Annotated in this window: 57 protein-coding genes; 41 read left to right on the forward strand and 16 right to left on the reverse strand. The window is 71.2% G+C overall.

Annotation, left to right across the window (positions count from 1 at the left end):
- Positions 1 to 110: 110 nt before the first annotated feature.
- From ACIRNI_RS30260 to ACIRNI_RS30295, 8 genes are all read left to right on the forward strand, one after another.
- Positions 111 to 755 carry an HAD family hydrolase gene (locus ACIRNI_RS30260; protein ID WP_403556339.1) on the forward strand — a complete coding sequence of 215 codons (645 nt, stop codon included), beginning with the start codon at positions 111 to 113 and terminating at the stop codon, positions 753 to 755.
- 55 nt (positions 756 to 810) lie between these two features.
- Positions 811 to 1992 carry an MFS transporter gene (locus tag ACIRNI_RS30265; RefSeq protein ID WP_403556341.1) on the forward strand — a complete coding sequence of 394 codons (1182 nt, stop codon included), beginning with the start codon at positions 811 to 813 and terminating at the stop codon, positions 1990 to 1992.
- The gene (locus ACIRNI_RS30270) at positions 1961 to 3136 is read left to right on the forward strand and encodes an acetoin utilization protein AcuC (RefSeq protein WP_403556343.1); all 1176 of its coding nucleotides are present in this window, start codon (positions 1961 to 1963) and stop codon (positions 3134 to 3136) included. Before ACIRNI_RS30265 ends, ACIRNI_RS30270 begins: the two co-directional genes overlap by 32 nt.
- A gap of 90 nt (positions 3137 to 3226) precedes the next feature.
- On the forward strand, positions 3227 to 4042 hold the full coding sequence (locus ACIRNI_RS30275) for a phosphatase (protein WP_403556345.1): 816 nt from the start codon (positions 3227 to 3229) through the stop codon (positions 4040 to 4042).
- A gap of 127 nt (positions 4043 to 4169) precedes the next feature.
- A complete protein-coding gene (locus ACIRNI_RS30280; RefSeq protein WP_064070100.1) occupies positions 4170 to 4382 on the forward strand; it encodes a helix-turn-helix domain-containing protein in 213 nt (70 codons plus the stop codon).
- Positions 4383 to 4533: 151 nt separating this feature from the next.
- On the forward strand, positions 4534 to 4632 hold the full coding sequence (locus ACIRNI_RS30285) for a 30S ribosomal protein bS22 (protein WP_003948845.1): 99 nt from the start codon (positions 4534 to 4536) through the stop codon (positions 4630 to 4632).
- A 172-nt stretch (positions 4633 to 4804) separates the two neighbouring features.
- Positions 4805 to 5869: an NAD-dependent epimerase/dehydratase family protein gene (locus ACIRNI_RS30290; RefSeq protein WP_403556347.1), complete on the forward strand. Its 1065-nt coding sequence runs from the start codon at positions 4805 to 4807 to the stop codon at positions 5867 to 5869.
- 15 nt (positions 5870 to 5884) lie between these two features.
- Complete coding sequence (locus tag ACIRNI_RS30295; protein WP_403556349.1) at positions 5885 to 6949, forward strand: lysophospholipid acyltransferase family protein; 1065 nt, start codon at positions 5885 to 5887, stop codon at positions 6947 to 6949.
- 62 nt (positions 6950 to 7011) lie between these two features.
- Here the strand turns inward: ACIRNI_RS30295 and ACIRNI_RS30300 are convergent, their stop codons facing one another.
- From ACIRNI_RS30300 to ACIRNI_RS30310, 3 genes are all read right to left on the reverse strand, one after another.
- Complete coding sequence (locus ACIRNI_RS30300; protein WP_403556351.1) at positions 7012 to 8199, reverse strand: DUF5667 domain-containing protein; 1188 nt, start codon at positions 8197 to 8199, stop codon at positions 7012 to 7014.
- Between the two features lie 215 nt (positions 8200 to 8414).
- Entirely contained in the window at positions 8415 to 9194 is a 780-nt protein-coding gene (locus ACIRNI_RS30305) for an ECF subfamily RNA polymerase sigma factor, BldN family (protein ID WP_355362691.1), read from the reverse strand.
- Positions 9195 to 9572: 378 nt separating this feature from the next.
- Complete coding sequence (locus tag ACIRNI_RS30310) at positions 9573 to 10463, reverse strand: HAD family hydrolase (RefSeq protein ID WP_403556353.1); 891 nt, start codon at positions 10461 to 10463, stop codon at positions 9573 to 9575.
- 70 nt (positions 10464 to 10533) lie between these two features.
- On the opposite strand from ACIRNI_RS30310, the gene ACIRNI_RS30315 reads away from it, so the two are divergent.
- From ACIRNI_RS30315 to ACIRNI_RS30345, 7 genes are all read left to right on the forward strand, one after another.
- On the forward strand, positions 10534 to 10812 hold the full coding sequence (locus tag ACIRNI_RS30315; protein WP_361428187.1) for a glutaredoxin family protein: 279 nt from the start codon (positions 10534 to 10536) through the stop codon (positions 10810 to 10812).
- A gap of 288 nt (positions 10813 to 11100) precedes the next feature.
- Complete coding sequence (locus ACIRNI_RS30320; RefSeq protein ID WP_355362697.1) at positions 11101 to 11874, forward strand: redox-sensing transcriptional repressor Rex; 774 nt, start codon at positions 11101 to 11103, stop codon at positions 11872 to 11874.
- On the forward strand, positions 11871 to 13229 hold the full coding sequence (locus ACIRNI_RS30325; protein WP_403556355.1) for a glutamyl-tRNA reductase: 1359 nt from the start codon (positions 11871 to 11873) through the stop codon (positions 13227 to 13229). Before ACIRNI_RS30320 ends, ACIRNI_RS30325 begins: the two co-directional genes overlap by 4 nt.
- Positions 13226 to 14194 (forward strand): hydroxymethylbilane synthase, encoded by a 969-nt coding sequence (gene hemC / locus ACIRNI_RS30330; protein WP_403556357.1) that lies wholly within the window; start codon positions 13226 to 13228, stop codon positions 14192 to 14194. The genes ACIRNI_RS30325 and hemC overlap by 4 nt, the downstream gene beginning before the upstream one ends.
- A complete protein-coding gene (locus ACIRNI_RS30335; RefSeq protein WP_403556359.1) occupies positions 14191 to 15855 on the forward strand; it encodes a uroporphyrinogen-III synthase in 1665 nt (554 codons plus the stop codon). The genes hemC and ACIRNI_RS30335 overlap by 4 nt, the downstream gene beginning before the upstream one ends.
- 162 nt (positions 15856 to 16017) lie before the next feature.
- Positions 16018 to 17010 carry a porphobilinogen synthase gene (hemB, locus tag ACIRNI_RS30340; RefSeq protein WP_403556361.1) on the forward strand — a complete coding sequence of 331 codons (993 nt, stop codon included), beginning with the start codon at positions 16018 to 16020 and terminating at the stop codon, positions 17008 to 17010.
- 286 nt (positions 17011 to 17296) lie between these two features.
- Positions 17297 to 18589, forward strand: coding sequence for a hypothetical protein (locus ACIRNI_RS30345; RefSeq protein ID WP_403556363.1), 1293 nt, complete (start codon positions 17297 to 17299; stop codon positions 18587 to 18589).
- Between the two features lie 73 nt (positions 18590 to 18662).
- On the opposite strand, the gene argS is transcribed toward ACIRNI_RS30345, so the two are convergent.
- Complete coding sequence (gene argS, locus ACIRNI_RS30350; RefSeq protein WP_403556365.1) at positions 18663 to 20429, reverse strand: arginine--tRNA ligase; 1767 nt, start codon at positions 20427 to 20429, stop codon at positions 18663 to 18665.
- Between the two features lie 215 nt (positions 20430 to 20644).
- Between argS and lysS the strand changes: the two genes are divergently transcribed.
- Positions 20645 to 22411 (forward strand): lysine--tRNA ligase, encoded by a 1767-nt coding sequence (gene lysS, locus ACIRNI_RS30355; RefSeq protein ID WP_403556367.1) that lies wholly within the window; start codon positions 20645 to 20647, stop codon positions 22409 to 22411.
- Positions 22412 to 22471: 60 nt separating this feature from the next.
- Here lysS and ACIRNI_RS30360 read toward each other — a convergent pair whose 3' ends face one another.
- The 3 genes from ACIRNI_RS30360 to ACIRNI_RS30370 all read right to left on the reverse strand — a co-directional run bounded on the left by ACIRNI_RS30360 (position 22472) and on the right by ACIRNI_RS30370 (position 25579).
- The gene (locus tag ACIRNI_RS30360; RefSeq protein WP_403556369.1) at positions 22472 to 23725 is read right to left on the reverse strand and encodes a DUF2637 domain-containing protein; all 1254 of its coding nucleotides are present in this window, start codon (positions 23723 to 23725) and stop codon (positions 22472 to 22474) included.
- 121 nt (positions 23726 to 23846) lie between these two features.
- Complete coding sequence (locus tag ACIRNI_RS30365) at positions 23847 to 24584, reverse strand: DUF3558 family protein (protein WP_403556371.1); 738 nt, start codon at positions 24582 to 24584, stop codon at positions 23847 to 23849.
- Positions 24585 to 24721: 137 nt separating this feature from the next.
- Positions 24722 to 25579 (reverse strand): DUF3558 domain-containing protein, encoded by an 858-nt coding sequence (locus ACIRNI_RS30370; protein WP_403556373.1) that lies wholly within the window; start codon positions 25577 to 25579, stop codon positions 24722 to 24724.
- 175 nt (positions 25580 to 25754) lie between these two features.
- Between ACIRNI_RS30370 and ACIRNI_RS30375 the strand changes: the two genes are divergently transcribed.
- Positions 25755 to 26948, forward strand: a complete 1194-nt coding sequence (locus ACIRNI_RS30375; RefSeq protein WP_403556375.1) for an RtcB family protein — start codon at positions 25755 to 25757, stop codon at positions 26946 to 26948.
- 93 nt (positions 26949 to 27041) lie between these two features.
- Here ACIRNI_RS30375 and ACIRNI_RS30380 read toward each other — a convergent pair whose 3' ends face one another.
- Both ACIRNI_RS30380 and ACIRNI_RS30385 read right to left on the reverse strand, forming a co-directional pair.
- Positions 27042 to 27821 carry an SDR family NAD(P)-dependent oxidoreductase gene (locus tag ACIRNI_RS30380; RefSeq protein ID WP_403556377.1) on the reverse strand — a complete coding sequence of 260 codons (780 nt, stop codon included), beginning with the start codon at positions 27819 to 27821 and terminating at the stop codon, positions 27042 to 27044.
- A gap of 72 nt (positions 27822 to 27893) precedes the next feature.
- Positions 27894 to 28229 (reverse strand): YnfA family protein, encoded by a 336-nt coding sequence (locus ACIRNI_RS30385; protein WP_355362721.1) that lies wholly within the window; start codon positions 28227 to 28229, stop codon positions 27894 to 27896.
- A 42-nt stretch (positions 28230 to 28271) separates the two neighbouring features.
- On the opposite strand from ACIRNI_RS30385, the gene ACIRNI_RS30390 reads away from it, so the two are divergent.
- A complete protein-coding gene (locus tag ACIRNI_RS30390; RefSeq protein WP_403556379.1) occupies positions 28272 to 28760 on the forward strand; it encodes a hypothetical protein in 489 nt (162 codons plus the stop codon).
- A 1-nt stretch (position 28761) separates the two neighbouring features.
- Here the strand turns inward: ACIRNI_RS30390 and ACIRNI_RS30395 are convergent, their stop codons facing one another.
- Complete coding sequence (locus tag ACIRNI_RS30395) at positions 28762 to 30183, reverse strand: FAD-dependent monooxygenase (RefSeq protein ID WP_403556381.1); 1422 nt, start codon at positions 30181 to 30183, stop codon at positions 28762 to 28764.
- Between the two features lie 217 nt (positions 30184 to 30400).
- Here ACIRNI_RS30395 and ACIRNI_RS30400 point away from each other — a divergent pair, with 217 nt between their 5' ends.
- Positions 30401 to 30988, forward strand: a complete 588-nt coding sequence (locus ACIRNI_RS30400) for a TetR family transcriptional regulator (protein WP_403556383.1) — start codon at positions 30401 to 30403, stop codon at positions 30986 to 30988.
- 28 nt (positions 30989 to 31016) lie between these two features.
- Here ACIRNI_RS30400 and ACIRNI_RS30405 read toward each other — a convergent pair whose 3' ends face one another.
- The 3 genes from ACIRNI_RS30405 to ACIRNI_RS30415 form a co-directional block, all read right to left on the reverse strand.
- Positions 31017 to 31751, reverse strand: coding sequence for a Mut7-C RNAse domain-containing protein (locus tag ACIRNI_RS30405; protein WP_403556385.1), 735 nt, complete (start codon positions 31749 to 31751; stop codon positions 31017 to 31019).
- A gap of 85 nt (positions 31752 to 31836) precedes the next feature.
- Positions 31837 to 32391, reverse strand: a complete 555-nt coding sequence (locus ACIRNI_RS30410; protein ID WP_403556387.1) for a GNAT family N-acetyltransferase — start codon at positions 32389 to 32391, stop codon at positions 31837 to 31839.
- A 29-nt stretch (positions 32392 to 32420) separates the two neighbouring features.
- Complete coding sequence (locus ACIRNI_RS30415) at positions 32421 to 33080, reverse strand: hypothetical protein (protein ID WP_355362733.1); 660 nt, start codon at positions 33078 to 33080, stop codon at positions 32421 to 32423.
- Between the two features lie 324 nt (positions 33081 to 33404).
- Between ACIRNI_RS30415 and hemL the strand changes: the two genes are divergently transcribed.
- The 8 genes from hemL to ACIRNI_RS30455 all read left to right on the forward strand — a co-directional run bounded on the left by hemL (position 33405) and on the right by ACIRNI_RS30455 (position 41635).
- Positions 33405 to 34712 carry a glutamate-1-semialdehyde 2,1-aminomutase gene (hemL, locus tag ACIRNI_RS30420; protein ID WP_403556389.1) on the forward strand — a complete coding sequence of 436 codons (1308 nt, stop codon included), beginning with the start codon at positions 33405 to 33407 and terminating at the stop codon, positions 34710 to 34712.
- Entirely contained in the window at positions 34709 to 35407 is a 699-nt protein-coding gene (locus ACIRNI_RS30425; RefSeq protein WP_403556391.1) for a histidine phosphatase family protein, read from the forward strand. Before hemL ends, ACIRNI_RS30425 begins: the two co-directional genes overlap by 4 nt.
- Before the next feature lie 129 nt (positions 35408 to 35536).
- A complete protein-coding gene (locus ACIRNI_RS30430) occupies positions 35537 to 36793 on the forward strand; it encodes a hypothetical protein (RefSeq protein WP_403556393.1) in 1257 nt (418 codons plus the stop codon).
- Positions 36794 to 36881: 88 nt separating this feature from the next.
- On the forward strand, positions 36882 to 37490 hold the full coding sequence (locus ACIRNI_RS30435; protein WP_356644758.1) for a TlpA disulfide reductase family protein: 609 nt from the start codon (positions 36882 to 36884) through the stop codon (positions 37488 to 37490).
- Positions 37491 to 37494: 4 nt separating this feature from the next.
- Complete coding sequence (locus ACIRNI_RS30440; RefSeq protein ID WP_403556395.1) at positions 37495 to 38232, forward strand: cytochrome c biogenesis CcdA family protein; 738 nt, start codon at positions 37495 to 37497, stop codon at positions 38230 to 38232.
- A 4-nt stretch (positions 38233 to 38236) separates the two neighbouring features.
- Positions 38237 to 40000, forward strand: coding sequence for a cytochrome c biogenesis protein ResB (locus tag ACIRNI_RS30445; RefSeq protein WP_403556397.1), 1764 nt, complete (start codon positions 38237 to 38239; stop codon positions 39998 to 40000).
- On the forward strand, positions 39997 to 41073 hold the full coding sequence (gene ccsB / locus ACIRNI_RS30450; RefSeq protein WP_403556399.1) for a c-type cytochrome biogenesis protein CcsB: 1077 nt from the start codon (positions 39997 to 39999) through the stop codon (positions 41071 to 41073). Before ACIRNI_RS30445 ends, ccsB begins: the two co-directional genes overlap by 4 nt.
- A gap of 49 nt (positions 41074 to 41122) precedes the next feature.
- Positions 41123 to 41635, forward strand: coding sequence for a hypothetical protein (locus ACIRNI_RS30455; RefSeq protein ID WP_403556401.1), 513 nt, complete (start codon positions 41123 to 41125; stop codon positions 41633 to 41635).
- A 1-nt stretch (position 41636) separates the two neighbouring features.
- Here ACIRNI_RS30455 and ACIRNI_RS30460 read toward each other — a convergent pair whose 3' ends face one another.
- Positions 41637 to 42056, reverse strand: coding sequence for a PLD nuclease N-terminal domain-containing protein (locus ACIRNI_RS30460; protein ID WP_403556403.1), 420 nt, complete (start codon positions 42054 to 42056; stop codon positions 41637 to 41639).
- An 89-nt stretch (positions 42057 to 42145) separates the two neighbouring features.
- On the opposite strand from ACIRNI_RS30460, the gene ACIRNI_RS30465 reads away from it, so the two are divergent.
- The 3 genes from ACIRNI_RS30465 (at position 42146) to mqnP (ending at position 45043) form a co-directional block, all read left to right on the forward strand.
- Complete coding sequence (locus ACIRNI_RS30465) at positions 42146 to 43597, forward strand: menaquinone biosynthesis decarboxylase (RefSeq protein ID WP_356644764.1); 1452 nt, start codon at positions 42146 to 42148, stop codon at positions 43595 to 43597.
- 76 nt (positions 43598 to 43673) lie between these two features.
- A complete protein-coding gene (locus tag ACIRNI_RS30470; RefSeq protein WP_403556405.1) occupies positions 43674 to 44144 on the forward strand; it encodes a hypothetical protein in 471 nt (156 codons plus the stop codon).
- On the forward strand, positions 44144 to 45043 hold the full coding sequence (gene mqnP / locus ACIRNI_RS30475) for a menaquinone biosynthesis prenyltransferase MqnP (RefSeq protein WP_403556407.1): 900 nt from the start codon (positions 44144 to 44146) through the stop codon (positions 45041 to 45043). Before ACIRNI_RS30470 ends, mqnP begins: the two co-directional genes overlap by 1 nt.
- On the opposite strand, the gene ACIRNI_RS30480 is transcribed toward mqnP, so the two are convergent.
- Entirely contained in the window at positions 45033 to 45650 is a 618-nt protein-coding gene (locus tag ACIRNI_RS30480; protein ID WP_403556409.1) for a rhomboid family intramembrane serine protease, read from the reverse strand. The genes mqnP and ACIRNI_RS30480 overlap by 11 nt on opposite strands.
- Positions 45651 to 45745: 95 nt before the next feature.
- On the opposite strand from ACIRNI_RS30480, the gene ACIRNI_RS30485 reads away from it, so the two are divergent.
- The 11 genes from ACIRNI_RS30485 to ACIRNI_RS30535 all read left to right on the forward strand — a co-directional run bounded on the left by ACIRNI_RS30485 (position 45746) and on the right by ACIRNI_RS30535 (position 54746).
- Positions 45746 to 46420 (forward strand): UbiX family flavin prenyltransferase, encoded by a 675-nt coding sequence (locus ACIRNI_RS30485; RefSeq protein ID WP_403556411.1) that lies wholly within the window; start codon positions 45746 to 45748, stop codon positions 46418 to 46420.
- Positions 46421 to 46525: 105 nt separating this feature from the next.
- The gene (locus ACIRNI_RS30490; RefSeq protein ID WP_355362763.1) at positions 46526 to 46978 is read left to right on the forward strand and encodes an Lrp/AsnC family transcriptional regulator; all 453 of its coding nucleotides are present in this window, start codon (positions 46526 to 46528) and stop codon (positions 46976 to 46978) included.
- A gap of 50 nt (positions 46979 to 47028) precedes the next feature.
- A complete protein-coding gene (gene mqnE / locus ACIRNI_RS30495) occupies positions 47029 to 48192 on the forward strand; it encodes an aminofutalosine synthase MqnE (protein WP_403556413.1) in 1164 nt (387 codons plus the stop codon).
- 28 nt (positions 48193 to 48220) lie between these two features.
- The gene (locus ACIRNI_RS30500) at positions 48221 to 48868 is read left to right on the forward strand and encodes a UdgX family uracil-DNA binding protein (RefSeq protein WP_403556415.1); all 648 of its coding nucleotides are present in this window, start codon (positions 48221 to 48223) and stop codon (positions 48866 to 48868) included.
- A gap of 19 nt (positions 48869 to 48887) precedes the next feature.
- Positions 48888 to 49433, forward strand: coding sequence for a GNAT family N-acetyltransferase (locus ACIRNI_RS30505; protein ID WP_403556417.1), 546 nt, complete (start codon positions 48888 to 48890; stop codon positions 49431 to 49433).
- A gap of 122 nt (positions 49434 to 49555) precedes the next feature.
- Complete coding sequence (locus ACIRNI_RS30510) at positions 49556 to 49810, forward strand: DUF4229 domain-containing protein (protein ID WP_403556475.1); 255 nt, start codon at positions 49556 to 49558, stop codon at positions 49808 to 49810.
- A gap of 334 nt (positions 49811 to 50144) precedes the next feature.
- Positions 50145 to 51491, forward strand: a complete 1347-nt coding sequence (locus ACIRNI_RS30515) for a dicarboxylate/amino acid:cation symporter (protein WP_403556419.1) — start codon at positions 50145 to 50147, stop codon at positions 51489 to 51491.
- Between the two features lie 120 nt (positions 51492 to 51611).
- Positions 51612 to 52229, forward strand: a complete 618-nt coding sequence (locus ACIRNI_RS30520; RefSeq protein WP_403556477.1) for a TetR/AcrR family transcriptional regulator — start codon at positions 51612 to 51614, stop codon at positions 52227 to 52229.
- Positions 52230 to 52344: 115 nt separating this feature from the next.
- Positions 52345 to 52959, forward strand: coding sequence for an antibiotic biosynthesis monooxygenase (locus ACIRNI_RS30525; protein ID WP_403556421.1), 615 nt, complete (start codon positions 52345 to 52347; stop codon positions 52957 to 52959).
- Positions 52960 to 53078: 119 nt separating this feature from the next.
- The gene (locus ACIRNI_RS30530) at positions 53079 to 53531 is read left to right on the forward strand and encodes an NUDIX hydrolase (protein WP_403556423.1); all 453 of its coding nucleotides are present in this window, start codon (positions 53079 to 53081) and stop codon (positions 53529 to 53531) included.
- A gap of 9 nt (positions 53532 to 53540) precedes the next feature.
- Positions 53541 to 54746, forward strand: a complete 1206-nt coding sequence (locus ACIRNI_RS30535; protein WP_403556425.1) for a CapA family protein — start codon at positions 53541 to 53543, stop codon at positions 54744 to 54746.
- Positions 54747 to 54773: 27 nt separating this feature from the next.
- On the opposite strand, the gene ACIRNI_RS30540 is transcribed toward ACIRNI_RS30535, so the two are convergent.
- A complete protein-coding gene (locus ACIRNI_RS30540) occupies positions 54774 to 54977 on the reverse strand; it encodes a cold-shock protein (protein WP_003967102.1) in 204 nt (67 codons plus the stop codon).
- Positions 54978 to 55112: the final 135 nt, after the last annotated feature.

The raw sequence follows: 55112 nt of genomic DNA on the forward strand, positions 1-55112 counted from the left end.
GGGGGGACCCTGTGGGAGAGTAGGACGCCGCCGAACAATTATTGTGGGGAAGCCCCGCACCGTTATGGTGCGGGGCTTTTCTGCGTTCACGACCCTTCTAAGGTTGCTCCATGCGCTATGAATTGGTCATCTTCGACAACGACGGTGTGCTCGTCGACAGTGAGTACCTCTCCAACACCATCCTCGCCGGCTACCTGACCGAGCTCGGTCACCCGACCTCGTACGAGGACTCGCTCAGGGACTACATGGGGGCCGCTGTGCACCGCGTCCACGACGTGATCCTGGAGCGGACCGGACAGCGGCTGCCGGAGGAGTTCGACGAGACCTTGCACGCACGCGTCTTCGCGGCGTTCGAGCGCGAGTTGGAGGCGGTCGCCGGGGTGACGGAGGTGCTGGGGAAGCTCGTGGCGGACGGGGTGCGGTACTGCGTCGCGTCGTCCGGGAGCCATGAGCGGATCCGTGTGGGGCACCGGAAGACGGGGCTGGACCTGTGGTTCCCGGAGGACACCGTCTTCAGCGCGCAGGACGTGGGACAGGGCAAGCCGGCGCCGGACCTCTTCCTGTACGCCGCCGAGCGGATGGGGGTCGCCCCGGAGCGGTGCGTCGTGGTCGAGGACAGCCCGCTCGGAGTGCAGGCGGCCCTCGCGGCCGGGATGGACGTATACGGGTTCACCGCCATGACCCCGGCGGAGCGGCTGGCCGGGGTGAAGGGCTGCTTCGACGACATGAGCCGGCTGCCCGGGCTCCTCGTGTGACTGCTCGTGTGAGCGATCTACCCAGCGGTAAGGGGGCGCCCTAGGCTGTGCCGCCATGGTGGACAGGGGATCGACGCGGTTACGGCGTGGGCGTGGCGCGCTCGCGGTCTGCTTCTTCGTGCAGGGAGTGACCTTCGCGCTGCTCGTGACGCGTATCCCCGCCATCCAGGACCGGTACGGGATATCCGATGCCCTGCTTCCGCTCTTCCTGGCGGCCGTCCCCGTCCTCGCCGGCGTGGGGAGCGTGGTCACCGGGATGCTGGTCCGGCGCGTGGCGACGCCGGCCGCCGTGCTGCGGTGGGTGCAGCCGGCGGTGCTGCTGTCGCTCCTCGGGGTCGGGGCCGGGGACCGGATGGGGCACGTCGCCGTCGCGCTCGGGGTGTTCGGGCTGGCGGTCGGGGCGTTGGACGCGTGCATGAACATGCTCGGCGTCAGCCTCCAGCGCGCGTACGGGCGCAGCATCATGCTCGGCTTCCACGCGGCGTACAGCCTCGGGGGGATCGCCGGGGCGTCGCTCGCGTGGGCCTCGGTGCGCTGGGGGATGGAGTTGGTGCTGTCGTACGGGGCCGTCGTGGCGGTGCTGCTGCCCGCGGCGCTGGCGGCGAGCCGGTGGTACGTGGACGGGGAGCGTGAGCCGGCCGGTGGCGGCTCCACAGGGCGGTCGGCGGGGCTTCTGGTGCCGCTGTGCCTGGTGATGACGTTCGCGTACATCGGTGACGCGACGGTGTCGAACTGGAGCGCAAAGTACCTGACGGATGTGCTGGGTGGTTCGGAGGAGCTGGCGACGGTTCCGTACAACGCCTACATGGTCACGACGCTGCTCGGGCGGGCGGTGGGGGACTTCGGGGTGCGGCGGTTCGGGGCCGTGGCCGTCGTGCGGGGTGGTGCGCTGCTCGCGGCGGTCGGCTTCGGGGTGGTGGCGGGGGCGCCGGGGGCGTGGGCCGGGGTGGCCGGGTTCACGGTGCTGGGGCTCGGGCTGAGTGTCGTGGTGCCGCAGACGTTCGCGGCCGCGCGGGGGGATGCGGAGGTGGCGCGGCTCAACGTCTTCAACTACGTGGGGTTCCTGGTCGGTTCGCCGTTGGTCGGGGCGCTGGGCGAGGCCTGGAGCTACCGCGGCGCGATGGCGGTGCCGATGGTGTTGGTGCTGGTGACGCTCCGGTATGCCCGGTCGTTCGGGATTGAACGGGACCGATACGGTGGCGGGCATGAGCGGCCGCGCACTGTTGATGTGGGATGACGCAGTAACTCGTTACGACTTCGGTCCGAGCCACCCGATGGATCCGGTGCGGCTCGCGCTGACCATGGGCCTGGTGCGGGCGTACGGCCTGGACCGTGCGGTGGACGTGGTGGCGGCCAAGCCGGCCGGGGACTCGACGCTGCGACTGGTGCACCGTGAGGACTACGTGGCGGCCGTACGGGCGGCGTCGGCGGACCCGAAGGCGGCGGATCAGGCGTACGGGCTGGGCACCATGGACGATCCGGCGTTCGCCGGGATGCACGAGGCGTCGGCGCTGATCGCCGGCCAGTCGGTGGGCGCGGCGGAGGCGGTGTGGCGGGGCGAGGCCGCGCACGCGGTGAACTTCGCGGGCGGCCTGCACCACGCGATGCCGGGCTCGGCGGCGGGCTTCTGCATCTACAACGACGCCTCGCTGGCGATCGCCCGGCTGCTGGAGCTGGGCGCGGAGCGCGTCGCGTACGTGGACGTCGACGTCCACCACGGCGACGGCGTGCAGGCGGCCTTCTGGGACGACCCCCGGGTGCTCACGGTGTCGCTGCACGAGCATCCGCGGACGCTGTTTCCCGGGACCGGATGGTCTGAGGAGACGGGCGGGACGGGTGAGGCGGAGGGCAGCGCGGTCAATGTGGCGCTGCCGGCCGGGACCGGCGACGCGGGGTGGCTGCGGGCGTTCCACGCGGTGGTGCCGGAGCTGCTGGCGGAGTTCCGGCCGCAGGTGCTGGTGACGCAGCACGGGGCCGATACGCACTTCGAGGACCCGCTGGCGCACCTGGCGGTGTCCCTGGACGCGCAGCGGGCGGTGCAGGTGGCCTGCCACGACCTGGCGCACGCGTACGCCGGGGGGCGGTGGGTCGCGCTCGGCGGGGGCGGTTACGCGGTGGTGGACGTGGTGCCGCGGTCGTGGACGCACCTGGTGGGGATCGCGGCGGGGGCGCCGGTGGAGCCGGAGTCGGTCATTCCGTCGTCGTGGCGGGACGAGGTGTACGCGCGGACGCGGCAGTTGGCGCCGGGGCGGATGACGGACGGGCGGTGGCCGGTGGAGTGGCGCCCCTGGGAGGAGGGGTACGACCCCGCGGACCGGCTCGACCAGGCGGTCCTGGCGACGCGGCGTGCGGTGTTCCCGCTGCGGGGCCTGCTGGCGTAGGAGCGCCTCGGCCTGGCGGGGTTACGCCAACGGTGGGAGCCCGTGTGCGTTTCGGCGCCCGGGCGGCCGGGGTGCGGCAGCATCGGGAAGGTGCTGAGTGTCGAGGCGCTCCGGGCGCATCTGGTGGCTTCGGGTCTGGCCGGGACGGTGGCCACCACGCGGGAGCGCAGCCTGCGCAACTATCGGCTGTTCGCGGTCCGGGATCCCCGGGTGACGCTCGGGCTCGACCCCGACGGCGGGTGGAGCGAACGCGAGGTGCTGCGGCTCATGGCGGACCGGTGCGGGGTCTCCGGGGACCCGGCGCACCGGTCCGGGTGCGACGTCATCGACCCGGAGCGGACGCTGAGCGCGCTGGACGCGTTCGCGGCGCGGCTCGCGGAGGTGGCCTTCCGGCGGGGCGCGGTGCTGTTCGGGACCGGGCACCCCCATCGTCTGCTGGGGTTCTACGCCGCGTTGGCAGACGCTTTGTCGGCGGCGGGATGCACCGTTCTCACACCCGCGCAGGGGCGATGTGTCGACATAACGACCCGGTTTGGCGTACGTACGTACACCGTGGACTACGTACGGGGTGTCGCGCTGGTGCGGGAACCCGGGGCCGAAGGCGCCGGTTGTGAGACCGGCGCGCACACGCACTCCCCCCTCCCCGTCAGGGTCGCTCTGGAGGCCGCGGCGGAGGGTCGAGAGGGGCTGCCGGAGCTCGTCGTCGGGGACCACGGATGGGTCTGCGGAGCAGGTCAGCTGGGTTTTGAGGCCATCGGCCTGGCCGATACGGACGACCCCGCGCTGTTCGTCGGAGAAGCGGAGGGACGGGTGTCCGTGGCCGTGCCGCTCGATGACGCTGTGCGGTCCGCTTACTACCGGCCGCTTACTCGCTATGTACTCAATCGGGCGTGTCTGTCACAGTAGGCGGCCGATGGAGCTCCTCTTCCCCACTCGCATCACCCGCCCCTACTCTGGGGAGTGAGCGCACAACGACGAAGAGTCACCGGAGGGGAAGCCGGTGGGCGTCGTGTGCGGAAGGTACAGGTGGGTCATGGCTGCTGCTGGCGAAAGGCCTCTCAACGAGGTCAAGTTCCTGACCGTGGCGGAAGTCGCCTCGGTGATGCGAGTGTCGAAGATGACCGTGTACCGCTTGGTGCACAGCGGTCATCTGCCGGCCATCCGGGTGGGCAGGTCTTTCCGGGTGCCGGAGCAAGCGGTTCACGAGTACCTGCGAGAGTCTTTCGTGGGGGTGGAGACCGCGTAGCGGGGCGCGAGGGGGGTTACACGAGCCCTCGGATTACAAGCTCGGTGCTCGGCCGGGTAGGCTAGGCCGACGTAGGTCGTGTGGGCCCAGACGCCCCGCACCGAGATCCCCGCTGGCGCGGGGGTGTTCCGAGAAGTGAGCGAGGGTAGTCGTGGGCTCTGTTATCAAGAAGCGGCGTAAGCGGATGGCCAAGAAGAAGCACCGCAAGCTGCTCAAGCGCACCCGCGTTCAGCGTCGCAACAAGAAGTAAGCGACGGCTGTACGTGCGGCATTCGCGGCCCTCCCACCGGTTCCGGTGGGAGGGCCGCGGTGTTTGCGCGGTACGGGTGTGCGACGGGTGTGCGTGCGGCGGTCGTCACACCGTGAGGGTGAAACGCTACGGTGGCGCGTAGGCGAACAGGACCGAACGGAAGGCGCTGATCTTGGGGAAGGTCGTGCTCGTCACCGGGGTGGCCCGGAAGCTCGGCGGCCGCTTCGTACGGCGCATCCAGCAGGACCCCGAAGTGGACCGGGTCATCGGCGTCGACGTCGAGGATCCGGCGCACCGGCTGGGCGCGGCGGAGTTCGTCCGCGCCGACATCCGGCAGCCCGGCATCGGGCGCGTACTGGCCGAGCATGCCGTGGACACCGTCGTCCATCTGGACGTCACGGGCAGACCGCTGGGCAGCGGCGGCCGGACGGCGGTCAAGGAGACCAACGTCATCGGCACGATGCAGCTGCTCGGCGCGTGCCAGAAGTCGCCGACGATCCGCCGGCTGGTGGTGAAGTCCAGCACGAGCGTGTACGGCTCGGCGCCCCGCGACCCGGCGGTCTTCACCGAGACGACGCCGCCGAAGTCGCTCCCGAGCGGAGGCTTCGCCAAGGACGTCGTCGAGGTCGAGGGGTACGTGCGCGGCTTCGCGCGGCGGCGGCCGGACGTGGCGGTGTGCGTGCTGCGCTTCGCGAACATCTTGGGGCCCGGCGCGGACTCGCCGCTCGCCGAGTACTTCTCGCTGCCCGTCCTGCCCACGGTCTTCGGGTACGACCCGAGGCTCCAGTTCGTCCACGAGGAGGACGTCATCGACGTCCTGCGGATCGCCTCGCACGAGCCGCGGCGGGCCACGCTGAACAGCGGCACGTTCAACATCGCCGGTGACGGCGTGCTGACGCTCTCTCAGTGCTCTCGGCGGCTGGGGCGGCCCACCGTGCCGGTGCTGCTGCCGGCCGTCAGGTGGGTCGGTACGGCGCTGCGTACGGTGGGTGTGACGGACTTCTCACCGGAGCAGATCCGCCTGCTGACGCACGGCAGGGTGGTCAGTACGGTGCAGATGCGCGAGACGCTCGGGTTCGAGCCCGCGTACACCACCGCGCAGGCCTTCGCGGACTTCGCGCGCAGCCGCGGCCCGGGACTGCTGCCGCCGGAGGCCGTGGCCGGGGCGGTCGACCGGATCGCCGCGTCGCCGCTGCTGGGCGGTGCGAAGACGACGACAAGCGCCGAAGCCGAATAAGGAGCGCGAGCAACGATGGCGGACGCCAAGGTCATTCCGTTCGACGACGACCGGTCGCGCACGGGCGCGGCCCCCCGGCCGGCGCGCCGCCGGCCGCCGCTGGGCGGTGGTGCCCGGCGGAGGGGCGAGACGGCCCCGGTGAGCCCGCTGCCGGGCTCGTACGAGCCCGAGGAAGCCGGCGAGGCGGCCTCCGAGGCGATCGGTGCCGCTGGGCCTCCAGAGGGCGCGGAGAGCGCGGGGAGCGCCTGGGAGCGGCGGCTCGCGGGCGGGCTGGCCTTCCTGCGCCGGCGCGTCACCGGGGAGTACGAGGTCGACGAGTTCGGCTTCGACGAGGAGCTGACGGACCAGGTCCTGATGTCGCTTCTCCGGCCGCTGTACGAGAAGTACTTCCGCGTCGAGGTGAAGGGCGTGGAGAACATCCCGTCGGACGGCGGCGCCCTGGTGGTGGCGAACCATTCGGGGGTGCTTCCGCTGGACGGGCTGATGATGCAGGTCGCCGTCCACGACCACCATCCGGCCGGGCGCCATCTGCGGCTGCTCGCCGCCGACCTGGTGTTCGTGCTGCCGGTCGTGAACGAGCTGGCCCGGAAGGCCGGGCACACGCTGGCGTGCGCGGAGGACGCCGAGCGGCTGCTGCGGCGCGGCGAGGTCGTCGGGGTGATGCCGGAGGGCTTCAAGGGCATCGGGAAGCCCTTCGGCGAGCGGTACAAGCTGCAGCGGTTCGGGCGGGGCGGCTTCGTGTCGACGGCGCTGCGGGCCGGGGTGCCGATCGTGCCGTGCTCGATCGTGGGCGCGGAGGAGATCTACCCGATGGTCGGCAACGCGAAGACGCTCGCGCGGCTGCTCGGCTTCCCGTACTTCCCGCTCACGCCGACGTTCCCCTGGCTGGGGCCGCTGGGTGCGCTGCCGCTGCCGACGAAGTGGACGATCCAGTTCGGCGAGCCGATCCCGACGGACGGGTACCCGCCGGAGGCTGCGGAGGACCCGATGCTGATGTTCAACCTGACGGACCAGGTGCGGGAGCAGATCCAGCACACGCTGTACAAGCTGCTGGTGCAGCGGCGCTCGGTGTTCTTCTGAGGTCTTCCAGTGCCGCGTACGAAGGTGGGCGCCTTCCGTGAGGGAAGGCGCCCACCTTCGTCCTACCGCGCGTCCTCCTCGTTGATGCCGAGGCCCGGGAGGATGCCGGGCAGCAGCGGGGGGATCGTGACGTCGGGAGCCGGTGCGGGAGGCTCCTGGCCCGAGTCGGGTGGCGGTGTCGTCGGGTCGGGCTCCAGGAGCCCGCCGGTGTTGCCGCCGAGCAGGCCGTCGTCCTGGGCGGAGCCCGAGCCGGAGCCCGACGGGCCCGGCTTGGCGGGGCTGTCCGAGGGGCGGGATTCCGGCGCGGACGGGGACTCGTACGACGGGCTGCCGGAGCCGGTCGAGTCCTGCGGGCCGCTGTCGGTGCCGGAGGGGCTGCGGCCGTCCTTCTCCTCCGGGGCACGCGGCAGCTTGGACTGCAGCGGGCCGACCTCTTCGTCTATGGCGGCGAAGACCGAACTCACCTGGTCACGGACGTCGGTGAGCTGGGGAGGAAGCCGGTCGCGCAGGCCGTTCCACGCCTCGCGGTGGCTGCGGGCGAACGAGTTGAGCGTGGCCATCGGGGCGATGGCGCCGTCCCGTTCGTACGCGATGCGCAGCAGGCGGTGGCCCTCGGCGGCGTCGTGCTGCATGCCGTTGAGGGCGCGGCGGATCTCGTTCAGCGACTCGTGGTCCAGGGCGCCGGAGCGGCCCCGTTCCATGAGGCGGCGGGCCTCGCTGAGGCGATTGGACGCCTGGTCCAGGTAGAGCTCGCCGCGGTCGGCCTCGTCGTCGGCGAGGCCGAGCTTGAGGTCTTCCATGCCACGCTTCAGCCCGTACAGCGAATCACCCGGGAGGGCGTCGGAACTGGCAGCGGCCACTCCGCTGAAGGCCCCCGCGGCCACCCCGACCGTGAGGCCGCCGGCGGCGAGCCCCTTCGACCAGCGGGAGCGCGGGCGCAACTTCCGGAGCGCGGTGGCCCGGTGAGCCCCCCGCCCCGACGACGTCCGCTGCTCCGGCACGGTAGGGCCCGCGGACGCACCCCCCTCGGCGACCATCGCCTCCATGGCGGCGACCAGCTGGGCTCGCTGCACGGTTTTGACTTCGGGGTCCAACTCCGGCTTCGGCAGATTGCCGAGACCGTTCGCCAGGGCCAACAGCCGACCCCGCTCGGTCGGTTCGGCCGACGCGTCGGGCTGCTCGGCCGCCTGATCTTCCAGGGCCTGGGCGAAGGCGTTCGCCCGCCGGTGCGCCGATACGTTCGCGATCACTGGCGGCACCTCCTCTCGTCATCACGGTCGACTCCCAGGAAGGGCGGGAAGTTGCACACCTTGAGTACATCCACACGAACGAGTGAGTGGATGCGGTCATGGTGTGTCCACAGGGAGCCTGCATCCCGCACAACGAGCGTCGCGGCACCTGGGTTACGGACGAAGGATGATCCGACCAGTGCGTCGTCGCGTCGTCACGGAGGGTGCCGTACGGGTCAGCGGGCGTCGTCGGGGAGCAGGCGCGCAAGGGTGCGCACCGCCCGGTACTGAAGGGTCTTGATCGCGCCTTCGTTCTTGCCCATCGCGCGCGCCGTCTCGGCGACCGACAGGCCCTGGAGGAAGCGCAGGGTGACGCACTCCTGCTGCTGGGGGTTGAGCTTGCGGACGGCCTCCAGGAGTGCGGCGTTGGAGAGGGACTCCAGGACGGAGTCCTCCGGGCTGCGCTCGACCTCGTTGGCGTCGAGCATTTCGCCTGTGGTCACTTCGAGCCTGAATCGGCTCGACTTGAAGTGGTCCGCGACCAGATTGCGCGCGATAGTGACCAGCCAGGCACCGAAGTCGCGCCCCTGCCAGGTGAAGGTGGAGATGCGGCGCAGGGCGCGGAGGAACGTCTCGCTGGTCAGGTCCTCGGCCGTCGCCTTTCCGCCGACGCGGTAGTAGATGTATCGGTAGACGGTGTCGCTGTACTGGTCGTACAGGCGACCGAAGGCCTCGGCCTCCCCGGCCTGGGCGCGCTCGACCAGGTCCATCATGCGGGCGCTGTCGCTGTCGGCGGTGGGCCGGCGCGCGGTGGTCGAGGTGCCCGCTCCGCCCCGGCCACCCCGTCTGCCGACGGCGGCACCGCCGTCGGCGAGGGCATAGCAGGGGCCGGCGGGTGCCGGTGCGGCGAAGGCGGGGACGGCGTACGCGGTGGGGACGAAGCCGCGCAAGTGGTCGAGGACCGTTGCGCGGAGCGTAGCCAGGCCCGAGGCGTCAACCCCGACGTGTGGGTACACGGGACTCCCAGAGGCAGAGCTTCCATCACGTGCAGTGCGGGACCGTTCACCCGTCGTAGCGACGTGTGAGGGTTCCGTATGCGTCTGAGGAGAATAACGCTTCGTGCAGGGAGCGCTACACCGAGTTGCTCAAATCATCGATTCAGTCGCTTCTGTGGCGACTCGGCGGCTGATCGAGTCGCACTTCGTGACCGCTAATTGATCGGTTGAGTTTCGGATGTGGGTGGGTGGGGGTGTGTTGTGGTCGAGTGCGGGGGCGGGGGACTGGGGCGGGGATGGCGCGGGTAAGACCCCGGTTTGGCCGCGACTCGCCCGGCCCCGGGGGCGGGGCCGGTGCTGGGGGAACGGATCGGCGGCGGAGGCTCAGCCGGCAGCGGCTCAGCGGCGGCGGCGGCTCAGGGCCACCGCGGCGGCGGTGCCGCCGGCGAGGGCGCCGACGCCGGCGGCCGCCGGGATGCCGACCTTCGCGGCCTTGCGGCCCGTGCGGTAGTCGCGCAGGCGCCATTCGCGCTCGCGCGCGTACCTGCGCAGTTTCGTGTCGGGGTTGATCGCGTACGGGTGCCCGACCAGCGAGAGCATCGGGATGTCGTTGTGGCTGTCGCTGTACGCGGCGCAGCGCGAGAGGTCCAGGCCCTCCGCGGCGGCCAGGGCGCGGACGGCCTCCGCCTTGGCGGGGCCGTGGAGGGGCTCGCCGACGAGCTTGCCGGTGTAGACGCCGTCGACGGACTCGGCGACCGTGCCGAGCGCGCCGGTCAGTCCCAGCCGGCGGGCGATGATCGTCGCGGTCTCGACGGGGGCGGCCGTGACCAGCCAGACCTTCTGGCCGGCGTCGAGGTGCGCCTGGGCCAGGGCGCGGGTGCCCGGCCAGATGCGGTCGGCCATGTACTCGTCGTAGATCTCCTCGCCGATGGTCATCAGCTCGGAGACGCGGTGGCCCTTGACGATGGACAGCGCGCTGTCGCGGGCGTCCTGCATGTGCTCGGGGTCCTCGACCCCGGCGAGCCGGAACCACGCCTGCTGCCAGGCGAACCGGGCCAGTTCGCGGCGCTGGAAGAACTTGCGCTTGTACAGGCCCCGGCCGAAGTGGAAGAGGGCGGCGCCCTGCATCACGGTGTTGTCGAGGTCGAAGAAGGCCGCCGCGTGCTCGTCCCCGTGGACGGGGAACTCCTGTGAGGTCTTACGGGCGGCCTCGGCCGACGCTTCGCCTGCCAGCACACTGCGCGCGGTGGCGGAGCGCCTGCGAGGGGTGAGCCATCCCAGTGCGGCCATGTCGTGAGCATAGCCACTGTGTTCGGTCCTTCCCGCCTTGTGGGGCGGCGGCGGTGTGAACGGAAGGAGAATGGGGGGCATGTTCGGGCGACGTACGAAGAAGGCCGGCGGTCCGCGGACGGTGACGCTGATCGGGAAGCCCGGGTGTCATCTGTGCGATGACGCGCGGGCGGTGATCGAGCGGGTCTGCGCCGAGACCGGCGCGGTGTGGGAGGAGAAGGACATCCTTCAGGACGAGGAGCTCCACCGCGCCTACTGGGAGCAGATCCCGGTGGTGCTGGTGGACGGGGAGCAGCACACCTTCTGGAAGGTGGACGCGGCGCGGCTGCGGCGCGAGCTCGGAGGGTGAAGCGCGGGGGGTGACCGGAAAGGGCGGTTACCATCGTGTGCGTTTTGTTGGGTTTCGGGGGCGGAGCCGTGAGGAGTGTGAACCGTCTTGCCCCCTTCGTGTTCCCAACGGGCTGAGCGCGGCCTCGGTTCCGGGGCGGCGCGATCGGATCGCGTGACCCCGGTCACTTTGGCCGGACAAAAGGGACACCATCTTTGTGCACGCGTTCACAAAGACATAGCCTGCTGTCGACGGGGCGGCCTCGGTACGCATGGCCGCCTGCAGCCCCGCTCATCCCGCAGGAGCACCGTGGCAACTGGCCGAACACACCGACCGGCGACCCGTAGCCGAGGAATCCCCGAGGCCACCGTCGCCAGGCTTCCGCTGTATCTGCGGGCGCTCACCGCACTGTCGGAGCGCTCCGTACCGACGGTCTCCTCCGAGGAGCTCGCGGCGGCGGCGGGGGTCAATTCCGCGAAGCTGCGCAAGGACTTCTCCTACCTCGGTTCGTACGGGACGCGCGGCGTCGGCTACGACGTCGAGTACCTCGTCTACCAGATCTCACGCGAGCTCGGGCTCACCCAGGACTGGCCGATCGTCATGGTCGGTATCGGTAACCTCGGCGCCGCCCTCGCCAACTACGGCGGCTTCGCCTCCCGCGGCTTCCGCGTCGCCGCGCTGATCGACGCCGACCCGGCCATGGTGGGCAAGCCGGTCGCGGGCATCGCGGTGCAGCACATCGACGACCTGGAGAAGATCGTCGACGAGAACGGCGTGTCGATCGGTGTCATCGCGACGCCCGCCGGAGCGGCCCAGCAGGTCTGCGACCGGCTCGTCGCGGCCGGGGTGACCTCCATCCTGAACTTCGCGCCGACCGTGCTGTCGGTGCCCGACGGCGTGGACGTGCGCAAGGTGGACCTCTCCATCGAGCTGCAGATCCTCGCCTTCCACGAGCAGCGCAAGGCCGGCGAGGAGCCGGGCGCGCCCGTGCCCCCCGTGGTGCGCGGCGCCGCCGGTGCCACCGTCCAGGCCGACGGACGCAAGGGACCTGACGGGGACATGCCCGCCGTGATGCCGGCATGAGCCTCCTCGTCGTCGGACTCAGCCACCGCAGCGCGCCCGTCAGCGTGCTGGAGCGGGCCGCCCTGGCCCCCGACACGCAGACCAAGCTGCTCCAGGACACCCTCGCCGCCGAGCCGGCCGTCGAGGCCGCCGTCCTGGCCACCTGCAACCGCATCGAGCTCTACGCCGACGTGGACAAGTTCCACGCGGGCGTCGCCGAGCTGTCCACGCTGCTCGCCCAGCACAGCGGGGTGGGGCTGGAGGAGCTCACTCCGTATCTGTACGTGCACTACGAGGACCGGGCCGTCCACCACCTCTTCTCGGTGGCGTGCGGGCTGGACTCCATGGTCGTCGGCGAGGGGCAGATCCTCGGCCAGATCAAGGACGCCCTCGCGCGCGGCCAGGAGCTGCACACCGCCGGACGGCTGCTGAACGACCTGTTCCAGCAGGCGCTGCGGGTCGGCAAGCGGGCGCACAGCGAGACCGGCATCGACCGGGCGGGGCAGTCGCTCGTCACCTTCGGCCTCGAGCAGCTGGCGGCCGGCACCCCGGTGGACACCTGGGCCAAGGGCAAGCGGGCGCTGGTCATCGGCGCCGGTTCGATGTCCTCGCTCGCCGCCGCCACGCTCGCGCGGGCCGGTGTCGACGAGGTCGTCGTCGCCAACCGGACGCCGGAGCGCGCCGAGCGGCTCGTACAGATCCTCACCGAGCCCGGGGGCACGGGCGTGGCCGCGCGTGCCGTGGCCATGGCCGCCATCGGCGACGAACTGACACGTGCCGACGTCGTCGTGTCCTGCACCGGAGCCACCGGTCTCGTCCTGACCGGGGCGGCCGTCGAGTCCGCCGTGGCCGGGCGTACGGGCGCGCCGCTCGCGCTGCTCGACCTGGCCATGCCGCGTGACATCGACGCCGCCGTGCACCGGCTCGTGGGCGTCCGGCTGGTCGACATCGAGTCGCTCGCCGAGGCGTCGGCGGACGCGCCGATGGCCGCCGACGTGGACCAGGTGCGGGGCATCGTCTCCGACGAGGTCGCCGCCTTCGGCGCCGCTCAGCGCGCCGCGCACATCACCCCGACCGTCGTGGCCCTGCGCACCATGGCCGCCGACGTGGTGGCCGGGGAGATGGCCCGGCTGGAGGGGCGGCTGCCCGGTCTCGACGAGAAGCAGCGCGCCGAGATCACCCAGACCGTGCGCCGTGTCGTGGACAAGCTGCTCCACGCGCCGACTGTACGGGTCAAGCAGCTCGCCAGCGAGCCCGGCGGCGCCGGGTACGCGGACGCGCTGCGCACACTCTTCGACCTCGACCCGGAGGCGGTCGCCTCCGTCAGCCGGGCCGACGTGAACGACGCCGATCTCAAGAACCGAGGGCGAGTATGACCGAGAGGGCCCAGAGGGCACTGAGGCTGGGGACCAGGCGCAGCAAGCTCGCCATGGCTCAGTCCGGGCAGGTCGCGGAGGCGGTACGGCAGCTGACCGGGCGTCCCGTGGAGCTCGTGGAGATCACCACGTACGGCGACACCTCCCGCGAGAACCTGGCGCAGATCGGCGGGACGGGCGTCTTCGTCACGGCCCTGCGCGAGGCGCTGGTCGCCGGGGACGTGGACTTCGCCGTGCACTCGCTGAAGGACCTGCCGACCGCGCAGCCGGACGACCTGGTGCTCGCCGCGATCCCGCTCCGCGAGGACCCGCGTGACGTGCTGGTCGCCCGGGACGGGCTGCGGTTCGAGCAGCTGCCGGCCGGGGCCCGCGTGGGCACCGGTTCGCCGCGGCGCATGGCGCAGCTCAACGCGTACGCGCGCGCCCACGGCATGGACATCGAGTGCGTCGCGATCCGGGGGAACGTCGACACGCGCATCGGCTACGTGCGGAGCGGTGAGCTGGACGCGGTGGTTCTCGCCGCGGCCGGGCTGAACCGCATCGGGCGTATCGACGAAGTGACCGACTTCCTGTCGGTCGACACCGTTCTGCCCGCTCCCGGTCAGGGGGCGCTGGCGATCGAGTGCACGGCGGCCGACACCGACCTCGCCGCCGCGCTCGCCGGGCTCGACGACCCGCACACCCGGGCCGCCGTGACCGCCGAGCGGTCCCTGCTCGCCGCCCTGGAGGCCGGCTGCTCCGCACCCGTGGGTGCGCTGGCCGACCTGCTGGCCGATGGGCAGGTTGTTCATGAGATGCGCCTGCGGGGCGTCGTCGGCACGACCGACGGCTCCACGCTGGTGCAGTTGTCCACCACCGGTCCCGTACCCACGTCGCACGGCGACGCCGTCGCGCTCGGTCGCGAACTCGCGTCCGAGATGCTCGCCAAGGGTGCGGCCGGTCTTATGGGGGAGCGAGCACTTTGAGCCCCACCGCTGCATCCAAGGTTTCTTCGGCGTTCTCCGCGTGCGGGCACGTCACCTTCCTGGGCGCCGGACCCGGGGATCCGGGGCTGCTGACACTGCGCGCCGTCGAGGCGCTGGCGGGTGCTGACGTACTCATCGCGGAGCCGGATGTGCTCGATGTCGTACGCGGCCATGCCCGGGCGGGCGTGAGCACGCCAGAGCTGGCGGTTGTTGACGATGCGTCAATGCCCGCCGGTGTCCCCGTGTTGAGGGATGCGACCAATCTTGTCATGGAGGCCGCGCGGGGCGGCAAGCGGGTCGTCCGTGCCGTGAGCGGTGACCCCGGGCTCGACGGCAACGCGGGCGCGGAGATGCTCGCGTGCGCCGCCGAGGGCATCCCCTTCGAGGTCGTGCCGGGCGTCGCCACGGCGGTGGGTGTGCCGGCGTACGCCGGTGTGCCGCTGCGTGACGCCGAGGGCGCGGACGTGCGGTTCGTCGACGCGCGCACCGCGGGCGACCGGTGCTGGACGGAGGTGGGCGCCAGCGACGGGACGGTGGTCGTGTCGACGACGCTCGACTCCGTGGCGGCCGCCGCCGGTGAGCTGGTGTCGGCGGGCCGTAAGCCCGACACCCCGCTCACCGTCACCATCGCCGGTACGACCACGCGGCAGCGGACGTGGACGGCGACGCTGGGCTCGATCGCGCAGGTGCTCAAGCAGGCGAAGGTGCTGCCGTCGCCGGACGGCGGGCAGCCCGTCGTGGCCGTGGTCGGCGAGCGCAGCTCCGCCGCCCAGCGCGACCAGCTGGCGTGGTTCGAGTCGAAGCCGCTCTTCGGCTGGAAGGTGCTCATACCGCGGACGAAGGAGCAGGCGGCGTCGCTCTCCGAGCAGCTGCGGTCCTACGGCGCGGTGCCGAGCGAGGTCCCGACCATAGCCGTGGAGCCGCCGCGCACCCCGCAGCAGATGGAGCGCGCGGTCAAGGGGCTCGTCACGGGCCGCTACGAGTGGATCGCCTTCACCTCCGTCAACGCCGTCAAGGCGGTGCGGGAGAAGTTCGAGGAGTACGGGCTCGACGCCCGCGCCTTCGCCGGGATCAAGGTCGCGGCGGTGGGCGAGCAGACGGCGAAGGCGCTGGTGGAGTTCGGTGTGAAGCCGGACCTGGTGCCGAGCGGCGAGCAGTCCGCGGCCGGGCTGCTGGAGGACTGGCCGCCGTACGACCCGGTCTTCGACCCGATCGACCGCGTCTTCCTGCCGCGCGCCGATATCGCCACCGAGACGCTGGTGGCCGGGCTCATCGAGCTCGGCTGGGAGGTCGACGACGTGACCGCGTACCGGACGGTGCGCGCGTCGCCGCCGCCGGCCGAGACGCGCGAGGCGATCAAGGGCGGTGGCTTCGACGCGGTGCTGTTCACGTCGTCGTCGACCGTGCGGAACCTGGTCGGCATCGCGGGCAAGCCGCACAACGTGACGGTGATCGCCTGCATCGGCCCGGCGACCGCGAAGACCGCGGAGGAGCACGGGCTGCGCGTGGACGTCCTGGCTCCGGAGCCGTCGGTGCACAAGCTGGCGGAGGCGCTGGCGGAGTTCGGCGTACGGCGCCGGCAGGCGGCGCTGGAGGCCGGCGACCCGGTCACACGCCCCAGCGAGCGGCGGCCGGGGGCGCGGCGGCGCCGGACGACCTAGCTGTTCCTTGACGTACGGCTCTGCGGCCGGGTGCGCCCCTTGGAAGGGGGCGGGCCCGGCCGTCGGCGTTGCGGGGCCGTCGGGGCTGCCGTCGGGTCGAGGGGGCGCGCGACCGGCGGGCTGTCGGCAAAAGCGCTCCCGGTGCGGGCGTAGCGTGGACGCATGACTGTGTACGGATCCTTTCCCGGTGCGCGGCCGCGGCGGCTGCGGACGACTCCCGTCATGCGGCGGATGGTCGCGGAGACGCGGCTGCATCCGGCCGATCTGATCCTGCCCGCGTTCGTGCGCGAGGGCGTCTCCGAGCCGGTGCCGATCTCGGCCATGCCCGGGGTCGTCCAGCACACGCGGGACACGCTGCGGAAGGCCGCCGTGGAGGCGGTCGCGGCCGGGGTCTCCGGGATCATGCTGTTCGGCGTGCCGGAGGACTCCAAGAAGGACGGCCTGGGTACGGCCGGGACCGATCCGGACGGCATTCTCCAGGTCGCCATCCGTGACGTGCGCGCCGAGGTCGGAGACGACCTGGTGATCATGTCGGACCTGTGCCTGGACGAGTACACCGACCACGGCCACTGCGGGGTGCTGGACGCGGAGGGGCGCGTCGACAACGACGCCACGCTGGAGCGGTACGCCGAGATGGCGCAGGTCCAGGCGGACGCGGGCGTCCATGTGGTGGGCCCCAGCGGGATGATGGACGGTCAGGTCGGGGTGATCCGCGACGCGCTGGACACCATCGGCAAGGAGGACGTGGGGATCCTCGCGTACACCGCGAAGTACTCGTCGGCCTTCTACGGACCCTTCCGGGAGGCCGTCGGCTCGTCGCTGCGCGGCGACCGCAAGACGTACCAGCAGGACCCGGCGAACGTACGCGAGTCGATGCGGGAGCTGGCGCTCGACCTCGAGGAGGGCGCCGACATGGTGATGGTCAAGCCGGCCGGGCCGTACCTGGACATCCTCGCCAAGGTGGCGGACGCGGTGGACGTGCCGGTCGCGGCGTACCAGATCAGCGGTGAGTACGCGATGGTCGAGGCGGCCGCGGAGAAGGGCTGGATCGACCGCGACAAGGCGATCCTGGAGACCCTCACCGGTATCCGGCGGGCGGGTGCGCAGATGATCCTCACCTACTGGGCGACGGAGGTCGCGCAGCGGCTCCGGTAGGCCGAGCGGACCCGTTATGGCGTGATGCCGCCAACCTCCCGAGCAGGATGGGGGGTTGGTGGCATCTTCGTGTGTATGGGGCCGGGGCGGCTCAAGGGCCCAAGAGGACAGGGCCTGTTCCGCCCAGTCGATCTCTCTTCCGTGCGGCTCTCCGGGCGGCGATAGTACGTGATGTCACCGGGCGCCACACCCGAACAAGCCACATCAGCTGCACTTGCTGGGCAGTTGGTGCGGGCCGAGGTGTGTCCTCCGCGCCCCATCCTCACGACTTCGCAGGAGCCGGTCCATGAAGCTCAGTCACGCCCTCCGCCGCTCGGGAGCCGCGCTCGCCATCGGCGCGATGTCCCTCGGCATGGTCACCACGGTCGGCTCCGGCACGGCCGCGGCCGCCGCCAGCTGTGGTGGGGACGTGTCGGTCTACGGCATCCTCCCCGACGGCCGGCTCACCTACACGGCGATAGCCCCGAGCACCGGCGACCGGGTGAAGACCCTGATCGGTGCCGGGCTGGGCTTCACGCCGAAGGCGATGGCCACGCTGAACTTCAACACCGTGCTGGTCACCTCCACCGCCGGTGAGCTGTACCGCGTGGACATCCAGACCAACAACACCTCGCTCGGCATCGCGGGTGTCACCAAGATCTGGGACGGCGGCTGGACCTTCGACAAGCTGACGTACGACGGCGCCGGGCGCCTCTACGGCACGGTCAACGGCGACCTGCACCGCTACATCGTCACCGAGGCCAAGCCGTCCGGCCCGGCCCACATCGGCCAGCACGAGGTCATCGGCTCCGGCTTCGTCCTGAAGACGCTCGCCGCCTCCGGCAAGGACCGGCTCATCGCCTCCACGTCCGACGGCCGGCTGCTCGGCTACCAGATCAACGGCGTGGGCGACTGGAACGGCTCCCAGCTGAAGGCGAGCGGCTGGTCCGCGGTCGACTCCCTCGTCTCGCCCGGCGGCGGCCTCTACTACGGCCGTACCAACGGCGGCATGTACTGGTACCACGACGCCACCCCGTACGACGGTGACGGCAGCGACATCGCCTACCACACCGACGACCCGGTGGACGCGTCCGGCTGGACGCAGAGCCTGCTCTCCGCCTTCGGCGGCGACTGCTCGTACGTGACGCCGAGTTCCACCGCCAACGGCCCGATCACGCGCAGCGAGGTCATGTCGCGGGCCAAGAACTGGTACGACCGGAACGTCCAGTACAGCCAGACGCTCAACCAGGCGGAATGGGTGTACGGCCCGACGACCGACGTGAAGTACCGGCCCGACTGCTCCGGCTTCGTCTCGATGGCGTGGCACCTGCAGGACTCGCTGACGACGTGGAGCCTGCCCACCGTCAGCACCCAGATCTCCAAGGGCGACCTGCAGCCGGGCGACATCCTCAACTACAAGGACCAGCACGTCGTCCTCTTCGCGGGCTGGAAGGACAAGGCCGCCGGCACCTTCTCCTACTACTCCGAGGGCAGCCCGAGCACGGACATGAACTATGGGACGGCCGACATCGACAGCGGCACCATCGACGGCCACGCGTACGGCAACTACGTGGCCCTGCGCTACAACAAGATCGTCTGAGGGGTGTGAGGGCGTGTGCCGAAGCCCCCGCCGGACACCGGCGGGGGCTTCGGCCACGATCGGTCTGTGGAGGTCAGAGCCGCTCAGGCGTGCGGATGCCGAGCAGCGCCATGCCCTGGTGCAGGGTGCGGGCGGTCAGGTCGACGAGGAAGAGCCGGTTCTCCACGACCTCCGGCGCGTTCTCGTCGCTGATCACCTGGCACTGGTCGTAGAAGGTGGTCAGGTGCGAGGCCAGCTGGTACAGGTACGCCGCCAGCTTGTGCGGCTCGTACGACGCGGCCACCTCCGACAGGACCTCCCCGAACTGGTCCAGGTGGAGGCCCAGCGCGCGCTCGGCCGGGGCCAGCGGCAGCTCGGGGTGGGCGGCCGGCTTGGTGTCGCCCGCCTTGCGGATGATCGACTTGATACGGGCGTACGCGTACTGGAGGTAGACGGACGTGTCGCCGTTGAGCGACACCATCTGGTCCAGGTCGAACTTGTAGTCGCGGGAGGCGGAGGTGGACAGGTCGGCGTACTTCACGGCGCCGATGCCCACGTACCGGCCGTTCTCGACGATCTCCTGCTCGCTCAGGCCCACCTTCTCGGCCTTCTCGCGCACCACGGCGGTGGCGCGGTCGATGGCCTCGTCGAGCAGGTCGACCAGCCGGACCGTCTCGCCCTCACGGGTCTTGAACGGCTTGCCGTCCTTGCCCAGGACCGTGCCGAAGGCGAGCTGGACGGCGTGCACCTCGTCGTTGAGCCAGCCGGCGCGACGCGCGGTCTCGAAGACCATCTTGAAGTGCAGCGACTGGCGGGCGTCCACGACATACACCAGGGTGTCCGCGCCGAGCTTCTGGACACGGTCGCGGATCGCGGAGAGGTCGGTGGCGGCGTAGCCGTACCCGCCGTTGGACTTCTTGACGATCAGCGGGACGGGGTTGCCGTCCGGGCCCTTGACGTCGTCGAAGAACACGCACAGCGCGCCCTCGGAGCGGACCGCGACGCCGGACTCCTCCAGCAGGCGGCAGGTCTCCTCGAGCATGTCGTTGTACCCGGACTCGCCGACCACGTCCGGGTCCTTGATGTCCATGTCCAGCTTGTCGAAGACGGAGTAGAAGTAGATCTTCGACTCGTCGACGAACCGCTGCCACAGGGCGAGGGTCTCCTCGTCCCCGGACTGGAGCGCCACGACCCGGTCACGCGAGCGCGCCTTGAACTCCTCGTCGGAGTCGAACAGGACCCGGGCCGCCTTGTAGAGGCGGTTGAGGTTGGACATGGCCTCCTCGCCGGAGACGGCCGCGTCCTTGTGGTCCAGCTCGTGCGGGTGCTCGATCAGGTACTGGATGAGCATGCCGAACTGGGTGCCCCAGTCGCCGATGTGGTGGCGGCGGATCACCTTCTCGCCCGCGAACTCCAGGATCTTGACCACGGCGTCACCGATGACGGCCGAGCGCAGGTGGCCGACGTGCATCTCCTTGGCCACGTTCGGCTGGGCGTAGTCGATGACCGTCGTGCCGGGCTCGTCCCGGAACGGGACGCCGAGGCGGTCGTCGGCGGCGCGGGCCGCCAGCGTCTCGGCGATCGCCTTGTCCGTGATCGTGATGTTGAGGAAGCCGGGGCCCGAGACCTCGATGTCCTGGATCACGTCGTTGGCGTCGATCGCCTCGACGACCTTGGTCGCCAGCTCACGCGGGTTGCCCTTGACCTGCTTGGCCAGGGCCAGGATGCCGTTGGCCTGGAAGTCCGCCCGGTCGCTTCGTCGCAGCAGGGGGTCGCGGGAGCCGGCCTCCGGCAGGGCTGCCGAAAGGGCGTCCGCGAGGCGCTGCTGCACGGTCGAAGCGAGGGAAGGGACCGAGGCCATGAGCTTCCGTTTCTGTCTGGATCGCTGTGCTGTCTTCCGGGGTGTATTCCGGTTGTCAAGTGTCCCACGGGTGCGCAAGCTCTTATCCACCGCTGTCCACAGCCTTCGACACGCGGTACTACCGGCGGGCGCGGGCTGTGGACAACCTCGGACGGAGTTCTTTCGTCTGGGAGAATGGCTTACGCCAGCCTTCGAAACCCCAAGCATTCAAGGACGTGCCGATCGTGGCTCAGAGCAGCACCGAGACCGACTGGGTCTCCCGTTTCGCGGACGAGGTCATCGCCGAGTCGGAGCGACGTGCGCCTGGCAAACCGGTCGTGGTCGCCTCGGGCCTGTCGCCGTCCGGCCCCATCCACCTGGGCAATCTCCGCGAGGTCATGACCCCGCACCTGGTCGCCGACGAGATCCGGCGCCGGGGGTACGAGGTGCGCCACCTGATCTCGTGGGACGACTACGACCGCTACCGCAAGGTGCCGGCCGGTGTCCCCGGTGTCGACGAGTCGTGGGCCGAGCACATCGGCAAGCCGCTGACCTCGGTCCCGGCCCCCGCCGGCTCCCCGTACCCGAACTGGGCCGAGCACTTCAAGGCCGCCATGGTCGAGTCGCTCGCCGAGCTGGGCGTCGAGTTCGACGGCATCAGCCAGACCGAGCAGTACACGGCGGGTGTGTACCGCGAGCAGATCCTGCACGCGATGAAGCACCGCGCCGCGATCGACGCGATCCTGGACCGCTACCGGACCAAGGACAAGGTCACCGGCCAGCCGAAGAAGCAGGGCCAGAAGCAGCAGCCGCAGAAGCAGCAGAAGCCGGTCGACGAGGCCGAGCTGGAGGCCGCCGAGGGCTCCGGCGCGGCGAGCGAGGACGACGGCTCCGGCGGCGCCGGGGGCTACTTCCCGTACAAGCCGTACTGCGGGCAGTGCGGCAAGGACCTCACCACCGTCACCGCGTACGACGACGCGTCGACGGAGATGACGTACGGCTGCGCCTGCGGCTTCTCGGAGACGGTGAAGCTGAGCGAGTTCAACCGCGGCAAGCTGGTCTGGAAGGTCGACTGGCCGATGCGCTGGGCGTACGAGGGCGTGATCTTCGAGCCCAGCGGCGTCGACCACTCCTCGCCCGGCTCGTCCTTCGTGGTCGGCGGGCAGATCGTGCGGGAGGTCTTCGACGGCGTCCAGCCGATCGGTCCGATGTACGCGTTCGTCGGCATCTCCGGCATGGCGAAGATGTCCTCCTCGAAGGGCGGCGTGCCGACCCCGGCCGACGCCCTGAAGATCATGGAGGCGCCGCTGCTGCGCTGGCTGTACGCGCGCCGCAAGCCCAACCAGGCTTTCAAGATCGCCTTCGACCAGGAGATCCAGCGGCTGTACGACGAGTGGGACAAGCTGGAGGCCAAGGTCGCCGACGGCAGCGTGCTGCCGGCCGACGCCGCCGCCCACTCGCGGGCCGTGCGCACGGCCGCCGGTGAGCTGCCGCGCACGCCGCGCCCGCTGCCGTACCGCACGCTCGCCTCGGTCGTCGACATCACCGCCGGGCACGACGAGCAGACGCTGCGCATCCTGAGCGAGCTCGACCCGTCGCGGCCGCTGGCCTCGCTGGACGAGGTGCGTCCGCGGCTGGACCGCGCGGAGAACTGGATCTCCACGCACGTCCCGGCCGACCAGCGCACCATCGTCCGCTCCGAGCCCGACGCCGAGCTGCTCGGCTCGCTGGACGAGGAGGGGCGCGAGTCGCTGCGGCTGCTGCTGGAGGGCCTGGACAGCCACTGGTCGCTGGACGGGCTGACCACGCTGGTGTACGGCGTGCCGAAGGTGATGGCGGGGCTGGACCCGGAGGCGAAGCCGACGCCGGAGCTGAAGGTGGCCCAGCGCAACTTCTTCGCGCTGCTGTACCGGCTGCTCGTCAGCCGGGACACCGGGCCGCGGCTGCCCACGCTGCTGCTGGCGGTGGGCGCGGACCGGGTGCGCAAGCTGCTGGGCGCGTGAGGACGCAGGACCTGTGAGCGAAAGGCCCCCCACCGGGAGGTGGGGGGCCTTGTCCGTGGTCTACGCGATGTGCTCGGACGCCAGGTCCGCCTGGTAGCGCTCCTTGAACTCGGGCAGCATGCGGCGCAGCAGGACGGCGCTGAGGGGGTGCCGGACGCCGTGGCCGTCGGCGAGGTGTATGTCGAGGACGTCGACGCTCGGCCAGTCGTTGTGCTCGTCGACGTACTGCTTGAAGACCGGGTACGCGGCTTGCCGGAACGCCTCGGAGTCCGGCTCGGGGAACTCGCCCTGCGGGACGTCTTCCAGGTCGGTGTCGCCCGCGTCGTACGTCGGGTCGTAGCCGCCCTCGTACGCGGTGGGCGGCAGCTGCGGGGCGGCGAACCAGGGGCTGTGGTGGTTGGCGGGGAGCTGCGGCTCGGGCTGGAGCTGCGGCTCGGGCTCATCGGGGTGCTGGGCCGGGAATTCCGGGCCTTGGGGGGCCTGGGCCTGGGCGTCGTCCTGCGGGGCCTTCTCCAGGCGCGGCTGCTGCCGCTGCTCGGGGATCGTGGGCTGCGGCTGTGGCTGTGCTTGCGCCTTCGGCAGCTCGGCGGCCGGCTGCGGGTTCGGATGCGGCGGCAGGAGGACCGGTTCGATGCCCGCCGCCGCCAGGCCCGCCGGGGCCGTCTCGGCGAGCGGCACGCCGTACTTCGCCAGCCGCAGCGGCATCAGCGCCTCGACCGGCGCCTTGCGGCGCCAGGCCCGGCCGAACCGGGCCTGGAGGCGCGCCTGGTAGATCAGCCGGTCCTGCTCCAGCTTGATGACCTGCTCGTACGAGCGCAGCTCCCACAGCTTCATCCGGCGCCAGAGCCGGAAGGTGGGCACCGGCGAGAGCAGCCAGCGGGTGAGGCGGACGCCCTCCATGTGCTTGTCGGCCGTGATGTCGGCGATCCGGCCGACCGCGTGCCGCGCGGCCTCGACCGCGACCACGAAGAGGACCGGGATCACGGCGTGCATGCCCACGCCGAGCGGGTCGGGCCAGGCGGCCGCGCCGTTGAAGGCGATCGTCGCGGCGGTCAGCAGCCACGCCGTCTGGCGCAGCAGCGGGAACGGGATGCGGATCCACGTGAGGAGCAGGTCCAGGGCGAGCAGGACACAGATGCCCGCGTCGATGCCGATGGGGAAGAAGTACGAGAAGTCGCCGAAGCCCTTCTGGACCGCGAGTTCGCGCACCGCCGCGTACGAGCCCGCGAAACCGATGGCGGCGATGATCACCGCACCGGCGACGACGGCACCGATCAGCACTCGGTGCGTCCGTGTCAGCTGCATCGCGGCCACCCGCGATCCCCTCCCATGGTCGAGATCTGGCGGGCACAGCCTGGCACACGTGTGCGGAGTCCGTCCCTCGGGGAGGGCCGGACTCCGCGGAGGGCCTGTGCGGACGGCTCCTTGCCGGCGGCTACTTGTTGGCGGTGGCGATGGCGGCCACGGCCTCCTTGGTCGCCTTGACCGCGTCCTCCATCAGGTCCGCCACGTCGGGGGTGTCGGCGCCCGCGTACCCCGCGCCGTTGTAGGAGAGGACGATGACGGCGTTCTCCGTGCGGGTCACGATGACCGCGTTCTTGAAGTCCTCGTCGGTCTTCTTCAGGCCGTAGCTGAAGGCCTTCGACTCGTCGCCGACACCCGTGGCGGTCGAGGCGTGCAGGCCGGTGGCGCCCTCGGTCGCCTGGGCCTTGGCGACCTCCTTGGCGAAGCTCTCCTGGGCGCGCTTCTCGCCGCTGCCGAGCGTGGCATCGGAGTCGTAGCGCAGGAGGGAGATGTCGAGCCAGCGGTAGTTGGAGCCCTTGATGCCCTTGTCCTCCAGGCCGTTCCAGGAGCAGCTGCCGCGGCTGGCGATGTCATTGGACTTTCCGGGCGTACCGGTCTTGACCTTCGCCTCCGGGACCATTTCCGCGACCGTCTTCGCCGCGATGGCCTTGCAGGCGTCGGGCAGCTTCGTGAAGACGGCGGGCTCGACCTTCGGCGTGGGCTCCTTCGAGGCGCCGGACGCGGCGCCGGACGAGGCGGCGGCCGGGGGCGTCTGCTTCTGCGGGTCGCCCTTGCCGTCGGAGTCCGAGGAGCAGCCGGCGACGACGAGCATCACCGGTACGGCTGCGCAGGCGAGTATGCGGGTGAGTCGCGGGGCTGATCGGTGCATGGTTCCTTCAGTCGCTTGTCGTACGGTCGTCCGGCAGTGCGTCGGTGCGGCGGTTCCGACACCGTAGCCCGAGCGGTACGCGGACGGGCGGGGCGCGGGCGCCGCGCGGAGCCGGGGCGGGGCCGGCGCGGGGGTGGCTACTCGTCGAACTTCTCGGCGAGCTTTCGGGCCAGTCCCTGTGCCTTTTCCTGCAGTTCCTTGCTGTCGGGCACCTCGGTGATGCGGCTGGGCTGTTCGCCGTACCGAATGGTGACGATCACGTTGGATGTGCGGAACACCACGCTGACGGTGCGGCGCTGGGCGGTCGAACCGGCGCGGGTGAGTACGTCGTCGAGGAACGCCGCGTCGCCGAGGTCGGCGAGGACGCGGGGCTCCAGGCCCTCGGGGGTGGTGGCGGGGGTCGCGGCCGGGACGGCGGCGACGCTCGCCCCGGCGGCTGCGGCGCTCGGGGCGGGGGCGCCGGTGGCCGACGGCGGGCCGGAGGGCTTGGCGGGGCTGCCGGGGGCGCCGGTGGCCGGGCCGCCCGGGGTGGGGGCGGCGGCCAGGCCGGCGGCGGTCTGCTTGCCCTCGTAGACCTGCTGGGCGCGGTCGTCGTCGCTGACGGTCGGGTCGTACGAGACGACGCGCTCGAAGTCCAGGGTGAGCTGGTGCGAGGCGTCCGGTCCGTCGGCCTTCCAACTGCACCCGGCGCGGCGGTCGGTGTCGTACGTGACGGCCGAGGTGCCGCGGTAGACGTGCTCGCGCTGCTCCTGGGGGAGGAAGTCGACGCCGGGGAGCAGGTCCCTGAGCGTGGACCGCTCGACGGAGCCGCAGGGCTCGAGGAGCGTACGGTACTTGCCGGGGGCGGCGGCCGCCGCGGCGGGGCCCCCAGCCTTGGAGTCGATGGCGGAGCCGGAGCCGCCGGAGCCGGCGGTGCAGCCGGTCAGGCCGGCGGCGCCGACGGTCACCGCCGCGAGAACTGCGGCCAGGCCGGGTGCGTACGCCCTTCGCTGCACGGTCCGGGGTCCTTTCGCTCGGGTGCCTGCCAACCGAAAACTTGTTGCCGCCCGACGCCGACGGGTGGACACAATGTCTATCGCACGCGCTGCCGTCGATGCTGGTCCGCTGTCGCATACGCGGATGTTGGCGCCGGTTTTTGCGTTTTCAGACTTTTCGGGGGATCGAGGAACTATGTCTTTTGTAGAGGTGCCCGGGGCGAAGGTCCCGATCCGGATGTGGACGGACCCGGCGGCGGTCGAGGACGTCGCGATGCAGCAGCTGCGGAACGTCGCCACGCTCCCGTGGATCAAGGGCCTCGCCGTGATGCCGGACGTGCACTACGGCAAGGGCGCGACGGTCGGCTCCGTCATCGCGATGCAGGGCGCGGTCTGCCCGGCCGCGGTGGGGGTGGACATCGGCTGCGGCATGTCCGCGGTGAAGACGTCGCTGACGGCGAACGACCTGCCGGGCGACCTGTCGCGGCTGCGCTCGAAGATCGAGCAGGCCATCCCGGTGGGCCGCGGCATGCACGACGAGGCGGTCGACCCGGCCGGGCTGCACGGCTTCCCGGCGGCGGGATGGGACGACTTCTGGGCCCGGTTCGGCGGGGTGGCGGAAGCGGTCAAGTTCCGTCAGGACCGGGCGGTCAAGCAGATGGGAACGCTCGGAGGGGGTAACCACTTCATCGAGTTCTGTCTCGATGAGTCGGGAGCGGTCTGGCTGATGCTGCATTCCGGTTCCCGGAACATCGGCAAGGAGCTCGCCGAGTACCACATCGGCGAGGCGCGGAAGCTGCCGCACAACCAGGGGCTGGTCGACCGCGACCTCGCCGTCTTCATCGCGGACACCCCGCAGATGGCGGCGTACCGGAACGACCTGTTCTGGGCTCAGGAGTACGCGAAGTACAACCGCGCGGTGATGATGGAGCTCTTCAAGGGCGTGGTCCGCAAGGAGTTCAAGAAGGCCAAGGTCACCTTCGAGCCCGTCATCTCCTGCCACCACAACTACGTGGCGGAGGAGCGGTGCGACGGGATGGACCTGCTGGTCACGCGGAAGGGCGCGATCCGGGCGGGCTCCGGCGAGTACGGGATCATCCCCGGCTCGATGGGTACCGGCTCCTACATCGTGAAGGGACTCGGGAACGCCGCGTCCTTCAACTCCGCCTCGCACGGCGCCGGTCGGAAGATGAGCCGGAACGCCGCGAAGAAGCGCTTCTCCACGCGGGACCTGGAGGAGCAGACGCGGGGAGTGGAGTGCCGCAAGGACGCCGGTGTGGTCGATGAGATCCCGGGCGCGTACAAGCCGATCGAGAAGGTCATCGACCAGCAGCGCGACCTCGTCCAGGTGGTCGCGAAGCTGAAGCAGGTCGTGTGCGTGAAGGGCTGACGCGGAGTCGGCGCCGCCGCCCCGGTGTGCGGGGCGGATGGGAGGGTCCCGGCGGGGTTGGCGCCGGGGCCCTTCCGCGTGTTCCGCTCCGGTCTACTGCTCCCGGTGGACCTTGGTGTTGGAGGCCTGGGCGCGGGGGCGGACCACCAGCAGGTCGATGTTGACGTGGGCGGGGCGCGTGACGGCCCAGGTGATGGTGTCGGCGACGTCGTCGGCGGAGAGCGGGTCGGGGACCCCGGCGTAGACCTTGGCCGCCTTCTCGGTGTCACCGCGGAAGCGGGTCGTGGCGAACTCGTCGGTCTTCACCATGCCGGGGGCGATCTCGATCACGCGGACCGGGGTGCCGACGATTTCGAGGCGCAGGGTCTCGGCGAGGACGCGGGCGCCGTTCTTGGCGGCGACGTAACCCGCGCCGCCCTCGTAGGTGGCGTGGCCCGCGGTGGAGGAGACGACCACCACCGTGCCGGCGCCGCTGGCGGTGAGGGCGGGGAGCAGGGCCTGCGTCATGTTGAGGGCGCCGATGACGTTGACCTCGAACATCTGGCGCCAGTCGGCGGGGTCGCCGGTGGCGACGGGGTCGGCGCCGAGCGCGCCGCCCGCGTTGTTGACGAGGACGTCGACCGAGGGGAAGCGCTTCAGGTCGGCGGCGAAGGCGTCGACGGCCGGGCGGTCGGTGACGTCCAGGGCGTACGCCGTGGCCTGGTGGCCGGCGGCGGTGAGCTCGGCGGCCAGGGCCTCGATGCGGTCCTTGCGGCGCGCGGTGAGCACGACATGGTGGCCGGCCGCGGCGAGCTGCCGCGCGGTGGCGGCGCCAATACCGCTGCTCGCTCCGGTGACGACGGCTACGGGCGCGGTGGGGGTGTCGGCGGTCATGGGCTTCTCCTCGCGCGGCTGATCGAATGGGTGGTCGATACGCGGTCAGGATAGGTGCGGGCGTGGTGCCGGTCAGTGGCCGCGCGGTGTGTACATGATCACGGCCATGCCGGCGAGGCAGATCAGCGCGCCCGTCACGTCCCAGCGGTCGGGCCGGTAGCCGTCGGCCACCATGCCCCACGCGATCGAGCCGGCCACGAACACCCCGCCGTACGCGGCGAGGATGCGGCCGAACTCGCCCTGCGGCTGGAGCGTGGCGACGAAGCCGTACGCGCCGAGGGCGAGCACTCCGGCGCCGATCCAGATCCAGCCCCGGTGCTCGCGGACGCCCTGCCAGACGAGCCAGGCGCCGCCGATCTCGCAGAGGGCGGCCAGGACGAAGAGGGCGGCGGAGCGGGCGATGAGCATGGCGTCCAGCGTAGAGGGCGGGAAAATCGGTACCTTCTGGACATGGTTGCGATGGGCAGGGTTGCGCTGGTGGTCTCGGCCGTGACGGTGATGGTGGCGGCCGCGGCCTCCGACGCGGGTGCCGGTGCCCGCGCCGGGGCGATCGCGCCCGAGGCCGATGTCGCACACCACGGGCATGTCTCCCTCGTCGGTGACCGGCTCGACGTGTTGATGGCGAGTCAGAACCACGGCCCGTCCGGCGTGCCGACCGCGACCGTGCGCCTGACCTTCTCGGAGCCGCTGGCCGGCGGGCCGCCGCTGCCGCCCAACTGTCTGTGGGGCGGCGACCGGGAGGTGCTGTGCTCCACCGGCCCGCTGCGCGTGGACGGCCCGGCCCGCGACACCGTGCTGGACCTGCGCACGAGCGGCGTCCCGCACGAGGTGACGGTACGGGTGGCCACCGAGTGGAACGGCGGCGCGACCGACCGGAACCCCGGGAACAACGACCATCAGGTGCTGGTCCCCGCGACGGGTGACTGGTACGCCTTCTGAGTCAGCTTCCGCTCCCGGCCCAGGCGATGTAGCCGTCGGGGCGGACGAGGAGGGTCTCGCGGCGGGTGGGGTTGGCCCAGCTCGCCCGTATGACCCGGCCCGGCGCGGTGGGTACGTCCGGCGCGGCGCCGCCCCGCGGTGCGACGAGGACGAACGCGCCCTCCCGCAGCAGCTCGTAGAGCCGGCCCTCCGCCAGGGCGAGATCGGGGACGCGCCGGCCCGTGAGCCGGTGGGCACCGCGCCCGGCGGCGTACGCGATACCGGTGCCGCTGACCATGCCCATCGCCTTGGCGGACGCGGGGCGGATCCGGTTGAGCAGACCGGTGCCCAGGGCGCGGGCCGCCAGCATCGCCGGGGTGTGGACCATGGCCATGCGGATGAGCGCGCCGCTGCTGCGCAGCACCATCGCGCCGACGGGGTGCCGCTCGTCGTGGTAGCTGTCGAGGAGCGCCTCGGGCTCGGGTGCCTCGCCGCGCAGCACGGCGGCGAGCTTCCAGGAGAGGTTGGCGGCGTCCTGGAGGCCGGTATTCATGCCCTGGCCGCCGGCGGGGGAGTGGACGTGCGCGGCGTCACCGGCGAGGAAGACCCGTCCCTTGCGGTACTCCGGGACCTGGCGCTCGTCGCTGTGGAAGCGGGAGAGCCAGCGGGGGTCGTGCATACCGAGGTCGGTGCCGAGGGCGGTGCGCGTGAGGGTGCGCACCTCGTCGAAGTCGACGGGCTCGCTGTCGGGCACCAGGCGGTGGCGGCTCCAGGCGCCCACCCGGTACCAGCCGTCGCCGAAGGGCACGACGAACGCGAAGGCGTCGCTGGTGCCGCTCGCCATGAGCGCACCCTCGGGCTCCTCGGTGAGCCGGACGTCGGCGAGCATGATCGAGCTGATCACGGACTCGCCGGGGAACGGCACGCCGAGGGTGCGGCGCACGGCGCTGCGCACGCCGTCCGCGCCCACGAGATAGCGGGCGCGCAGCTCTTCGGGCGCGCCGTCGGGACCGGTGACCTCGGCGGTGACGGAGTCGGCGTCCTGGCGCAGGCCCCGCAGTTCCGTGTCGTACAGGAAGCGCACGCCCGCGGCTACGGCGCGGCGCTCCAGCAGCTGCTCCACCTCGTACTGCGGCGTGATGAGGACGAAGGGGAAGCGGGAGCGCAGCCGGGAGAGGTCCAGCGACAGCTTGCTGAAGAGGTTCAGCCGGGTGAGGGCGGTGCCTCGCTTCACCAGCTCGTCCGCGAGGTCGCGGGCGTCGAGCAGTTCCAGCGTGCGGGCGTGCACGGCGAAGGCGCGCACGAGGTTGCTGGTCTCGTGGGGGCGGCGCTCGACGAGTGCCACCTCCAGGCCCGCGGCGGCGAGGTCGCCGGCGAGCAGCAGTCCCGTGGGTCCCGCGCCCACCACGATGACGTCGATCTCCGTGCCCGGCGTGCCGTTCATGGCTGCCTCCTGGTCGTGGATGCCAAGGCTTGTGGTCGATCCCTGCGCGTCGATCCCTGCGCGTCGATCCCTGCGCGTCGGCCCCTGTGCGTCGTCACATGCGCGTCAACACGTGTAGGCCAACGCCCGTTGGTCAACGTTTGTTGGTCAACGCTTGTTGGCAAATGTACGCCTGCGGTGATGGCGCGTCAACACCCGTTGGCCTACAGTTGTTGGCATGAAGACGGAAGCCCCCGCCGACCCCCCGAGTGCCCCCCGCCGCTCGGACGCCACCCGCGCCGCGATCCTCGACGCCGCCCGCGAGCGCTTCGCCACCGACGGGTACGAGCGCGCCACCATCCGCGCCATCGCCCGCGACGCGGGCATCGACCCGTCGATGGTGATGCGCTACTACGGCAACAAGGAGGGGCTCTTCACCGCCGCCTGCGACATCGACTTGCGCATTCCGCAGGTCAGTGCCCTGCCCACCCAGCACATCGGCGCCGTCCTCGTCGCCCACTTCCTCGAGCGGTGGGAGCAGGACGACGTGCTCACGGCCGTGCTCCGGGTCGGCGTCACCAACGCCGCGGGCGCCGAGCGGATACGCGCGATCTTCCCGGCGCAGTTGGGCCCCATCGTGGCCGGCGTCTGCCCCGACCCGGCCGAGGCACCGCGCCGAGCGGCCCTGGTCGCGTCGCAGATCCTCGGCATGGCGATGGCCCGCTACGTGCTGCACCTGCCGCCCGCCGTCGAGATGACCCGGGAGGAGGTGATCGCCTGGCTGGCGCCGACGGTCCAGCGGTACCTCACCGCCGAGACCCCGTGACCCGGCAGCGCCCGCCGGGCGGTTCCGCCTACGCGGCCGCGCCGCCGAACTCGCGCAGCGCGTTCTCGACGATCGCCTCCAGGCGGGCGTGGTGGGCGCCGCGCCAGTACACGCGCCGGCAGGCCGTGCACTGCGCGAACACGTCGTACGAGCGCTGCGTGCCCTGCTCCAGCTGCTCGCGCACCGCGTCCTTGTCCGTGTCGGTCAGCGTCCCGTTGCAGGCGGTGCACCGCGTCCACGGCGCCAGTGGCGGCGCGAAGCGCTCCAGCACGTCGCGGAGCTGGTCGTCGGGCTGGTCGCTGTAGACGTACGCCCCCGCCCAGAGCTCCCGGCGGCGCAGCAGCCCCCGGTCACGCGAGAGCATCACGCGCCGCTCCCGCGCCGACCAGGCCGCCAGCGCAGCGTCGCCGATGTCCTCGCTCTCGTACGCCGCGTCCACGCCGAGCAGCCGCAGTCGGCGCGCCAGCGTGCCGAGATGGACGTCGAGGAGGAACCGCAGCGGCGCGCCCGGCACCGGCTGCGGGCGCTCGCGGCCCAGCACCTCGACGTGCTCGCCGTGGGCCGGGATGTGTGAGGTGGAGACCGCGCGCCCGTCCACCAGCAGCCCGCCCGCCTCGGTCAGCGGCACGCCGAGCGACTCGACGACGTGCCCGAGCGTCGAGGCGCCGTCCGTGACCACGGAGGTGCGGCCCGTGCGGCGGGGTGCCGAGACGAACAGCCCCAGTTCGGGGGCGAAGCTGATGTGGATCTCCGGTCCGTTCACGCCGCCAGCATGCCACCGGGGCCCGCGAGCCATCCAGGCCATTTCGGCCGCTCAGCCGGAGGCGACCTCGCCGCGCGCCCGCTCATCAGGCCCGGCGGCCGAGGTCCAGGCGCCAGTCGTTGCCGCGCAGCAGGCGGCCCGGCGGGTACTCGACGTCGCACGCGCCGCGCAGCGCGAAGCCCGCCTTGCGGCACACCGCGTTCGAGGCGGCGTTGTCCACGGCGGGGAAGGCGTGCAGGTACCGGTGCTTGCGGGCCGCGCGCACCTCGCGGACCACGGCGGCCGCCGCGGCCGTGGCGATGCCCCGCCCCTGGAAGGGCGGCAGCACGGCCCACCCCGTCTCGTACACCCGCGCCCCGTTCCAGGCCCGCTCCCAGAAGCCGATCGTGCCCACCGGCGCATCCTCGGGCAGCAGCACGATCCGGAACATCCGCCCCGCGCCCGTGCGGTCCGCGCTGAGGTCGACGTACCGCTGGTGGCGCCTGATCAGCAGGTCCTCGGTCTCCGGACCTCCCAGGTGGTCCGTCATCTCCGGCGCGTTGGCGGCCCGCAGCAGCGCGAAGTCCGCCTCGGACCAGGGCTCGATGCGTACGCGTGCGTCACGTGCGCCACCTACGTCCCGTGCGGGGTGCGCGGTCATACGGCTCCACCACCTCGGGCCTCAGGACGCTACGGCCACACCAGGCAGTACGGCTGGTGGCCCGCCTCGTGGAGGCGTACCGAGAAGTCCTGCCATTCGTGGAGCAGCTGGTACACGTCGAACGCGTCCCGCGGTCCGCCGCGGTCGGGGACCGTCGACCATATGAAGGCCGCCGCGCCCACGGTCTCCTCGCCGATGCCGCGCAGGGGGTCGACCACCGTCGTCGGGAGCTTCACCACGGCGTAGTCCGGGTGCAGGACCACCAGCTCCAGGGGCGGGACCTTGTGCAGCGGCATGCCCTGGATGCCGGTGAGGACCATCGCGGCTATCGTCTCGGGCTTGATCTTGGTGAACATGCCGCCCATGCCGAGCTCGTCACCGCCGAGCTCCTCCGGGCGCATCGAGATCGGGACGCGCGCGGCGGTGGCGCCGTTGGGCGCGCCGAAGTACTTGTACGTCACCCCCATGCCGCGGCCACCCCCGCCTCCCAAAGGAACGCTCCCCACGTGCTCGTGCCCCAGGGGGTTCCCGGAGGTCTGGTCCCCGGGCGACCGGGAGGGCTGGTTCCCGGAGGACCGGGAGGGCTGGTGCCCCGGGGGATTGTCCCGCTCTCGCCGGTGCTTCCCCCGCCGGGCGGGCTCAGGACCCAGGTCGTCGGTCCCTTCACCCAGTCCGCCACCGCGATGCATATCTCCACCCGACTGCTTTTAGGTACCACGGCCCCCGCCGCGCAACCCGATCATCGTGACAGTGACCTCCCCCACGCGCGTGCGGTGAAACACCTGTCCGCAAGAACGTCCGGGCCTCTGACACCATGGTTTCCGTGAGCTTTCCCAATGACGCCCCAGTTTCGCAGACGCGGAGCCCTGCCGCCCGGTCGTAAAACAAGGTCGTCGGCAAGATCCGCACCAACCCAGCAAGATCGCCAACAGATTGTCGACAGATCGTCGCCGTCCGGCGGCCGTGCCCGCGCATTGCCGCCCCTCCACTCGTTCTCGCAGGTCAGGACCAAAGTGCCGTATTCATACGAAGCCCCAGTCTCACAGACGCTTTTCGACCGCGCGTCCCTCGTGACGCCCGGCGGCGTGAACTCTCCCGTGCGCGCCTTCCGCGCGGTGGGTGGAACGCCCCGGTTCATGGTGTCCGGTACGGGTCCGTACCTCACCGACGCGGACGGGCGCGAGTACGTCGACCTCGTCTGCTCGTGGGGGCCGATGATCCTCGGCCACGCGCACCCCGAGGTGATCGCCGCCGTGCAGGAGGCCGTCGCGCGCGGAACCTCCTTCGGTACGCCGGGTGAGGGCGAGGTCGCGCTCGCCGAGGAGATCGTGGCCCGGGTCGAGCCGGTCGAGCAGGTGCGGCTCGTGTCGTCGGGTACCGAGGCCACGATGTCCGCGATCCGGCTCGCCCGCGGTTTCACCGGCCGCGCCAAGGTCGTCAAGTTCGCCGGGTGCTACCACGGGCACGTGGACGCCCTCCTTGCCGCCGCCGGCTCCGGCGTCGCGACCTTCGGCCTGCCCGACACGCCCGGCGTCACCGGCGCGCAGGCCGGCGACACCATCGTCCTGCCGTACAACGACCTCGACGCCGTACGCCAGGCCTTCGCCGCGCACCCCGGCGAGATCGCCTGCGTGATCACCGAGGCGTCTCCGGGCAACATGGGCGTGGTCCCGCCCCGCGACGGCTTCAACGCCGGGCTGAAGGAGCTGTGCGCGGCCAACGGCGCGCTGTACATCTCCGACGAGGTCATGACCGGTTTCCGTACGTCGAAGGCCGGCTGGTACGGCGTCGACGGCGTGGTCCCGGACCTGATGACGTTCGGCAAGGTCATGGGCGGCGGCTTCCCGGCCGCGGCGTTCGGCGGCCGCGCCGACGTCATGGCGCACCTGGCGCCCGCCGGGCCCGTCTACCAGGCCGGCACCCTCTCCGGGAACCCGATCGCCACGGCCGCCGGGCTCGCGCAGCTGCGGCTGCTCGACGACGCGGCGTACGAGAAGGTCAACGCGGTCTCGCGCGAGATCCAGGCGCTGGTGACGGACGCGCTGGGCAAGGAGGGCGTGGCCCACCGGCTCCAGACCGCCAGCAACATGTTCTCCGTCTTCTTCACCGACGCCGAGGTCGTGAACTACGACGACGCGAAGAAGCAGGAGGCGTTCCGCTTCACCGCGTTCTTCCACTCGATGCTGGCGCAGGGCGTCTACCTGCCGCCGTCCGCCTTCGAGTCGTGGTTCGTCTCCACGGCGCACGACGAGCGCGCCGTCGAGCGGATCGCCGCCGCGCTGCCGGCCGCGGCCCGCGCCGCCGCGGAGGCCACGGCATGAACGCGGGGAACGACGACATCACCGTCGTCCACCTGATGCGCCACGGCGAGGTGCACAACCCGGACGGCATCCTGTACGGGCGCCGCGCCGGCTACCACCTCTCCGAGCTCGGCCGGAAGATGGCCGACCGGGTCGCCGAGCACCTGGCGGAGCGCGACATCACCCACGTGGTGGCCTCGCCGCTGGAGCGCGCCCAGGAGACGGCCCAGCCCGTCGCCGCCTCGCACGGCCTGGAGCTGGCCACCGACGAGCGGCTCATCGAGGCGGGGAACGTCTTCGAGGGCAAGGCCTTCGGCGTGGGCGACGGCGCGCTGCGCAGGCCGTCCAACTGGAAGCACCTGACGAACCCGTTCCGGCCGTCCTGGGGCGAGCCGTACGTCGACCAGGTCGTACGGATGATGGGCGCGCTGAACGCGGCGCGTGACGCGGCCCGCGGCCATGAGGCGGTGTGCGTCAGCCACCAGCTGCCGATCTGGATCGTGCGCAGCTTCGTCGAGCGGCGCCGGCTGTGGCACGACCCGCGGCGGCGGCAGTGCACGCTCGCGTCCCTGACCACGTTCACGTACCAGGGCGACAGGATCGTGTCGGTGGGCTACAGCGAGCCGGCCCGCGATCTCGTCCCGGCGCATCTGCTGGCCGGTGCGAAGCCGTTGAAGGGCAAGGACAAGGGCGCGTCCAAGGCCTTCGGCGCGTAACTGTCCTGTCACAGAGCAGATTATGTGATTAATTCGGGAACCCGTGCGTTCCCGACCGCATCTCTCCCCTTGTCGGACCGGCGGTGACTTTCCGGTCGAAAAGCAAGCGCGAATGCGGATGGTGACGAGATGCGCGGGATCAGCCGAAGGGGATTGCTGGGAGCCGGAGTTGGGGCCGCGGCCGCGATCGGAATCGCGGGCTGCGGCCCCGACGGCGGTAACGGGGGCAAAGGAAAGGGCGGCGATCAGCAGCCCGGCGGCGCCGGTGCGAACAACGGAAAGCCCGACGGCGCCGGCGCACCACGGGGACGGCTGATAGGTGACGGCTCCACCTCCGACACCGGAAAGCAGCCGAACCAGCCCGACAAGCCCGTCCCCCTGGAGCCCGGTCAGACCCCGCCCCAGTTCGTGGTCTTCTCCTGGGACGGCGCCGGAGAGGTCGGCAACGGCCTCTTCCCCCGCTTCCTCGAACTGGCCAAGGATCACGGCGCGGCCATGACCTTCTTCCTCTCCGGGCTCTATCTCCTCCCGGAATCGAAGAAGACCCTCTACCGCCCGCCGAACAATCCCGTCGGCGCCTCCGACATCGGCTACCTCACCGATGACCACATCAAGGAGACGCTGAAATACGTCCGCCAGGCCTGGCTCGACGGACACGAGATAGGCACCCACTTCAACGGGCATTTCTGCGCGGGCTCCGGATCCGTCGGGAAATGGACCCCGGCCCAGTGGCAGAGCGAGATAGACCAGGCCGTGAAATTCGTCACCGAATGGAAGACGAACAGCGGTTGGACGACCCTCGACCCGCTGCCCTTCGACTACCGCAAGGAGCTCGTCGGCGGCCGCACCCCCTGCCTCCTCGGCCAGGACAACCTGCTGCCCACGGCGAAGAAGCTCGGCTGGCGCTACGACGCCAGCTCGCCCGGCGGCCGCCAGAAGTGGCCCTCCAAGCGCCAGGGCATCTGGGACCTGCCGCTGCAGCAGGTGCCGTTCCCCGGCCGCTCCTTCGAAGTCCTGTCCATGGACTACAACATGCTCGCCAACCAGTCGCAGAACACCACCAAGGGCAACCCCGCCCGTTATCCCGACTGGAAGAAGCAGGCCACCGAGGCGTATCTGGCCGGATTCACGCGCGCGTACGAATCGAATCGCGCGCCCTTCTTCATCGGCAACCACTTCGAGCAGTGGAACGGCGGCATCTACATGGACGCCGTCGAGGAAGCGCTCAAGGGCATGGCCGGAAAGAAGGACGTACGGCTCGTCTCCTTCAAGCAGTTCACCGACTGGCTCGACGTGCAGGACCCGAAGATCCTCGACAAGCTGCGCACGCTGGAGGTCGGGCAATCGCCGACGGGCGGCTGGAACACCTTCCTCACGCCTGCTTAGGCCGCCCTGACATCGGGCTTTACGGTCACCGCAGAAGCACCGAGGGGGGCGCGGAAGATCCCCGGAAGGCCCATGCGAAACTTTTCACATGACCTTTAGCCGCGCTCCTCGAAGCATCATGCTCGCCGCCGGCGCCCTGGCGGCCGCACTGACCATGACCGCGTGCACCGGCGGTGGCTCGAAGGGCATCTCCGGCGGTGGCGGTGACACCAACTTCGTCACCGGCACCGGCGGCATCTCCACGGTGCCCAAGGGGGAGCGCAAGGCCGTCGGCACGATCGCCGGCGAAACCCTGGACGGTACGCGGCTCGACGTCGCCGACCACAAGGGCAAGGTCGTCGTCCTCAACCTCTGGGGCTCCTGGTGCGCGCCGTGCCGCAGCGAGGCCAAGCACCTGGTCAAGGTGTCCGAGGACCTCAAGGCCAAGGGCGTGGAGTTCGTCGGCCTCAACACCCGCGACGTCAACAAGCAGCCGGCCGTCCAGTTCGAGAAGGACTACGGGGTCGCGTACCCGAGCCTGTACGACCCGGCCGGCGAGATCATCCTCAACGGCTTCCCCAAGGGCACGCTTCCCCCACAGGCCATCCCCTCCACCATCGTGCTCGACCGCGACGGCAAGATCGCCGCACGTGTGCTCAAGGCAGTGGGCGAGGAACAGCTCCGCTCGATGATCGACCCGGTCCTCGCGGAGAAGTAGCCCGATGAACGAGACGGTATTCAGCGGGGCCCTGCTGCTCGCCCTCCCCATCGCGGTGCTGGGCGGGCTGGTCTCCTTCTTCTCGCCCTGCGTCCTGCCGCTCGTGCCCGGCTACCTGTCGTACGTGACCGGCGTCACCGGCAGCGACCTCGCCGAGGCCCGGCGGGGCCGGATGGCCGCCGGCGCCGCCCTCTTCGTCCTCGGCTTCACCGCCGTCTTCGTCTCCGGCGGCGCCCTCTTCGGCTACTTCGGCTGGACCCTCCAGCAGTACCGCGGGACGCTCACCACCGTCCTCGGCGTGCTGATGATCCTCATGGGCGTCTTCTTCATGGGGCTCATGCCCTGGTTCACGCAGCGCGAGTACCGCTTCCACAAGCGGCCGGTGACCGGTCTCGTCGGGGCGCCGGTGCTCGGCGCGCTCTTCGGCATCGGCTGGACGCCGTGCATCGGCCCGACGCTCGCGTCCGTCACCGCCCTCGCCGCCGACCAGGGCAGCGCGGGCCGCGGGGCGCTGCTGACGTTCGCGTACTGCCTCGGCCTCGGCGTACCGTTCGTGCTCGCCGCGGTCGCGTTCCGCAAGGCGCTCGGCGCCTTCGCGTGGGTGAAGCGGCACTATGCGTGGGTGATGCGGATCGGCGGCGGCATGATGATCCTGACCGGCCTGCTGCTCCTCACAGGCGCGTGGGACATCCTCGTGCAGCAGATGCAGGTCTGGTCCAGTGGTTTCCAGGTGGGGATCTAGTTCCATGAGCAAGGCAGCAGAGACGACCGGGCCGACCGAGGCGGCCGCGGCCAGGGCGGCGGACGCGGAGGCGGACGCCGCGGCCGGGGCGCACCTGTCGACCGCGCCCACCGACGAATCCGCCGAAGCCGGAGGGGCGGCCGACGGACTCACCGGCGGCCCCACCCTCGGCGTCTTCGGCTGGATCCGCTGGTTCTGGCGGCAGCTGACCTCGATGCGGGTCGCGCTGATCCTGCTCTTCCTGCTGTCGCTCGGCGCCATCCCGGGCTCGCTCATCCCGCAGAACAGCGCGGACGAGCTGAAGGTCCGCACCTTCAAGGAAGCCCACGAGACGCTCGCGCCGATCTACGACCGGCTCCAGCTCTTCGACGTCTACAGCTCGGTGTGGTTCTCGGCGATCTACATCCTGCTGTTCGTCTCCCTGATCGGCTGCATCGTCCCGCGCAGCTGGCAGTTCGTCGGCCAGCTGCGCAGCCGCCCGCCGGCCGCCCCCCGCCGCCTCACCCGCATGCCCGCGTACGCCACGTGGCGCACCGAGGCCGCGCCCGAGGACGTACGCGAGGCGGCGCTCGCGCTGCTGAAGAAGCGGCGCTTCCGCGCGCACACCGCCGGGGACGCGGTCGCCGCCGAGAAGGGCTACCTCCGCGAGGCCGGCAACCTCCTCTTCCACGTGGCGCTCATCGTCATGCTGGTGGCCTTCGCCGCCGGACAGCTCTTCAAGTCCGAGGGCGGCAAGCTCATCGTCGAGGGCGACGGCTTCTCGAACATCCTCCCGCAGTACGACGACTTCAAGTCGGGCTCGCTCTTCGACACCGAGGACCTGGCGCGGTTCGGCTTCACTCTGGACCGGTTCACCGGGACGTACGAGACGAGCGGCCCGCAGCGCGGCACCCCCCGCACCTTCGAGGCGGACGTCACGTACGGCAAGGCGGGTGAGGAGAAGAAGAAGGGCGTCATCCGGGTCAACGAGCCGCTGGAGGTCGACGGCTCGAAGGTCTACCTGATCTCGCACGGGTACGCGCCGGTCGTCACGGTCCGCGACGGCAAGGGCCAGGTCGTCTACAAGGGTGCCGTTCCGCTGCTCCCCATCGACAACAACGTCACCTCCACCGGCGTCATCAAGGTGATGGACGGATACCGGGACAAGAACGGCAAGAAGGTCCAGCTGGGCTTCCCGGCCTTCTTCGTCCCGACCTACGCGGGCAAGGGCAACGGCCAGATGTTCAGCCAGTTCCCCGGCCTGGTCTTCCCGGCGCTCAACCTCAGCGCCTACCACGGCGACCTGCGCGTCGACGGCGGCCTGCCGCAGAACGTGTACCAGCTGGACACCAGCAAGATGCAGCCGTTCAAGGACGCGAAGGGCGACATCTACAAGAAGACCCTGCTGCCCGGCGAGACCATGGAGCTGCCGGGCGGGGCGGGCTCGGTCACCTTCGAGAAGGAGATCAAGGAGTGGGCCAGCTTCCAGATCTCCCAGCAGCCCGGCAACGGTCTCGCCCTCGCCGGTGCGATCGCCGCCATCGCCGGCCTGGTCGGCTCGCTCTTCATCCAGCGCCGCCGGGTCTGGGTCCGGGCCGTACGGGGTGACGACGGCGTGACCGTCGTCGAACTGGCGGGGCTCGGCCGCAGCGAGTCCGCGAAGCTTCCCGAGGAGCTGGCCGACCTGGCCGCCACGCTCCACTCCGTGGCGCCGACCGCGCCCGCGCCCGCCCCTGTGCCCGCACCCGAGGCCGAGGCCGACCAAGCCGACGAAAGGGCTGAGAAGTGAATCTCGCCGCCGCGACCAACGAGAGCCTGGCGGAGCTGAGCAATCTGCTCATCTACTCCTCCATGGCCGTCTACACCCTGGCCTTCCTCGCGCACATCGCCGAGTGGGTCCTCGGCAGCCGCAGCAAGGTCGGCCGTACGGCGGCGGCCCTGACGCCCTCCGTAGCCTCGCCCGTGCGGGTCCAGGTCGGCGGCCAGAGCGGCGGCACCGCCGTCCTCGACAAGCCGAAGGTCGTCACCCGCGCCGCCGCCGGCACCCGCGACGTACCCGACGGCCCGGGCGCGGCCGGCGGCGACGAGAAGGGCGACCTGTACGGCCGGATCGCCGTCTCCCTCACCACGCTCGCCTTCCTGGTCGAGGCCGCCGGGGTGGTCACCCGCGCGCTGTCGGTGCAGCGTGCCCCCTGGGGCAACATGTACGAGTTCTCCACCACCTTCTCGACGGTGGCGGTCGGCGCGTACCTCGGCTTCCTCCTCGCGAAGAAGAACGTCCGCTGGATGGGCCTGCCGCTGGTCACCACCGTCCTGATCGACCTCGGCATCGCCACCACCTGGCTCTACACCGAGAGCGACCAGCTGGTCCCGGCCCTGCACTCGTACTGGCTGTGGATCCACGTCTCCACCGCCATCTTCTGCGGCGCCGTCCTGTACCTGGGGGCCGTCGCCACGCTGCTGTACCTCTTCCGCGACGGGTACGAGGCCAAGCTGGCGGCCGGCCGCACGCCGAGCGCCTTCGCTCGCTCGGTGCTGGAGCGGCTACCGGCCGCCGCGACCCTCGACAAGTTCGCGTACCGCGTCAACGCGGCGATCTTCCCGCTGTGGACCTTCACGATCATCGCGGGCGCGATCTGGGCCGGTGACGCGTGGGGCCGCTACTGGGGCTGGGACGCCAAGGAGGTCTGGTCGTTCATCACGTGGGTCGGGTACGCCGCGTACCTGCACGCCCGCGCGACGGCCGGCTGGAAGGGCCGCAAGGCCGCGTACATCGCGCTGATCGCCTTCGCGTGCTTCCTCTTCAACTACTACGGCGTCAACATCTTCGTGAGCAGCAAGCACTCCTACGCCGGGGTGTGAGCCGGGGTGTGAGGTAGCGCCCGTACGTCGCCCGCGCGAGGCTGGAGGTATGGCTGATCCCATACCTCCCGGTACGAGCGAGACCCATGGCGACACCCACACCGTGCGGTTCACGGTTCCGCTGCCGCACCCCGTGGAGCGCGTCTGGCCTGCCATCTCCACCCCGGGCGGCCTGCGCGGCTGGCTGGCCGAGCCCAAGGCGCTGGAGCCGCACCTCGGCGGCACGGCCATCCTGCGCTGGCCCACCAGCGACACCGTCGCCACCGGCACGGTCACCGCGTGGGACGTCGAGCGCATCGTCGAGTACACGCTCGACGTGTACGGCCGCGTCCGCCTGCACCTGGAGCGGGGCGAGGCGCCCGACACGACGGTGCTGCGGTTCCTGAACGAGTTCCGCGGCACGGACGACCGGCGGATCGACCGCCTGGCCGGCTGGCACGACCGCTTCGCGTACCTCGTCGGCGCGCTGGACGGCAGGCCGGCCGACTGGTCCTCCTGGTCGCGCGAGCGCTGGCAGGACCTGCGCGACCGGTACGAGGCCCGCGACTACGGCGCGACCTAGATCAGGGCTTCTTCGGGTCGTCGTCCTCGTCCTGGTCGGCCTTCTTGAGCTCCTCCTCGCGGCGGCGCAGGTCGGCCTCCCAGTCCTTCAGGAGGGCTTCGTCCTTCACGTTTTCAGAAGACGCGGCCTCGTCGCGCAGGGACTTCAGGAACTCGGGGTTGTCGTCCGGGGCGACCCACTGGGCGCGGTGGGTGCGGTAGCCCTGTGAAAAGGGCGAGGGCGTGCGGCCGCCGGCCGGGGCGCGGCGCAGCTTGCCGGCCGCGAACCAGACGATCGGGCCGACGATCCAGAAGAGCAGGATGATGAAGATCCAGGCCACCTTGGGGAGGTGCTTCGCCTCGTCCTCCGGCGTGTTCAGGCAGTCGATGAACGCGTAGATCGTCAACGCCAGCGGCAGGATGTACAGCAGTGCCCTGAGCATGGGGAACAGCTCCCTGGAAGCATCGGCGGGCCGCGTTTCGACAGCCCCGGTGACATGGCCAGAGTAGCCGGTGACCGATACTGGACCCCATGGCTTACGACGATCTCCGCTCGCTGCTCAGGGCACTGGAGCGCGAAGGCGACCTCAAGCGCATCAAGGCCGAAGTCGACCCCCATCTGGAGGTCGGGGAGATCGTGGACCGGGTCCAGAAGTCCGGTGGCCCGGCCCTGCTCTTCGAGAACGTGCGCGGGTCGGCGATGCCGCTCGCGATGAACGTCTTCGGGACGGACCGCCGCCTGCTGAAGGCGCTGGGCCTGAAGTCGTACGACGAGATCAGCGCGAAGATCGGCGGCCTGCTGCGGCCCGAGCTGCCGCACGGCTTCGTGGGGGTGCGCGAGGCGTTCGGCAAGCTCGGCGCGATGGCGCACGTGCCACCGAAGAAGGTCAAGGACGCGCCCGTGCAGGAGGTCGTGCTGCGCGGGGACGACGTCGACCTGGACATGCTCCCGGCGCTCTTCACGTGGCCCAAGGACGGCGGGTCCTTCTTCAACCTGGGGCTGACGCACACCAAGCACCCCGAGAACGGCATCCGCAACCTCGGCCTGTACCGGCTCCAGCGCCACGACAAGCGCACCATCGGCATGCACTGGCAGATCCACAAGGACAGCCGCAACCACTACCAGGTCGCCGCGCGGCGCGGGGAGCGGCTGCCGGTCGCCATCGCGTTCGGGGCGCCTCCGGCGGTGACGTACGCCTCGACCGCCCCGCTGCCGGAGGACATCGACGAGTACCTGTTCGCGGGCTTCCTCCAGGGCAAGCGGATCGAGATGGTCGACTGCAAGACCGTGCCGCTGCAGGTGCCGGCGCAGGCGGAGGTCGTCCTGGAGGGCTGGCTGGAGCCGGGGGAGATGCTCCCCGAGGGGCCGTTCGGCGACCACACCGGCTTCTACACCCCGCAGGAGCCGTTCCCGGCGCTGACGATCGACTGCGTGACGATGCGGAAGCGTCCGCTGCTCCAGTCCATCGTGGTGGGCCGCCCGCCGACGGAGGATGGGCCGCTGGGGCGGGCGACGGAGCGTTTCTTCCTGCCCCTGCTCAAGATCATCGTGCCGGACATCGTGGACTACCACCTGCCGGAGTCGGGCGGCTTCCACAACTGCGCGATCGTCTCGATCGAGAAGAAGTACCCGAAGCACGCGCAGAAGGTCATGCACGCCATCTGGGGCGCGCACATGATGTCGCTGACCAAGCTCATCGTGATCGTCGACGCCGACTGCGACGTCCGCAACATGCACGAGGTGTCGTGGCGGGCGCTCGGCAACACCGACTACGCCCGTGACCTGACGGTCGTCGAGGGCCCGGTCGACCACCTCGACCACGCGTCGTACCAGCAGTTCTGGGGCGGCAAGGCGGGCATCGACGCCACCAAGAAGTGGCCCGAGGAGGGCTACACGCGCGACGGCGGCTGGCCGGACATGGTGGAGTCCGACCCGGCGACGGCGGCGCTGGTGGACCGCCGCTGGAAGGAGTACGGACTGTGAGGGCGAGTGTGACCATGGGCGTCAGGGCCGGGGCGGCTTGTCCCCGCCGACGCGGGGGTGTTCCGGGGTACGGGCTGTGAGCCCGATCGCGATGGGCGGTCCGGCCCTCTTCATCGGCAGCGACACCGACTACGTGGCGCTGGTGCGCCCGGAGCTCGACCCGGCCGACGCCGGGGTCCAGCGGGCCGCCGCCGAGGCGGGTGTCGCGCCCGAGGAGTTCGCGGGCGCGGGCGACCTGTGGGCCGTCCTGGTCGAGAGCGGCGGCGAGGGCGACGGCTTCGAGCTGCCCGGCGTGCGCGACGCCGAGCCTGCCGACTTCGCGGAGCGGCTGCGCGCCGAGCTGGCCGCCGCATCCGGGCCGTTCAGCGTCGACGGCGGCGCCGTACTGCGTCTGGACGCCCGTCCGGCCGGCGCGGACGCCTACGCCTTCACGGCGTACGTCACCCCGCCCGACGACCCCGAGACCACGCTGACCGTGGAGACCGGGCCGCTGCCCGTGGCCGCACTGCTGGCCGACCTCGACGCGTTCCTCGGGAGCCTGGCGTGATGGCGACCACCGCGCCGAAGCCGGCCGGCGGCGGCATCAAGGCGTTCCTGCGGCTCGTGATGATCGAGCACTCGGTCTTCGCGCTGCCCTTCGCCTACATCGCCTCCCTCACCGCGATGTACGAGGCCGACCGCACCGTCCACTGGGTCGAGCTGCTGCTGGTCACGGTCGCGATGGTGGGCCTGCGCACCTTCGCCATGGCCTGCAACCGGATCATCGACCGCGAGATCGACGCCCGCAATCCGCGCACGGCGGGCCGCGAGCTGGTCACCGGCGCGGTGTCCGTCCGCTCCGCCTGGACCGGCGCGCTGGTGGCCCTGGTCGTCTTCCTGGGCGCGGCGGCGCTGCTCAACCCGCTGTGCCTGGCGCTGGCACCGCTCGCCGTCGTACCGATGGTCGTCTATCCGTACGGCAAGCGCTTCACGAACTTCCCGCACGCGATCCTGGGCCTGGCGCAGGCCATCGGCCCGGTCGGCGCGTGGCTCGCGGTCACCGGGGCGTGGTCGTGGGACGCGGTGATCCTGGGCCTCGCCGTCGGCGTCTGGATCGGCGGCTTCGACCTGATCTTCGCCTGCCAGGACGTCCAGGCCGACCGCGCCCACGGCGTCATGTCGGTCCCGGCCCGCTTCGGCATCCCGGCGGCGCTGTACGGCGCGCGCGCCTCGCACGGGGTGACCACCGCGCTGCTGGTCTGGTACGCGCTGGCCACCGACGCGGGCGCCTTCTTCTGGCTGGGCCTGGTCGTCGTGGCGGTCGCCTTCCTCTACGAGCACACGATCGTGCGGCCGCACGACCTGTCGCGGCTGAACAGGGCGTTCTTCACGGTCAACGGCTTCATCGGGATCGCGCTGTTCGTGTGCGCGCTGGTGGACCTGGCGGTGCGGGGCCTCAGGGTGTGATCGCCGCCGCCCTGCGCGTACGCCTGCGGAACACGAACGCCGCCGCCACGCCCGCCAGGAGGCCGAAGAGGTGGCCCTGCCAGCTGACGCCCGACTGGGTCGGGGATATGCCCAGCAGGATCGAGCTGCCCCAGATCGCGCCTATGACCAGCCCGACGCCGATGTCCAGCGGCTTGCGGTCCACGAAGCCGCGCACCAGCAGGTAGCCGAAGAGGCCGAAGATCAGGCCGGAGGCGCCCGCCGTGACGCTGTACGACGGGGAGACGAGCCATACGCCGAGCCCGTCGACGACCACGATGAGCGCGGCGACGGCGAGGAAGCGGCGGATGCCGCCGAGCGCGGCGAGGAAGCCGAAGACCAGCAGCGGCACCGTGTTCGCCGCGACGTGGGGGAAGCCGAAGTGGAGGAACGCCGCCGGGACGAGGTCGCGCAGCTCGGCGGTCTCGCGCGGGGTGATGCCGTACGTGTCGAGGGCGTGCCCGGTCGCGAGGTCCACGGCCTCCAGGACCCACAGCAGCGCCACCCAGGCGAGGATCAGCTGCGCGGCCGCCTTGGCCCGGCCGGCGCCACGCCGTTGGATAGTGCCCTGCCCCGTCGTACGCGCCATGGCGGCCCCCTGCGGTCTCGCACGCTTCCACCTCGGCAAACGTCCGGGGCACCTTACCGAGTTCCGCACCCGCCGGGCCGGATAGGCTCGGGCGCATGACTGTCGGCAAGCGCGTTCCCTGGGTCGTCGGGGTGTCCGGGGCTTCGGGGACCCCGTACGCCGCCGCCGTGCTGCGCGGGCTTCTGGCGGCGGGGGAGAGCGTGGACCTGGTGGTGTCCCGGGCGTCGCGGCTGACGCTGCTGGACGAGACGGGGATCGCCTTCCGCGACGCGCACTGGCGCCAGGACCTGGCGGAGTGGCTGGCGCGGGGCGCGGACGGGAAGCCCGGTACCTTCCGGGACGTCGACGTGGCGGACGTACGCCACTGGGCGGCCGGCGACCTGGCCGCGGGGCCGTCGTCGGGCTCGTACCCCGTCAAGGGGATGCTGATCGTGCCCGCGTCGACCGCCTGCGTGGCGGGGGTGGCGCTCGGGCTGTCGAAGGACCTGCTGCAGCGCGCGGCGAGCGTGACGCTGAAGGAGCGGCGCAGGCTCGTGGTCGCGGTGCGCGAGACCCCGCTGAACGGCCAGACGCTGAAGCACCTGGTGGCGCTGGACGAGGCGGGCGCGGTCGTGCTCCCGGCCTCCCCGGCGTTCTACGCGGGGGCGACGCACATCCAGGACCTGGTGGACTTCGTCGCGGGCCGGGTGCTGGACGCGGCGGGAGTCCCGCACGGGCTGTACCGCCGGTGGAAGGGCGAGCTCGGTGGTGGCTCGCGTGATGGTGATTAGCGCCTGCGGGCGCTCGGGGAAGATCCGTACGGGGCGCCGACCCCGCATGCCTTAGATTGACACTCAAACGCGCGGTTTCGCTGACCAATGGAAGGCTTCAGGCATATGGACGCCGTGGATAGGCAGCTCATCCAGGCCCTGCGGGAGAACGGCAGGGCCTCGTACGCCGAGCTCGGCCGGCTCGTCGGGCTCTCCGGGCCCTCCGTCACCGACCGCATCAACCGCCTGGAGGCGGCGGGCGTCATCACCGGCTACCGCGCCACCGTCGACTCCGCCTCGCTCGGCCTCGGCGTGACGGCGCTGATCGGCATCTCGCTCTCCGACGCAGCCGACCACGAGGACGTGGCCCGCCGGCTGAAGGACCTGGCGGAGATCGAGGACTGCTGGTTCATCGCGGGCGACGACTCGTACATGCTCAAGGTGCGCGCGACGGACGTCGACGGCCTGGAGAAGACCATCCGCCGCCTGTCGGGCACGAAGGGCGTCTCCCGTACGCGGACGACGATCGTGCTGTCGACGAAGTGGGAGAACCGGGTCGGCGATCTGCCGGAGGAATAGGGCGAGTACGGTGGTGGAGCCCGATTGACACACGTATGGGAGGCATCCGTATGGACGCGGGGCTCAAGCGCGAGCTGGAGGAGAAGGTCCGGTCCGGGGAGCGGCTGACCCGCGAGGACGGCATCGCCCTCTACGAGTCGGACGACCTGGCCTGGCTCGGCGGCCTCGCCCACGAGGTGCGGACGCGCAAGAACGGTGACGTGGTCCACTTCAACGTCAACCGGCACCTCAACATGACGAACGTGTGCACGGCGTCGTGCGCGTACTGCTCGTTCCAGCGCAAGCCGGGCGAGAAGGACGCGTACACCATGCGCATCGAGGAGGCCGTCCGCCTCGCCAAGGCGATGGAGAACGACAACCTCACCGAGCTGCACATCGTCAACGGGCTCCACCCCAACCTGCCGTGGCGCTACTACCCGCGCTCGCTCAGCGAGCTGAAGAAGGCGCTGCCGAACGTCTCCCTCAAGGCCTTCACGGCCACCGAGATCCACCACTTCGAGACGATCTCCGGGCTGTCCGCCTCCGAGATCCTCGACGAGCTGATCGACGCCGGTCTCGAGTCCCTGACCGGTGGCGGCGCGGAGATCTTCGACTGGGAAGTGCGCCAGCACATCGTGGACCACCGCACCCACTGGGAGGACTGGTCCCGCATCCACCGGCTCGCGCACGAGAAGGGGCTCAAGACCCCCTGCACGATGCTGTACGGCCACATCGAGGAGCCGCGCCACCGCGTGGACCACGTGCTGCGGCTGCGGGAGCTCCAGGACGAGACCGGCGGCTTCCAGGTCTTCATCCCGCTGCGCTACCAGCACGACTTCGTGGACATGAAGGACGGCAAGATCCGCAACCGCCTCCAGGCGCGGACCACCATGGCGACGGGCGCCGAGGCGCTGAAGACCTTCGCGGTCTCGCGGCTGCTCTTCGACAACGTCCCGCACGTCAAGGTCTTCTGGGTCATGCACGGCGTGCAGACGGCGCAGCTGGCGCTCCAGCACGGCGCGGACGACATGGACGGCTCGGTCGTCGAGTACAAGATCACGCATGACGCGGACAACTACGGCACGCCCAACAAGCTGAGCCGCGAGGACCTGCTGGAGCTGATCCGGGACGCCGGATTCCGCCCGGTGGAGCGCAACACCCGGTACGAGATCATCCGCGAGTACCCCGGCCCGGACGCGGACCGCCGCGAGTCGCCGCAGCCGATGCGCGTCTGACGCGCCGCCCCACGGGTACCCGGGGGCCATGGCTCACACCAAGGCCCCCGAGGACGCGTACGACGCCGGGCCGTTCGTGCCGGCGGGCGCGGACATCGAGGCGGTGCGCGCGGCGGCCGCCGGATGCCGGGGCTGCCCGCTGCACCGGGACGCCACGCAGACGGTGTTCGGCGCGGGGAACCCGCACGCGCGCGTGATGCTCGTCGGCGAGCAGCCCGGCGACCAGGAGGACCGGCAGGGCGCGCCCTTCGTGGGGCCCGCCGGGAAGCTCCTGGACCGGGCGCTGGACGAGGCGGGCATCGACCCCGACGACACGTACACCACCAACGCCGTCAAGCACTTCAAGTTCGAGATCGTCCCCGAGCGCGGCAAGCGCCGCATCCACAAGTCGCCCGGCCTGCGCGAGATGACCGCCTGCAAGCCGTGGCTCGACGCCGAGATGCGGCTCGTCGACCCCGAGGTCGTCGTGGCGCTCGGCGCGACCGCCGGGAAGGCGCTGCTGGGCTCGGGCTTCCGGGTGACCAAGCAGCGCGGCATGCTCCTGCCCTACGAGGACCGGGGCGAGAGCCTGCTCGCCACCATCCACCCGTCCGCCGTGCTGCGCGCCGACGACCGCGAGGCGGTCTACGCGGGCCTGGTGTCCGACCTGCGGATCGCCGCCCGGGCGCTCGGCTGAGGCGTTTATCGTCGAAGGCATGCCGCTGACCTTCGTTCTCGACCCGCGCATCGAGCCCGCCCTGCGCGACGGCGTCCTCGCCCTGTGGGCGGACGTCACCAACGCCGGCGGCGCCGTCGGCTTCGTACCGCCCGTGACGACCGACGACATCCTGCCCCAGTGGGTGAGCCAGCTCGCCGCGCTGGAGGCCGGCCGGATGCGGCTGCTGGCCGGATACGACGAGGACGGCGCGCTCGCCGCCACGGCCTTCGTCTCGTACAACACGCACCGGCTGATGCAGCACTGGGTGTGGGTCTACACGGTGATGGTGCACCCCAAGCACCAGGGCAAGGGGTACGGGCGCGCGCTGATGGCGGCGGTCGAGGAGGCGGTGCGCGGCTTCGACGGCATCGAGGCGATACGGCTGGCGTGCCGCGGCGGCACCGGCGCCGACCGGTTCTACGCCGCCTGCGGGTACCAGGAGGTGGGGCGCGTGCCCGGCGCGATCCGGGTCGCGGAGGGCGACGACCGCGACGACGTCATCATGTACCTGCCGCTTCAGCCCGCCGGGGCGCTCACCCCGTGAAGTGATCGATCCGGCACGTGCTTCACTGGATGAGCACGTAAGCGAAGAGAGCAGAGCAGGAAGAAGGAAGGCCCGCCGTGTCCGCTGCCGCCTGGACGAGCGCCACCATCCGCTACACCCTGATGCGCTTCGGCATCTTCGCCGGCTGCTTCCTCGCTCTGTGGGGCGCGGTGTACGTCGGTGTGCTGCCGCGCGGGCTCGGCGACTCGAACCTGCTGTGGGTGCTCCTGCTGTCGATCGTGATGTCCGGGCCGCTCAGCTTCGTGCTGCTGCGCAAGCAGCGGGACGCGATGTCCGCGCAGATCGCCCCGAAGGTGGACACCGTGAAGGCCCGGCTGGAGGCCAACCGGTCCCAGGAGGACGCCACCGCGCAGTGAGGTGGCTCCAGTGAAGTAGCTCACGCGACCCTGACACCCCCCGTGCCGAAGCAGCGCTTCGGGCGGGGGTGTTGGCGTTCCGCCGACGCCTCATCCCAAAGAAGTGCTTTGAGGCTCTCAAAGTACAAGTGTTAACGTGTTCGACGTGAAGACAGCTGTGCGCCTCCCCGAAGCCATGAGCCCCCCGCTCGTGGCGCGCCTGCATGTCGACCTCTGCCGCTGTATGTCCGCGGTCTGTTGCCGCGAAATCTGACCCGGCATCATGCAGCGGCGCCGCCGGAAGGCGTGTGCGCCGCACCCCCGTCCGTATTCCCCCGATACGCCCTACTGGAGTGTGTCCGTGTCCGCGTCCGCGAGCACCGAAACCCCCGCCCAGCGCGCCTCCCGCATACCCAAGGTGCCCTTCTGGGTCCAGATCGTCGCCGGTCTCGTCCTCGGCGTCGTCCTCGGCTGGATCACCCGCAGCTACGACGTGCAGTGGCTGCACACCACCCTCGACAAGGTCGGCCACATCTTCGTCCAGCTGCTGAAGCTGGCCGTCGCCCCGCTCGTCTTCTTCGCGATCCTGGTGTCCATCACCAACCTGCGCAAGGTCAACAACGCGGCCCGGCTGGCCGGCCGCACCCTGCTCTGGTTCATGATCACGTCGCTGATCGCCGTGGCCATCGGCCTGGTACTCGGCCTGCTCACCAACCCGGGCGCGGGCACCGGCCTGACCCCGAAGGACGGCAAGCTGCCCGAGAAGGCCGGCTCCTGGCTGGACTTCCTCACCGGCATCATCCCGACGGACGTCATCACGCCCTTCACCGAGCTGAACGTCCTGCAGATCGTCTTCATGGCCGCCGTCGCCGGCATCGCCGCGCTGAAGCTCGGTGAGAAGGCCCAGCCGATCCTCACCCTCAGCGAGTCCGTCCTGGAGCTGCTCCAGAAGGCCCTGTGGTGGGTCATCCGCCTCGCGCCGGTCGGCACCGTCGGCCTCATCGGGTACGCCATCGCCGAGTACGGCTGGGACCTGATCGGCAAGTACGCCACCTTCACCGCCGACATCTACATCGGCTGCGCGCTGGTGCTCTTCGGCGTCTACCCGCTGCTGCTGGCGACCGTCGCCAAGGTCAACCCGGTCCAGTTCTTCAAGGGCGCCTGGCCCGCCATCCAGCTGGCCTTCGTCTCCCGCTCCTCGGTCGGCACCATGCCGGTCACGGTCAAGGTCACCGAGCGCCTGGGCGTGCCGAAGGAGTACACCTCCTTCGCCGTGCCGTTCGGCGCCACGACGAAGATGGACGGCTGCGCCGCCATCTACCCGGCGCTCGCCGCGATCTTCATCGCGCAGATCTTCGACGTCCAGCTGGGCATCCAGGACTACCTGATGATCGCCTTCGTCTCGGTCGTCGGCTCCGCCGCCACCGCGGGCCTCACCGGCGCGACGGTCATGCTGACGCTGACCCTCTCCGCGCTGGGTCTGCCGCTGGAGGGCGTGGGCCTGCTGATGGCGATCGACCCGGTCCTCGACATGATGCGTACGGCCACGAACGTCGCCGGCCAGGCGCTCGTCCCGGTCGTCGTCGCCGCCCGCGAGAAGATCCTGGACCTCGACGCGTACAACTCCGCCTCGGGCTCGCCCGTGGATGAGCGCGAGGTGCGCGAGGCCGAGCAGAAGGTGGCCGTGCCGGTCGCCGCGTAACGCCTCCCCGATCTCCCCAAGTGCCCCCGGTCCGTCCTCGGACCGGGGGCACTTAGGCTGTGCGCCACCGGAAAACAGGAGGTGGGGGCCGTGAAGGGCACGGGTGCGAGGCCGAAGCGGATGCCGCGGGCCGTGCGCGAGCAGCAGATGATGGACGCGGCGGTACGGACCTTCGGGCAGCGCGGCTACCGGGCGGCCTCCATGGACGAGATAGCCGAACTGGCGGGCGTGTCCAAGCCCTTGGTGTACCTCTACCTGAACTCCAAGGAGGAGCTCTTCACGGCGTGCATCCGCCGGGAGGCCGCCGCCCTCATCGCGGCCGTCCGCGCCGCCGTACGGCCCGGGCTGCCGGCCGACCGCCAACTGTGGGCGGGGCTCACGGCGTTCTTCACGCACACCGCCGAGAACCCGGACGGCTGGGCGATCCTGCACCGGCAGGCGCGTACGCACGGGGAGCCGTTCGCGGGGGAGGTGGCCGCGATGCGCGCCGACATCACGGCCTTCGTGACGGGCCTGATCGGGGTGGCGGCGTGCGAGGCGCGACAGGAACCGTCGTTCGGGGAGCGGGACGCGGCGGGCCTCGCCCAGGCGCTGGTCGGCGCGGCCGAGTCGCTCGCCGGGTGGGCCAACGAGACACCGGGCGTCTGCGCGACGGAGGCGGCGGCGACGCTGATGAACTTCGCCTGGACCGGGCTCGGGAACCTCATGGAGGGGGAGCGTTGGTCACCGTCCCGGTGAGGCCGGCCCGGCGGGACCGCCCGGTGAGCCGCTCACCCGAACGCCCGCGCCCCCTTGCCGCCCGCCCGTACCGGCTTTCGCATGGACCGGAGGACCCCAGCGGAGAAAGGGCGCCATGTTCGTTCGTACGACGTATGCGACGGGAGATCCGGCCAAGCTCGACGAGGCCGTGCGGAAGATGACCTCGGAAGGCAGGCAGGCGCTGGAGCGCGAGCCCGGCTTCCGGGGCGCGGGCCTGTTCGCGGACCGGGAGGTCGGCAAGCTGCTGACCGGCACGTGGTGGGAGGACGAGGAGGCCCTGCGCGCGAGCGCCGAGCGGATGGGCGAGCTGCGCACCCGGATGCTGGCGCCCTTCGCGACGACCCTGACCGTCGACACCTGGGAGGCGGCGGTCGCGACGCGCCCCGAGTCGGTCGGTGAAGGGGCCCGCTTCCGGATGATCCGGCTGCGGTTCGACCCGTCGCGCGCGGACGACCTGGTCGACGCCTTCGAGAACGGCGCGCTGCCCAAGCTCCAGCAGATGCCGGGCTTCCAGGGCGGGGCCCTGCTCATGGACCGCGCCGCGGGCGAGGGCCAGGTGGGCGCGATCTACGCCGACCAGGAGAGCCTCGTGGCGTCCCGGGGTCCCGTCGCCGTGCTGCGCGGCCAGGCGGCGAGCAAGACGGGCGCGACGGTGCGGTCGGTCGAGGAGTTCGAGGCGGTCATGGTGACGTCCCGCCCGCCGTCCTGAGGCAGGAGCAGGCAGGGGCAGGCGTGCGCGTACGGTACGCCTGGGCGGGTCGGGAGCGGACACTTCCGGCCCAGGCCACCGGCCCCCGGCCCCAGGTCTCGACGGAAGGACCGACCCCCATGCGCATACCCCGGCGCGCCGCACGCGTGGCCGTCGTCGACCCCGACGGCGCCGTCTTCCTCTTCCGGTACGACAACGAAGAGGTCGGCCCCCACTGGGCCATGCCCGGCGGCGGCCTGGAGCCCGGCGAGAGCCCGCGCGAGGGCGCCCTGCGCGAGCTGCGCGAGGAGACCGGCTGGACCGACCTCGAACCGGGGCGGCTCCTGGGCACCTGGGAGCACGACTTCACCCGCGCCGGGATCGCGGTCCGCCAGCACGAGCACCTCTACCTCGCCCACGGGCCGCGCCGGGAGCCGGACGACGAATCCGCCGGTGCCCGCACCGACGACAAGATCCTCGGGTGGCGCTGGTGGAGCCCCGCCGAGCTCGCCGCCACCGGCGACGCGCTCTGGCCGCCGTACCTCTCCGACCTGCTGGAGGGGCAGCGGGAGAGCGACGGGGCGCGGCAGTAGCGTGGAAGCATGCGCGGGGACACGCTGACGCTGTTCCTCTGCGGCGATGTGATGCTCGGGCGCGGCGTCGACCAGATCCTCCCCCACCCCTCGGACCCCACCCTGTGGGAGGAGTACATCCGCGACGCCCGTGCCTACGTCGAGCTCGCCGAGGCGGCGAGCGGCCCGATCCCGCGGCCGGTCGACCCGGCCTGGCCGTGGGGCGACGCCCTGGCGGTGCTCGACGCCGTCTCGCCGCACGCCCGCATCGTGAACCTGGAGACCAGCGTCACGCGCAGCGACGACCGCGAGCGCGACAAGGCGGTCCTCTACCGCATGAGCCCCGACAACCTGCCCTGCCTCGCCGCCGCCCGCCCCGACGTCTGCGTGCTCGCCAACAACCACGTGCTCGACTTCGGGCGGCGCGGCCTGGAGGAGACGCTCGACTCGCTGGCCGGGGCGGGCCTGCGGACGGCGGGCGCCGGCCGGACCGCGGCCGAGGCGCGCCGCCCCGCCGTCGTCCCCGTGCCCGGCGGCGGCCGGGTGCTGGTCTTCGCCCTGGCCATGCCCTCCAGCGGCGTCCCCCCGGCATGGGCGGCCGACGAGGACCGGCCGGGCGTCCACTACGTCGCCGAGCCCTCGGACGCCGCCGCGGCCGCGCTCGCCCGCCGCGTCCGGGAGGTGAAGCGGCCGGGCGACGTGGCCGTCGTCTCCGTCCACTGGGGCTCGAACTGGGGCTACGGCGTCGCCCGCGCCCAGTCCCGGTTCGCCCACGCGCTGGTCGACGCCGGCGTCGACCTCGTCCACGGGCACTCCTCGCACCACCCCCGCTCGCTGGAGCTGTACCGGGACCACCTGGTCCTGTACGGCTGCGGGGACTTCGTCGACGACTACGAGGGCATCACCGGCTACGAGCAGTACCGCGACGACCTGCGCCTGGCGTACTTCGCCTCGGTGGAGCCGGACACCGGCCGCCTCACCGGTCTGCGGATGGCGGTCCTGCGCCCCCGGCGGATGAGCCTGCGGCCCGCGACGGGCGCCGACCGCACCTGGCTGCAGGCGACCCTCGACCGGATCAGCCGCCCGTACGGGGTGCGCGTCGTGGCGGACGAGCAGGGCCTGCGGGACCTGCGGGCGCTGCCCGCGGAGCGCCGGCGGGAAACGAGCGGGAAAAAAGGCAGGAGCCCCTTCCCGCGACCGCCTGGTCACGGGAAGAGACTCCTTGGGTACTGCTAAGTCGTGCGCGATCGCCGACCCGGGCAACTAGGCCGGGGTGACGTTCTCCGCCTGCGGGCCCTTGGGGCCCTGGGTGACGTCGAAGTTCACGACCTGGTTCTCCTCGAGAGAGCGGAAACCAGAGGCGTTGATCGCGGAGTAGTGTACGAAGACATCCGGGCCGCCGCCGTCCTGGGCGATGAAGCCGAAGCCCTTTTCAGCGTTGAACCACTTGACGGTTCCGGTAGCCATAAGCCCTCCTATGGGCCAAAGGGTTGCCCTGCTCCAGAACCTGCAAAGAAGTCTGAAAACTACAAAAGCCTGCGGGTCACATGCTCCGCAGGCTCTGTACTGCAAGGGAAACCAAACTGCAACTTGCGCCGAGCC

Source organism: Streptomyces sp. NPDC093546, from assembly GCF_044765045.1.
In the GTDB taxonomy this organism is placed as follows: domain Bacteria; phylum Actinomycetota; class Actinomycetes; order Streptomycetales; family Streptomycetaceae; genus Streptomyces.

Bases quoted from the DNA above. Each gene is read 5' to 3' on its own strand.
- ACIRNI_RS30410 (WP_403556387.1), bottom strand. From the start codon at position 32,391: ATGACCGCGCACCCCGCACGGGACGTAGGTGGCGCACGTGACGCACGC.
- ACIRNI_RS30385 (WP_355362721.1), bottom strand. From the start codon at position 28,229: ATGCTCATCGCCCGCTCCGCCGCCCTCTTCGTCCTGGCCGCCCTCTGC.
- ACIRNI_RS30295 (WP_403556349.1), top strand. From the start codon at position 5,885: ATGGCGGACGCCAAGGTCATTCCGTTCGACGACGACCGGTCGCGCACG.
- ACIRNI_RS30460 (WP_403556403.1), bottom strand. From the start codon at position 42,056: ATGCTCAGGGCACTGCTGTACATCCTGCCGCTGGCGTTGACGATCTAC.
- ACIRNI_RS30510 (WP_403556475.1), top strand. From the start codon at position 49,556: ATGCGCTTCGGCATCTTCGCCGGCTGCTTCCTCGCTCTGTGGGGCGCG.
- ACIRNI_RS30525 (WP_403556421.1), top strand. From the start codon at position 52,345: ATGTTCGTTCGTACGACGTATGCGACGGGAGATCCGGCCAAGCTCGAC.
- ACIRNI_RS30425 (WP_403556391.1), top strand. From the start codon at position 34,709: ATGAACGCGGGGAACGACGACATCACCGTCGTCCACCTGATGCGCCAC.
- ACIRNI_RS30435 (WP_356644758.1), top strand. From the start codon at position 36,882: ATGACCTTTAGCCGCGCTCCTCGAAGCATCATGCTCGCCGCCGGCGCC.
- ACIRNI_RS30310 (WP_403556353.1), bottom strand. From the start codon at position 10,463: ATGGCCGCACTGGGATGGCTCACCCCTCGCAGGCGCTCCGCCACCGCG.
- ACIRNI_RS30465 (WP_356644764.1), top strand. From the start codon at position 42,146: ATGGCTTACGACGATCTCCGCTCGCTGCTCAGGGCACTGGAGCGCGAA.
- ACIRNI_RS30375 (WP_403556375.1), top strand. From the start codon at position 25,755: ATGTCTTTTGTAGAGGTGCCCGGGGCGAAGGTCCCGATCCGGATGTGG.
- ACIRNI_RS30400 (WP_403556383.1), top strand. From the start codon at position 30,401: ATGAAGACGGAAGCCCCCGCCGACCCCCCGAGTGCCCCCCGCCGCTCG.
- ACIRNI_RS30395 (WP_403556381.1), bottom strand. From the start codon at position 30,183: ATGAACGGCACGCCGGGCACGGAGATCGACGTCATCGTGGTGGGCGCG.
- ACIRNI_RS30485 (WP_403556411.1), top strand. From the start codon at position 45,746: ATGACTGTCGGCAAGCGCGTTCCCTGGGTCGTCGGGGTGTCCGGGGCT.
- ACIRNI_RS30325 (WP_403556355.1), top strand. From the start codon at position 11,871: ATGAGCCTCCTCGTCGTCGGACTCAGCCACCGCAGCGCGCCCGTCAGC.
- ACIRNI_RS30480 (WP_403556409.1), bottom strand. From the start codon at position 45,650: ATGGCGCGTACGACGGGGCAGGGCACTATCCAACGGCGTGGCGCCGGC.
- hemB (WP_403556361.1), top strand. From the start codon at position 16,018: ATGACTGTGTACGGATCCTTTCCCGGTGCGCGGCCGCGGCGGCTGCGG.
- hemC (WP_403556357.1), top strand. From the start codon at position 13,226: ATGACCGAGAGGGCCCAGAGGGCACTGAGGCTGGGGACCAGGCGCAGC.
- mqnE (WP_403556413.1), top strand. From the start codon at position 47,029: ATGGACGCGGGGCTCAAGCGCGAGCTGGAGGAGAAGGTCCGGTCCGGG.
- ACIRNI_RS30345 (WP_403556363.1), top strand. From the start codon at position 17,297: ATGAAGCTCAGTCACGCCCTCCGCCGCTCGGGAGCCGCGCTCGCCATC.
- ACIRNI_RS30380 (WP_403556377.1), bottom strand. From the start codon at position 27,821: ATGACCGCCGACACCCCCACCGCGCCCGTAGCCGTCGTCACCGGAGCG.
- ACIRNI_RS30440 (WP_403556395.1), top strand. From the start codon at position 37,495: ATGAACGAGACGGTATTCAGCGGGGCCCTGCTGCTCGCCCTCCCCATC.
- ACIRNI_RS30520 (WP_403556477.1), top strand. From the start codon at position 51,612: ATGCCGCGGGCCGTGCGCGAGCAGCAGATGATGGACGCGGCGGTACGG.
- ACIRNI_RS30270 (WP_403556343.1), top strand. From the start codon at position 1,961: ATGAGCGGCCGCGCACTGTTGATGTGGGATGACGCAGTAACTCGTTAC.
- ACIRNI_RS30280 (WP_064070100.1), top strand. From the start codon at position 4,170: ATGGCTGCTGCTGGCGAAAGGCCTCTCAACGAGGTCAAGTTCCTGACC.
- ACIRNI_RS30500 (WP_403556415.1), top strand. From the start codon at position 48,221: ATGGCTCACACCAAGGCCCCCGAGGACGCGTACGACGCCGGGCCGTTC.
- ACIRNI_RS30445 (WP_403556397.1), top strand. From the start codon at position 38,237: ATGAGCAAGGCAGCAGAGACGACCGGGCCGACCGAGGCGGCCGCGGCC.
- ACIRNI_RS30455 (WP_403556401.1), top strand. From the start codon at position 41,123: ATGGCTGATCCCATACCTCCCGGTACGAGCGAGACCCATGGCGACACC.
- ACIRNI_RS30315 (WP_361428187.1), top strand. From the start codon at position 10,534: ATGGGGGGCATGTTCGGGCGACGTACGAAGAAGGCCGGCGGTCCGCGG.
- ACIRNI_RS30505 (WP_403556417.1), top strand. From the start codon at position 48,888: ATGCCGCTGACCTTCGTTCTCGACCCGCGCATCGAGCCCGCCCTGCGC.
- ACIRNI_RS30540 (WP_003967102.1), bottom strand. From the start codon at position 54,977: ATGGCTACCGGAACCGTCAAGTGGTTCAACGCTGAAAAGGGCTTCGGC.
- ACIRNI_RS30490 (WP_355362763.1), top strand. From the start codon at position 46,526: ATGGACGCCGTGGATAGGCAGCTCATCCAGGCCCTGCGGGAGAACGGC.
- ACIRNI_RS30390 (WP_403556379.1), top strand. From the start codon at position 28,272: ATGGTTGCGATGGGCAGGGTTGCGCTGGTGGTCTCGGCCGTGACGGTG.
- ACIRNI_RS30535 (WP_403556425.1), top strand. From the start codon at position 53,541: ATGCGCGGGGACACGCTGACGCTGTTCCTCTGCGGCGATGTGATGCTC.
- ACIRNI_RS30265 (WP_403556341.1), top strand. From the start codon at position 811: ATGGTGGACAGGGGATCGACGCGGTTACGGCGTGGGCGTGGCGCGCTC.
- ACIRNI_RS30430 (WP_403556393.1), top strand. From the start codon at position 35,537: ATGCGCGGGATCAGCCGAAGGGGATTGCTGGGAGCCGGAGTTGGGGCC.
- ACIRNI_RS30260 (WP_403556339.1), top strand. From the start codon at position 111: ATGCGCTATGAATTGGTCATCTTCGACAACGACGGTGTGCTCGTCGAC.
- mqnP (WP_403556407.1), top strand. From the start codon at position 44,144: ATGGCGACCACCGCGCCGAAGCCGGCCGGCGGCGGCATCAAGGCGTTC.
- argS (WP_403556365.1), bottom strand. From the start codon at position 20,429: ATGGCCTCGGTCCCTTCCCTCGCTTCGACCGTGCAGCAGCGCCTCGCG.
- ACIRNI_RS30365 (WP_403556371.1), bottom strand. From the start codon at position 24,584: ATGCACCGATCAGCCCCGCGACTCACCCGCATACTCGCCTGCGCAGCC.
- ACIRNI_RS30530 (WP_403556423.1), top strand. From the start codon at position 53,079: ATGCGCATACCCCGGCGCGCCGCACGCGTGGCCGTCGTCGACCCCGAC.
- ACIRNI_RS30415 (WP_355362733.1), bottom strand. From the start codon at position 33,080: ATGCATCGCGGTGGCGGACTGGGTGAAGGGACCGACGACCTGGGTCCT.